52 protein-coding genes (2 of these 52 cut by a window edge) are annotated in these 57,671 nt (G+C 64.1%); 28 read left to right on the top strand and 24 right to left on the bottom strand.

The window, feature by feature from the left end:
• The 6 genes in view from ACQR1L_RS16190 to ACQR1L_RS16215 are tightly spaced (at most 41 nt apart) and all read right to left on the bottom strand, a layout consistent with a single transcriptional unit that may run on beyond the window.
• A protein-coding gene (locus tag ACQR1L_RS16190; protein WP_434858933.1) for a DUF7768 domain-containing protein crosses the window boundary here: on the bottom strand, positions 1-319 show its 5' portion. Its footprint begins 47 nt before the window's first position; the window shows 319 of its 366 coding nt (coding positions 1-319); the start codon lies at positions 317-319; its stop codon lies beyond the left edge, outside the window.
• Positions 316-1,767 (bottom strand): MT-A70 family methyltransferase, encoded by a 1,452-nt coding sequence (locus ACQR1L_RS16195; protein WP_434858934.1) that lies wholly within the window; start codon positions 1,765-1,767, stop codon positions 316-318. Before ACQR1L_RS16195 ends, ACQR1L_RS16190 begins: the two co-directional genes overlap by 4 nt.
• The gene (locus ACQR1L_RS16200; protein ID WP_434858935.1) at positions 1,764-2,075 is read right to left on the bottom strand and encodes an ABC transporter permease; all 312 of its coding nucleotides are present in this window, start codon (positions 2,073-2,075) and stop codon (positions 1,764-1,766) included. Before ACQR1L_RS16200 ends, ACQR1L_RS16195 begins: the two co-directional genes overlap by 4 nt.
• A gap of 41 nt (positions 2,076-2,116) precedes the next feature.
• Positions 2,117-2,590: a DUF2312 domain-containing protein gene (locus tag ACQR1L_RS16205; RefSeq protein WP_434858936.1), complete on the bottom strand. Its 474-nt coding sequence runs from the start codon at positions 2,588-2,590 to the stop codon at positions 2,117-2,119.
• Positions 2,587-2,814, bottom strand: a complete 228-nt coding sequence (locus ACQR1L_RS16210; protein ID WP_434858937.1) for a hypothetical protein — start codon at positions 2,812-2,814, stop codon at positions 2,587-2,589. Before ACQR1L_RS16210 ends, ACQR1L_RS16205 begins: the two co-directional genes overlap by 4 nt.
• Before the next feature lie 3 nt (positions 2,815-2,817).
• Positions 2,818-3,129, bottom strand: a complete 312-nt coding sequence (locus ACQR1L_RS16215) for a hypothetical protein (protein ID WP_316216248.1) — start codon at positions 3,127-3,129, stop codon at positions 2,818-2,820.
• Positions 3,130-3,522: 393 nt separating this feature from the next.
• On the opposite strand from ACQR1L_RS16215, the gene ACQR1L_RS16220 reads away from it, so the two are divergent.
• Positions 3,523-3,828, top strand: a complete 306-nt coding sequence (locus tag ACQR1L_RS16220) for a helix-turn-helix domain-containing protein (protein ID WP_434858938.1) — start codon at positions 3,523-3,525, stop codon at positions 3,826-3,828.
• Here the strand turns inward: ACQR1L_RS16220 and ACQR1L_RS16225 are convergent.
• Positions 3,791-4,399 (bottom strand): hypothetical protein, encoded by a 609-nt coding sequence (locus ACQR1L_RS16225; protein ID WP_434858939.1) that lies wholly within the window; start codon positions 4,397-4,399, stop codon positions 3,791-3,793. The genes ACQR1L_RS16220 and ACQR1L_RS16225 overlap by 38 nt on opposite strands.
• Positions 4,400-4,487: 88 nt before the next feature.
• Between ACQR1L_RS16225 and ACQR1L_RS16230 the strand changes: the two genes are divergently transcribed.
• The 5 genes from ACQR1L_RS16230 (at position 4,488) to ACQR1L_RS16250 (ending at position 9,007) form a co-directional block, all read left to right on the top strand.
• A complete protein-coding gene (locus ACQR1L_RS16230) occupies positions 4,488-4,934 on the top strand; it encodes a hypothetical protein (protein ID WP_434858940.1) in 447 nt (148 codons plus the stop codon).
• A gap of 32 nt (positions 4,935-4,966) precedes the next feature.
• Positions 4,967-5,368, top strand: coding sequence for a helix-turn-helix domain-containing protein (locus tag ACQR1L_RS16235; protein WP_434858941.1), 402 nt, complete (start codon positions 4,967-4,969; stop codon positions 5,366-5,368).
• Positions 5,365-5,712, top strand: a complete 348-nt coding sequence (locus tag ACQR1L_RS16240) for a hypothetical protein (RefSeq protein ID WP_434858942.1) — start codon at positions 5,365-5,367, stop codon at positions 5,710-5,712. Before ACQR1L_RS16235 ends, ACQR1L_RS16240 begins: the two co-directional genes overlap by 4 nt.
• A 25-nt stretch (positions 5,713-5,737) precedes the next feature.
• On the top strand, positions 5,738-6,895 hold the full coding sequence (locus ACQR1L_RS16245; RefSeq protein ID WP_434858943.1) for a tyrosine-type recombinase/integrase: 1,158 nt from the start codon (positions 5,738-5,740) through the stop codon (positions 6,893-6,895).
• A 429-nt stretch (positions 6,896-7,324) separates the two neighbouring features.
• On the top strand, positions 7,325-9,007 hold the full coding sequence (locus ACQR1L_RS16250; RefSeq protein WP_434858944.1) for a PAS domain-containing protein: 1,683 nt from the start codon (positions 7,325-7,327) through the stop codon (positions 9,005-9,007).
• An 800-nt stretch (positions 9,008-9,807) separates the two neighbouring features.
• Here ACQR1L_RS16250 and ACQR1L_RS16255 read toward each other — a convergent pair.
• Positions 9,808-10,032 (bottom strand): hypothetical protein, encoded by a 225-nt coding sequence (locus ACQR1L_RS16255; RefSeq protein WP_434858945.1) that lies wholly within the window; start codon positions 10,030-10,032, stop codon positions 9,808-9,810.
• A gap of 132 nt (positions 10,033-10,164) precedes the next feature.
• Positions 10,165-11,295: a S8 family serine peptidase gene (locus ACQR1L_RS16260; protein ID WP_434858946.1), complete on the bottom strand. Its 1,131-nt coding sequence runs from the start codon at positions 11,293-11,295 to the stop codon at positions 10,165-10,167.
• A 716-nt stretch (positions 11,296-12,011) separates the two neighbouring features.
• On the opposite strand from ACQR1L_RS16260, the gene ACQR1L_RS16265 reads away from it, so the two are divergent.
• The 3 genes from ACQR1L_RS16265 (at position 12,012) to ACQR1L_RS16275 (ending at position 15,041) form a co-directional block, all read left to right on the top strand.
• The gene (locus ACQR1L_RS16265; RefSeq protein ID WP_434858947.1) at positions 12,012-12,875 is read left to right on the top strand and encodes a hypothetical protein; all 864 of its coding nucleotides are present in this window, start codon (positions 12,012-12,014) and stop codon (positions 12,873-12,875) included.
• Between the two features lie 215 nt (positions 12,876-13,090).
• Positions 13,091-13,828 carry an FkbM family methyltransferase gene (locus ACQR1L_RS16270; RefSeq protein ID WP_434858948.1) on the top strand — a complete coding sequence of 246 codons (738 nt, stop codon included), beginning with the start codon at positions 13,091-13,093 and terminating at the stop codon, positions 13,826-13,828.
• A gap of 1,051 nt (positions 13,829-14,879) precedes the next feature.
• Positions 14,880-15,041, top strand: coding sequence for a hypothetical protein (locus tag ACQR1L_RS16275; RefSeq protein WP_434858949.1), 162 nt, complete (start codon positions 14,880-14,882; stop codon positions 15,039-15,041).
• A 306-nt stretch (positions 15,042-15,347) separates the two neighbouring features.
• Here the strand turns inward: ACQR1L_RS16275 and ACQR1L_RS16280 are convergent, their stop codons facing one another.
• Together ACQR1L_RS16280 and ACQR1L_RS16285 are read right to left on the bottom strand one after the other, a co-directional pair.
• On the bottom strand, positions 15,348-15,560 hold the full coding sequence (locus ACQR1L_RS16280; protein WP_434858950.1) for a hypothetical protein: 213 nt from the start codon (positions 15,558-15,560) through the stop codon (positions 15,348-15,350).
• 454 nt (positions 15,561-16,014) lie between these two features.
• On the bottom strand, positions 16,015-16,488 hold the full coding sequence (locus ACQR1L_RS16285; RefSeq protein ID WP_434858951.1) for a hypothetical protein: 474 nt from the start codon (positions 16,486-16,488) through the stop codon (positions 16,015-16,017).
• A 1,420-nt stretch (positions 16,489-17,908) separates the two neighbouring features.
• Here ACQR1L_RS16285 and ACQR1L_RS16290 point away from each other — a divergent pair.
• Positions 17,909-18,064, top strand: coding sequence for a hypothetical protein (locus tag ACQR1L_RS16290; protein ID WP_434858952.1), 156 nt, complete (start codon positions 17,909-17,911; stop codon positions 18,062-18,064).
• 268 nt (positions 18,065-18,332) lie between these two features.
• Entirely contained in the window at positions 18,333-18,608 is a 276-nt protein-coding gene (locus ACQR1L_RS16295) for a hypothetical protein (RefSeq protein ID WP_434858953.1), read from the top strand.
• 50 nt (positions 18,609-18,658) lie between these two features.
• Here the strand turns inward: ACQR1L_RS16295 and ACQR1L_RS16300 are convergent, their stop codons facing one another.
• Together ACQR1L_RS16300 and ACQR1L_RS16305 are read right to left on the bottom strand one after the other, a co-directional pair.
• Positions 18,659-19,027, bottom strand: coding sequence for a PRC-barrel domain-containing protein (locus tag ACQR1L_RS16300; RefSeq protein ID WP_434858954.1), 369 nt, complete (start codon positions 19,025-19,027; stop codon positions 18,659-18,661).
• Positions 19,028-19,065: 38 nt separating this feature from the next.
• Positions 19,066-19,242, bottom strand: a complete 177-nt coding sequence (locus ACQR1L_RS16305; RefSeq protein WP_434858955.1) for a hypothetical protein — start codon at positions 19,240-19,242, stop codon at positions 19,066-19,068.
• Positions 19,243-19,400: 158 nt separating this feature from the next.
• Here ACQR1L_RS16305 and ACQR1L_RS16310 point away from each other — a divergent pair, with 158 nt between their 5' ends.
• Positions 19,401-20,414, top strand: coding sequence for an SDR family oxidoreductase (locus ACQR1L_RS16310; RefSeq protein WP_434858956.1), 1,014 nt, complete (start codon positions 19,401-19,403; stop codon positions 20,412-20,414).
• Between the two features lie 8 nt (positions 20,415-20,422).
• On the opposite strand, the gene ACQR1L_RS16315 is transcribed toward ACQR1L_RS16310, so the two are convergent.
• Positions 20,423-20,554, bottom strand: coding sequence for a hypothetical protein (locus ACQR1L_RS16315; protein WP_277996588.1), 132 nt, complete (start codon positions 20,552-20,554; stop codon positions 20,423-20,425).
• A gap of 44 nt (positions 20,555-20,598) precedes the next feature.
• Positions 20,599-20,793 (bottom strand): hypothetical protein, encoded by a 195-nt coding sequence (locus ACQR1L_RS16320; protein ID WP_434859244.1) that lies wholly within the window; start codon positions 20,791-20,793, stop codon positions 20,599-20,601.
• 365 nt (positions 20,794-21,158) lie between these two features.
• On the opposite strand from ACQR1L_RS16320, the gene ACQR1L_RS16325 reads away from it, so the two are divergent.
• Positions 21,159-27,419: a HAMP domain-containing protein gene (locus ACQR1L_RS16325; RefSeq protein WP_434858957.1), complete on the top strand. Its 6,261-nt coding sequence runs from the start codon at positions 21,159-21,161 to the stop codon at positions 27,417-27,419.
• Positions 27,420-27,433: 14 nt separating this feature from the next.
• Positions 27,434-28,927, top strand: a complete 1,494-nt coding sequence (locus tag ACQR1L_RS16330; protein ID WP_434858958.1) for an HWE histidine kinase domain-containing protein — start codon at positions 27,434-27,436, stop codon at positions 28,925-28,927.
• 15 nt (positions 28,928-28,942) lie between these two features.
• Here ACQR1L_RS16330 and ACQR1L_RS16335 read toward each other — a convergent pair whose 3' ends face one another.
• Entirely contained in the window at positions 28,943-31,228 is a 2,286-nt protein-coding gene (locus tag ACQR1L_RS16335; protein WP_434858959.1) for an FdhF/YdeP family oxidoreductase, read from the bottom strand.
• Positions 31,229-31,521: 293 nt separating this feature from the next.
• Complete coding sequence (locus ACQR1L_RS16340; protein ID WP_434858960.1) at positions 31,522-32,082, bottom strand: type 1 glutamine amidotransferase domain-containing protein; 561 nt, start codon at positions 32,080-32,082, stop codon at positions 31,522-31,524.
• A 129-nt stretch (positions 32,083-32,211) separates the two neighbouring features.
• Here ACQR1L_RS16340 and ACQR1L_RS16345 point away from each other — a divergent pair, with 129 nt between their 5' ends.
• Positions 32,212-32,601, top strand: coding sequence for a hypothetical protein (locus ACQR1L_RS16345; RefSeq protein WP_434858961.1), 390 nt, complete (start codon positions 32,212-32,214; stop codon positions 32,599-32,601).
• Between the two features lie 158 nt (positions 32,602-32,759).
• On the opposite strand, the gene ACQR1L_RS16350 is transcribed toward ACQR1L_RS16345, so the two are convergent.
• A complete protein-coding gene (locus tag ACQR1L_RS16350; RefSeq protein WP_434858962.1) occupies positions 32,760-33,983 on the bottom strand; it encodes an acyltransferase family protein in 1,224 nt (407 codons plus the stop codon).
• Positions 33,984-33,989: 6 nt separating this feature from the next.
• Complete coding sequence (locus tag ACQR1L_RS16355) at positions 33,990-35,219, bottom strand: hypothetical protein (protein WP_434858963.1); 1,230 nt, start codon at positions 35,217-35,219, stop codon at positions 33,990-33,992.
• A 554-nt stretch (positions 35,220-35,773) separates the two neighbouring features.
• Here ACQR1L_RS16355 and ACQR1L_RS16360 point away from each other — a divergent pair.
• The gene (locus tag ACQR1L_RS16360) at positions 35,774-36,061 is read left to right on the top strand and encodes a hypothetical protein (protein WP_434858964.1); all 288 of its coding nucleotides are present in this window, start codon (positions 35,774-35,776) and stop codon (positions 36,059-36,061) included.
• Positions 36,062-36,080: 19 nt separating this feature from the next.
• On the opposite strand, the gene ACQR1L_RS16365 is transcribed toward ACQR1L_RS16360, so the two are convergent.
• On the bottom strand, positions 36,081-37,445 hold the full coding sequence (locus ACQR1L_RS16365) for a glycoside hydrolase family 3 N-terminal domain-containing protein (RefSeq protein ID WP_434859245.1): 1,365 nt from the start codon (positions 37,443-37,445) through the stop codon (positions 36,081-36,083).
• Between the two features lie 212 nt (positions 37,446-37,657).
• On the opposite strand from ACQR1L_RS16365, the gene ACQR1L_RS16370 reads away from it, so the two are divergent.
• From ACQR1L_RS16370 to ACQR1L_RS16400, 7 genes are all read left to right on the top strand, one after another.
• Complete coding sequence (locus ACQR1L_RS16370; RefSeq protein ID WP_434858965.1) at positions 37,658-39,130, top strand: DUF4153 domain-containing protein; 1,473 nt, start codon at positions 37,658-37,660, stop codon at positions 39,128-39,130.
• A 20-nt stretch (positions 39,131-39,150) separates the two neighbouring features.
• On the top strand, positions 39,151-39,852 hold the full coding sequence (locus tag ACQR1L_RS16375; RefSeq protein WP_434858966.1) for a response regulator: 702 nt from the start codon (positions 39,151-39,153) through the stop codon (positions 39,850-39,852).
• Complete coding sequence (locus ACQR1L_RS16380; protein WP_434858967.1) at positions 39,849-41,462, top strand: ATP-binding protein; 1,614 nt, start codon at positions 39,849-39,851, stop codon at positions 41,460-41,462. Before ACQR1L_RS16375 ends, ACQR1L_RS16380 begins: the two co-directional genes overlap by 4 nt.
• 276 nt (positions 41,463-41,738) lie before the next feature.
• On the top strand, positions 41,739-43,355 hold the full coding sequence (locus ACQR1L_RS16385) for an ABC transporter substrate-binding protein (RefSeq protein ID WP_434858968.1): 1,617 nt from the start codon (positions 41,739-41,741) through the stop codon (positions 43,353-43,355).
• A 24-nt stretch (positions 43,356-43,379) separates the two neighbouring features.
• Positions 43,380-44,357, top strand: coding sequence for an ABC transporter permease (locus tag ACQR1L_RS16390; protein ID WP_434858969.1), 978 nt, complete (start codon positions 43,380-43,382; stop codon positions 44,355-44,357).
• 2 nt (positions 44,358-44,359) lie between these two features.
• Positions 44,360-45,190 carry an ABC transporter permease gene (locus tag ACQR1L_RS16395; protein WP_434858970.1) on the top strand — a complete coding sequence of 277 codons (831 nt, stop codon included), beginning with the start codon at positions 44,360-44,362 and terminating at the stop codon, positions 45,188-45,190.
• Positions 45,187-46,803: an ABC transporter ATP-binding protein gene (locus ACQR1L_RS16400; protein WP_434858971.1), complete on the top strand. Its 1,617-nt coding sequence runs from the start codon at positions 45,187-45,189 to the stop codon at positions 46,801-46,803. Before ACQR1L_RS16395 ends, ACQR1L_RS16400 begins: the two co-directional genes overlap by 4 nt.
• Before the next feature lie 3 nt (positions 46,804-46,806).
• Here ACQR1L_RS16400 and ACQR1L_RS16405 read toward each other — a convergent pair whose 3' ends face one another.
• Positions 46,807-48,117, bottom strand: coding sequence for an NAD(P)/FAD-dependent oxidoreductase (locus tag ACQR1L_RS16405; protein WP_434858972.1), 1,311 nt, complete (start codon positions 48,115-48,117; stop codon positions 46,807-46,809).
• A 149-nt stretch (positions 48,118-48,266) separates the two neighbouring features.
• Between ACQR1L_RS16405 and ACQR1L_RS16410 the strand changes: the two genes are divergently transcribed.
• A complete protein-coding gene (locus tag ACQR1L_RS16410; RefSeq protein WP_434858973.1) occupies positions 48,267-49,124 on the top strand; it encodes a VOC family protein in 858 nt (285 codons plus the stop codon).
• A 41-nt stretch (positions 49,125-49,165) separates the two neighbouring features.
• On the opposite strand, the gene ACQR1L_RS16415 is transcribed toward ACQR1L_RS16410, so the two are convergent.
• The 3 genes from ACQR1L_RS16415 to ACQR1L_RS16425 are packed head-to-tail and all read right to left on the bottom strand — an operon-like array spanning position 49,166 to position 52,304.
• On the bottom strand, positions 49,166-50,200 hold the full coding sequence (locus ACQR1L_RS16415) for a 2Fe-2S iron-sulfur cluster-binding protein (RefSeq protein ID WP_434858974.1): 1,035 nt from the start codon (positions 50,198-50,200) through the stop codon (positions 49,166-49,168).
• Positions 50,200-52,125: an ethylbenzene dehydrogenase-related protein gene (locus ACQR1L_RS16420; RefSeq protein ID WP_434858975.1), complete on the bottom strand. Its 1,926-nt coding sequence runs from the start codon at positions 52,123-52,125 to the stop codon at positions 50,200-50,202. Before ACQR1L_RS16420 ends, ACQR1L_RS16415 begins: the two co-directional genes overlap by 1 nt.
• Entirely contained in the window at positions 52,122-52,304 is a 183-nt protein-coding gene (locus ACQR1L_RS16425) for a hypothetical protein (protein ID WP_434858976.1), read from the bottom strand. The genes ACQR1L_RS16420 and ACQR1L_RS16425 overlap by 4 nt, the downstream gene beginning before the upstream one ends.
• Before the next feature lie 283 nt (positions 52,305-52,587).
• Between ACQR1L_RS16425 and ACQR1L_RS16430 the strand changes: the two genes are divergently transcribed.
• From ACQR1L_RS16430 to ACQR1L_RS16445, 4 genes are all read left to right on the top strand, one after another.
• Positions 52,588-52,947 carry a hypothetical protein gene (locus tag ACQR1L_RS16430; protein WP_434858977.1) on the top strand — a complete coding sequence of 120 codons (360 nt, stop codon included), beginning with the start codon at positions 52,588-52,590 and terminating at the stop codon, positions 52,945-52,947.
• A 232-nt stretch (positions 52,948-53,179) separates the two neighbouring features.
• Positions 53,180-54,931, top strand: coding sequence for a type I secretion system permease/ATPase (locus tag ACQR1L_RS16435; RefSeq protein WP_434859246.1), 1,752 nt, complete (start codon positions 53,180-53,182; stop codon positions 54,929-54,931).
• 3 nt (positions 54,932-54,934) lie between these two features.
• The gene (locus ACQR1L_RS16440; RefSeq protein ID WP_434858978.1) at positions 54,935-56,884 is read left to right on the top strand and encodes an HlyD family type I secretion periplasmic adaptor subunit; all 1,950 of its coding nucleotides are present in this window, start codon (positions 54,935-54,937) and stop codon (positions 56,882-56,884) included.
• A gap of 67 nt (positions 56,885-56,951) precedes the next feature.
• Positions 56,952-57,671, top strand: partial view of an autotransporter strand-loop-strand O-heptosyltransferase gene (locus ACQR1L_RS16445; RefSeq protein WP_434858979.1) — the 5' portion only. 1,395 nt of this gene lie beyond the right edge of the window; 720 of the gene's 2,115 nt are visible here — the first part of the coding sequence; it begins with the start codon at positions 56,952-56,954; its stop codon lies off the right edge, out of view.

The raw sequence follows: 57,671 nt of genomic DNA on the forward strand, positions 1-57,671 counted from the left end.
CGGCCATGCGAATGCCGGCCGCCATGCCTTCCGAGACTCCGCGGTCGACATAGACAACCACGGCGTCAGCGAGATGCAGCCAAGCGTGCCCGGCGTTGATGCCGTGCGCGCGTTCGCGCGCATCATTGTCGTCGAGCACGGCAGGTTGCGTGTAAAGCAGATGCGAGGCGAGCGGCGCCTCGCCGCGCAGCAGCGCATCCCGCACGCAGGCCCGCGCATAGGCGACATTGTCCGCGACGTCGCCGGCATAGGGCGACTCGAGAATGACGCGGCGCATCTGGCGTGGCGCAAGCGTCTGATGACGTGGAATGGCGGTCATGCCTTGAGCCCGGATGGTTGGACGGTTCGCCGCAGGAACGCCGGAATATCGAGCCCGTCGGGCAACGCTTCGGCCCGCGGCCGGCTCGCAGGCCGTTGCGGCGGGAGTGGCAAGGCCTTAGCCGCGATCGGCGACACCTGCACCGCGGGCGCCTGGTTGCCCCACAGGGCCCAGCCCGGCCGCGCGCGACGGGCGTTGAACTCGACCTTCGGCGTGTTCGGCCAGTGCAGTTCGATGATCTCGTGCAGATTGTCCGGCTTCTCGCTGTGCGCGCCGACCGGCGCCGAGAAGCTGCTGCGGAAATGCGCCGTGGCCGGCGGCACCACCTTGCCGCGCACCCCCACCAAGACGATCTCGTGCTCCCCGGTGAACCAATAGCCGGGACCGCGCGCGTTGCCGCTGCGCTGCTTGTTCCAGACCAGATTGGTGACGTAGCGGAAGCCTTGGAGCTCCATCACCTTGATCGCGATGGCGAGATGCGGCCCCGTGGTCCATTTGAACAGGATGCAGTCATCGGCCAAGCAGGCGAACCGCGCGGCGCAGCGCGCGACGATCTCCTCCGGCGTGTGCGCGTCCTCCGCGGTCTCATAGTGCATCGAGGGATGCCGCTCGGTCCCGGTCTCGCGCGACCAGGCCTCATGGTCCCATTCAAAGTCTTCGATCGCGATGCCGTAGCGGTCCGGCAGCGCCTGGATCTTGCGTCCCTGCTCTGCCTCTCGCTGCGAGCGGCGCTCGCGCTTCGCCTCGATCTTCTCCTTGCGGATCTCACGGATGACCGGCGCCAGCGCTTTCTTGGTTTCCGGCGTCAGCCTGCCCTCGGCATCGCGCGGCAGGCTGGCGACGATCGCGGCCTGCCGCTCGGCCGGCTGCGCTGCGATCTCGGCCGCGGCCGCGACCGATACCCTGCCCTGCTCGACGGCTTGCGAAATCTCCGGTGCCGCATGCGCAATGACGGCGCGGGCGCGGTCGATGCCCGCGACGTCCGATTGCGTCATCCTTGCCGCCTGGTCGCGGCTAATGTTCGCAATTTGCGAACATTCCGCCGGGCGCCCCTGCTTCAAGGTGACGAGCTTGGCACCGACCATGCGGCGCTGGTCGTCGGTCAGATGCCGGCGCCGGAAGTTCTTGGACAGGACGTAGTCGAGCGGGTCGCCATCGATCCTTGGATCGAACCGCTTGAAGAGATGGCTGGTCGCCGGATCGAGCTGCGCGAGGGGCAACGGCTGTCCGTGCAGGTCGACCGCACCCCAGCCGTCGCCGAGCGCCTCCCCGGTCGACATGATCCAGACCAGGGCGCGATAGCGGTTGCGGCCGTCGAGGATGGCGCCGTCGAGAAGGTCGATCCGATCGGCCAAACCGGTTTGGCGGATGTCCTCCGCGAAATCATAGAACTCCTGGCCCTCGATCAGCGGGAACAGGTCGGCATAGGGATGAACGGACAACGTCACGGCTGCCCCTCCACCTGGTCGATATGCAGCGTGATCGCGTCGGCCGTGACGGCCGTGAGCTTCTCGCCATGCGCCAGGCAAAAGACGGCAAGCGCCGCGGCGACATGCGCCGGCACGAATACCGCGACGCCCTGGTGACCGAAGCCAGACAGCGGGCCGCCGGGCGTCAAAGCGCTCAACTCGCCACGCTCGATCAACGAATGGATCAGCCGGTTGGCATTGTTCGGATTGCAGCCAAGCTTCGCCGCGAGTGAGCGCCGGGACGGCATCACGCCATGCAACGCCACATGCTCGGTGATCGCCTGCAACGCTTCCGCCATCCGCGGCGTCACTCCGAAGCTCTCCCCGGTCATGAAGCCTTCCGCTTGTTCATGAAGTCCTGGAACAGCGGCGGCACGTATTCCTCGGCGAAGGATTGGCCGTCGGCCGTGCGCCACAGCCGCATCGGCACGCCGCCGACGCTGGCGATGATCTCACCGTTGACCGGGATCAGGAGCTGCAATGCCTCGATCACCTGCTCGCGGCCAACGCCATCTTGCGTCAGCCGCCGCACCTGGACATGCAGCGGATGTTCGGCCGTCATGCCGAGCGCGTGCATGTAGATGTCGTCGACCGACTCGGCCTCGGCCAGCTCGCTCGGGTCCTTCTGCCGCCGCTTGATGATGCGGCGCATCGACTTGGTATCGTAGCCCTTTGCCTTCGCCTCGGCGAACAGCACCTTCTGCTCGTCCCTGAGATCGACGATCTCCTGCACCAGGCGCTCGATGCGCTCGATGTAGGATTTGAGCTCCTCGCGGGTTTCGGTGGTGGCGAGGTTACTCATGCCGGCACCTTCCCCAGCATCGGGTCGGCGCGTTCGGCTGCCAGCTTGAACAGGCCGGCGATCCTCAGCGCGCGCTTCGGCGTCGTCGCGATGTCCGCGAGCGTCCGGCCGTCGGCGCCGCGAATGCGGACCCGCACCGAAAGGTCGTCGCAGACCGACAGCTCCAACACATGCTGCAGCGAACAGATCTGCTCGCTGTCGATTTCGGCTTCTGCCGCCCGCATGCCTCACCCTTCCCTGAGATTGTTTTCGAGCGAGGCCAGCCGCCGCGCCGTGTCGTTTTGCTGCTGACGGAGGCGTGCAATCTCGCGCACGCTGCGCACGCTCTTGGCCCAGGGCGCCTGCACGCCCTCGATCAGGGCGTCATGCACGCGGTCGCCGATGTCGGAGCGCAGCAGCCGCGCGAGCGCTTCGCCGCTCGGCGACGTGTGGCCACCGAGCCAGCGCTCGGCCGTCGAGATGTCGCAGCCCGTGCGCGCCACGATCTCGCGCGGACATTTACGGCCGAAAATCCGCTTCAGCTCCAGCGCGACAGGCAAGAACCACCCGCACTCCTGCGGGATTCGGCCCGCATCGGCGCGGTTCCGCCTTTTTGAGGCCGGCTCGAGTGCTAGGCTATCGGCCATCGCGCCTCTCCTGCTCGGAGGGAGCGGGCTTGATGCCCCAGAGAGCCGGAGAAGCCGCGAGGCCGCGTTCTGCTAACGCACGGGAGAAAATCAGGAACGTCGAATAGGGAAGGTTCCCTCGGGCGCGGGCGTTCGTAATCGAATTTTGGCGGCTATAGCCCGCAAGGAGGGCCGCTTTGCGGGTGCCTCCCAGCGCGTCGATAACTTCGGTCGCCGTATGGAGCTGTTTGGGGCGCGAATCACTCATGCCCTCAAAATATTACACGCTGTGTGTATTTTTCAACTCGGACAAACGGTTGTTATGCAATGTCGGGCATTTTGAGCATCTTCCACAGCAAGATGGCGGACGAAATCGTTGAAATCGGCAGGCGGCTACGCCGCACACGCGAGGCCATGAAGCTCAACCAGGTGATGTTCTGTCGCCTGGTTGGCATTCAGCAGCAGGCCTGGAACAATTATGAACGGGGCACGCGACGGATCTCCCTCGACCAAGCCCTTCGTGTCTGCAAAGTAACCGGCGTCTCGCTCGATTGGATCTATCGCGGTCTGGCCGCGGGCCTTCCCGTCAACATCATCAACGGACTGCAGGAACAGCTAGACGAAAAGAACTAATCCAGCGCCGGAGGGCCTCCACGCTGCGCGCGAGCGGCGGGAGGGCCAGGGCGAGGCCGAAAAAGCCCACCATTGCAACAGCCTCGGTTGAGCTTGGGAAGCTGAATCCGACGGATAAGACCGTAAGCACGTAGCCGTGCGCGATGGCGGCTGACACGGCAAAGACGACACCGTAGCCGGACCCCAATACCAGCGACGTCAAAATAATACCTACAGATAACACCCATCCGGAAATGGCTTCCACACCTGTGAGCCAGGCAACACTGATGGCCGTCGGCGCAAAGGCGGCTATCAGCGCCACCGTTACAAATGCGGCCCTTCCTGCACCGAAGGGATGATCTCCGCCACCGCAACCGCCGGCGACAGAGACCCCTTCCGCCAAAGGCATGACCTGATCGCTGCGACCGATCTGCGCGACCTCCGCCGGCGCACGCACCAAGAAGTTCTCCAACAGATCTTGCGCCTGCGCCAAGGTTGCGCGTGCTTCGTCAACATTTTCAGGCAGTTGCACGGCAATCTGCATTGCAGACCGGCGCACGCTGTCCGTTGTAGTACCCAGCTTTTTCAGCATTCCCATATCCTCAAGCACAAATACACCTTGCGTGTAACTTTGTGAGTTTGTTACACGCAAGGTGTAATCGGCACGCAAGCGGCTTGAGGTGAAGATTTTGATTACGTCGGGGCGAAATGTCGTTTTTGATCGTGCTGATCTCGAACAACATCAGCCGCAGCAGGATTGCGGGGATAGTTCGCGGCAATCTAGGACCGCGTTAATCAATTTACGCTCGGCGGATTTTCGTCCGGCCGACCTTAGCGCCCACGCGGCCTTTCGCGGCAAGACCACCTTCCTGATCGACGGCCCCTTGATGGGCACAGAGGAGCGCCGCCGGGCCGTACTCGAGAACATGGCACGTGACCTCTACGCGGCGCGCGAATGCAGCGACGCTGGAGATTCACGACGGCTGCTGCTGGCGAAAGGGCACAACCTCATCGACGTCCACGTGCTGCACGCCGAAGCCATCGCGCTCGCCAGCGCGTGGCTCGCCGGACCGCCCTCCGAGGTCACCGCGACCGCCGCGAAGCAAGCCGCCACGCGCGAACGATAAGCCGATCCCAACCACCACAGCGAGAGACAGCGATGCCGAAAAGCGCCTCTATCAAGAAGCCACGCTCCACGACCGAGACTGATGCGAAGATCGGCAGACGCATTCGCATGCGCCGGCTCGAGCTCGACATGAGTCAGACCGATCTGGCGAACGCCGTCGGCGTTACGTTTCAGCAGATCCAGAAGTATGAGAGAGGCACCAACGGCATCCGCGGATCCCGGCTTGCCGCCATTGCCGCCGCGCTGCAGGTCGACCTTCCCTTCCTGTTCGCGACCAAGGACGCGGCGCCGGATGACACCATCGGCGACAAGTTCATCACCTCGCAAGAAGGCATGCGCATCGCCAAGGCGTTTGCGCAGATCCCCGAGAGCACCTGCGCAACGATCGTGAAGCTCGCTGAGGCGCTGGCAAACGAAAATTGGGGCCTGCAATGACCCCACCCGCGCGACCGTTCGCGAGCCAGGGGTCCTCCGTCGCCGAACTGCGGCTCGGACATGCAGCTGTTGCGACTCCCTCACGGAAGAAGGTGCCCGACCATCGCGAGCGGGCCTACGCACCGCGCGGCCTGCGCCGCGCCGCCGCCGCCGACTGGGTCGGCATGTCGCCGACCAAGTTTGACCAGCTGGTGGCCGAAGGCTTGATGCCCCGCGGCAGGCTGGTGCGCGGCTGCCGGGTCTGGGACCGGTACGAGCTTGACATCGCCTTCGAGAACCTGCCCGATGAAGATGAGGCCGCCGCGGTCGTGCCGGCCACCAGCGGCTGGGACAGCGTCGCCTGATTTCCTGCTCCGAGGTGAGGTCCTCGTGCCCCCGATCGACCAGCGCTATTACTACGAAGATCGCGATCGCCACGGCAACCTGAGGCGCTACTTTCGCAAGCGCATCCCCGGCACAGGCAAGTTTCGCAAGGTGCGCTTGCGCGAAGAGCCTGGCACGGCCGCCTTCCACGAAGAGTTCGCCGCGGCGATGGCCGGACGGCCCTATCAGCGGCCGGACGCTGCGCCACGGCCACCAGCGCCGCCCCGCGTGGTCGAGCGCTCGCTGCGCTGGCTGATCCAGAAATATTACCGGGAATGCCTCGAATTTCGCGGCTACGACGTCGAGACCCAGAAGAACCGACGGCGCATCCTGGAAGCGCTGTGCCGCGAGCCGGTGCAGGAAGGTGCCGAGCTCGAAGTCGGCGATCTCCCCTGCGACATTCCCAAGTCAAAGATCCAGGTGCTGATCAACCGCAAAGCGCTGACCTCGATCAACTCGGCGAACCACAGGCTGAAGGCGCTGCGCAAGCTGTCGGAATGGGCGGTCAAGACCGAGCCAAAGCTGATGGCCGCGAATGTCGCCAAGGAGGTCGAGCTGCTCGACGTGCCGAAGACCGGCGGGCACCATACCTGGAGCATCGACGAGATCCTGCAGTTCAAGCAGCGCCACCCGGTCGGCAGCAAGGCCTATCTGGCCCTGGCGCTGTTCATGATGACGGGCCAGCGGCTGTCGGATGTAGCGCGCATGGGCCGGCCGCACATCCGGAAGGCCGAGCACATGAGCCCGCTCTTGCGCCAGGTGCATCCCGGGCGTTGGCTCGATTTCCGTCAACGAAAGAACCGCACGCGCAGCCCGGTCGACCTGGTGATCCCGATCCTGCCCCAGCTTGAGGCCGTGCTCGCGGTCTCGCCGCTCGGCGAGTTGACCTTCCTGGAGACCGAGCACAAGCGGCCATTCACGACCAAGGGGCTCGGCAATTGGTTCGAGAAGCGCTGTATCGAGGCCGGCGTCCCCGGACGCGCCCACGGGCTCCGCAAGGCCGGCGCGACCATTGCAGCCGAGAACGGAGCGACGCCGCACCAGCTCAAGGCCATCTTCGGCTGGAAGACACTGCAGCAGGCGGAACTCTATACAGAGAAGGTTCGCCAGCAGCTGCTGGCTGGCGGCGCCATGGGACTGCTTACGTTCACTGGCAAGATTTGACGACCTTCGACGTCGCGTTAGCAGGCTGTGTCGCCGTCCCCCTTCGAGGTCAATACGACGAAGCCCAATTCCCAATAGCAACGTCAAGTGGCTCCCGTGTGCCGCGACGGTTTCCTGAGCCATGGCCGAGCAGCACTATGTCTGTTCGGCCGCAGGCGGGTTCGGGAAAGCGAAAACCTCCAAGCGCCGCTGCTGAAGAGTGATGAGAATCGCCGCGCGCGCAACAATGAGGTGCCGGGTTCAGCCCGTCAGCTCTGCGGTGTCATACGACATGCCCGCCGCACACGGCCTCATCAATCCGCCTCCGGACACTGATGCGAGGCAACAGGCGCCACGCCGCAGTAGCATTACGGATGCTAAAAGTTAGGGAACGTAAAATATCATTTGATCAAAAGTCTGGAGGAAGACCGAATTCAAGGAGCGAACTCAATGCTGTTCCGGAAGGCCGGCGGCAAGGCCGACGAACTTGCCCTCCTCGCCAGCAAGGCAATTACTGCCAACGTAATGGTGGCGGACGAAAACCTCGACATCCTCTTCATGAACCGCGGTGTCGAGGCGCTGCTGCGGACGGCCGAAGCCGACCTGAAGAAGTCGCTGCCGAATTTCGACGTGAGCAAGCTGATCGGCACCAATATCGACGTCTTTCACAAGAACCCTAGTCACCAGCGCCAGATGCTCAAGGCGCTGACCTCTGTCCACCACGCGACGATCAAGGTCGGGAACTGGACCTTCGACCTGATTGCCACCCCGCTTTTCAGGGATGACGGCAGTCGCGCCGGCACCGTCGTCGAATGGGCGGATGCCAGCATACGCCTGCAGAACCAGGACTATGCCGGCCAGATCGCAGCCATCGGCCGATCGCAGGCCATGATCGAATTCAAGCTGGACGGAACGATCATCGACGCCAACGAGAACTTCCTGCAGACCATGGGCTACACGTTGGCCGAGATCCAGGGGCAGCATCATTCGATGTTCGTGCCGCCCGAGCAGCGTGACGGTCAGCAATATCGCGAATTTTGGGCTGCCCTGAACCGCGGCGAATACCAGGCCGCGGAATTCAAGCGCGTCGGCAAGGGCGGCAGAGACGTCTGGATCCAGGGATCATATAATCCGATCCTCGACGATAAGGGCAAGCCGTTCAAGATCGTCAAGTTCGCCACCGACGTGACGAAGCAGAAGATGGAATACGCGGATCTCCGCGGTCAGATCGAATCCATCGGTAAGTCCCAGGCCGTGATCGAGTTCGACCTCGACGGCACGGTGATCTCCGCCAACAAGAATTTCCTCGACGCCCTCGGCTACTCGCTGCCAGAGATCAAGGGCAAGCACCACTCGATGTTCGTCGAGCCGGAAGAGCGCGATGGTCACGCCTATCGCGAGTTCTGGGCCGCGCTGAACCGCGGCGAGTACCAGGCCGCGGAGTACAAGCGAATCGGCAAGGGCGGTCGCGAGGTGTGGATCCAGGCCTCCTACAATCCGATCCTGGACCTCAATGGCAAGCCGTTCAAGGTCGTCAAATATGCGACCGACATCACCAGGCAGGTCAAGATCCGCATGGGCAACGAGCGCGTGCGGAAGATGATGGAGTCGGTCGCCGCCGGTGCCGAGGAGCTCAACGCCTCCGTCCGCGAGATCTCAACCGCCATGCTAAAGTCGAAGGACACCGCCATGAGCGCCGTCGATCGAGTGTCTTCGGCCGACGCCCAGGCCAAGCGCCTCAGCGACGCGGCTCAGGCAATGAGCGGAATCGTCGAGATAATCAGCAACATCACCGGCCAGATCAACCTGCTGGCCCTCAACGCCACGATCGAATCCGCTCGTGCGGGCGAGGCGGGGCGCGGGTTCGCCGTCGTCGCTTCCGAGGTCAAGAACCTCGCTAACCAGGCGAAGCAGGCCACCGACAAGATCGGAATCGAGATCAGCGGTCTGAATCAGATCTCGTCCGAAGTGGTCAATGCGCTCAACGAGATCAAGACCGAGATCGGCAGTGTCGGGGAGTACGTGACGAACACCGCGGTCGCGGTGGAGGAGCAGAGCACCGTGACCAGCGAGATGTCCGCAAGCATGCAGCGTGCTGCAGCAGAGGCCCAAGCCATGACGAATGCTGCCTAGCGCACTTTAGGCGACGAGCTGCACGCCGCGTGGAGACCTGGCAGGTGCCAAACATCGTTCCCTTTCCAATCATGAACTCGTCACAGGCGGCGAGTTCGCCTGTGCCTGTGCTCAGTTCGGATCACTGGCGTCAGCTGGCTGAGCTGCAGCTTGCCCTGGTCGCTTGGCGACGATCCTTGGATCGTGTCGAGCAGTTCATCTCAGATCAGCGGCTGCCGGTCTTAGACCCGCGCTGCGAGGCCATTCGCGCAAATATCGCTCTTGCCGAGGATAAGCTACGCGAGCTCCTGAGCGCCGGTATGAGGCGCGAGAGCGGGCCTCACGAGTCGTAGGGGTTGACATCCGACATGCGGACTAGTCCGCCGCCGGTGAATTGCGGTGCACGAATTCTATCTGGCTCCGCCGCAGAGCTAATGCACCGGAATTCGTGAATCGAGATTCGTCGCCCTCTGGAGTGCCGACCTAGGGTATGGCGCCCGTGGGTTAAAGTGGGTCACAAGCCCTAAAAACTCTCGGGAATCGCGTGAACACGGGTTGTGACCCACTCGCCCCTAACGCATTGATCCGGCTTATCCGGAAGGCCCTGCTGGGATCGCCACGCGGACGACGCGGCCCAACGATGCAAGCCTGCCTTCCCCGCATGAATGCCCGAGACGTGAATCACAAGCCGTCGTCACACCGCGGCGTAGTAGGTCGGGCTTCGAGCGCAGGATCAGCCACTAACACCTCGACATTCAAAAGCCCGGCGGGGTGATCCGGCCGGGCTCGTTCGGTGGGCAGTCGGCACGCGGGCCAAGCGTTCACGTGTCGGGCGCAAGCTGAAACGCTCCCGCCTCCTCGACGCGCTTTACGCCGGGAACGGCTCGCAACGTCGACAGGTGCGACGGATCGATCGAGCCGGTCACGATCGCCAGCCGTGGCAGGACGCGATCGACCGTCACCCCGGCGCGGCTGAGCTTACCAAGCAGGACAGCGTCGTCGCCGGACACCGGCTCACCCATCAGGATCGTCACATTGAGTTTCATCGAATTGCGCCTCCTCAAGGGAGAAAACACAGAAAAGACAAGCCCTTGGAGCATGGCCGAAGGATGACGAAGCGCAGCGTGCCACATCTCTGTTTCGTCCTTCTTACGGGGCGCTCCAACGCGCCAACATCGTCAACGTTCCGTGAACGGCGATTGAACCAGTCCCGCGCCGACGTCCCCTGCGGCCGCATGCAGGGTTTTCGCATTCGCTGTCAGAGCCTTCCATAGAGCGCGGCCGCGCAAGCTAGCGTCCGTTTCGGCCCAAAGACAAGCAACGCCCGCAACGTGCGGCGCCGCCATGCTCGTTCCACGGAGCCGTCTGTACCGGCGCGGCATCGGCACTGCCGAAAAAACACCAGCGCCGGGCGCGGCGATGTCGACACCTCCGATCGCCGGCGCGCTCGCCCCAGACGCCACCCCATTCGAAAAATTGGCAACTCGGAGACGGCTATCAACGGCTCCTACGGCCATGATCGATGGAGAGTTGGCAGGATAGTCGACAGCAGCGATGTGACCCACGTCACGACTGCTCGAGTTGCCTGCAGCTGCGATCATGAGGACACCGGCATCGAGCGCCGCGCCAGCCACGTCGTCATAGATCGAATGAGGCGATGTGCCGGTCGCGACACCTCGTCCGAACGACATCGATATCACATCACAACCATCCTCCAAAGCGCGCTCGATCCCGGCGAGAACGTCGCCATCAGTACCGAAGCCCTTGTCGTTGAGCACCTTGTAGATGTGAAGATCAACTCCAGGAGCAACGCCGTAGCGCATGCGCCCCGTCGTCGCATGCGGCCCGGCCGCGGTCCCTGCGCAGTGCGTGCCGTGCCCCTGAAAGTCGTCGCCCGGGCAACCGAACGCGCTCCACACCTTGACCGGCCGCTCCGCGAAATCCGGATGCGTCTTGTCAAATCCCGAATCCAGAATGCCGAGCTTCACACCGGAGCCCGAGAGCGGCCATCGCGACGCACCTATCGCCGCGATCCCCCAAGTCACTTCACCCGTGTCCTCGTGGATCGAATCGCCGGCCTCATCATAAGAGAAGACGAAGAACTCAGGCATCACGCGTCTTATCCCCGGCATGTCCTCCAGTTCTGCCGAACGGCTCGTGACGTCCTCGGTACCTTTCAGAACGGCGACACCGAGCCGATCGAGAACGACCGCATCGGCGACCTGAACGAGACCGGTGAGGTTCAAGGCCGCAGATCGAAAATCGCTTGTTGCAGCGATATGACTGTTGCCGCCGAGCCCATGCTGCAACAAAGTTCTCCTGACAGATGGAGAAACATCCGTCTCGAACTTTACCAGCCAGTTGCCTGTTGCGACGACCGGCGCAGCCGCGCTGTGAAACCTGTACGGGTTGCCCGACGCACTATCAGAGCGAGCTTCCTCTGGTCCCTCTTGCTCCGACAATGACATAAGGAAAGCCTCATTCAAACAATCAGCACAAGCTACGGCTGGACTCCGGAGAATGGGCTCGACTCATACTACCTGTGGTAGTTTTCGAAAAGAGAAAGATAGGGCAGCATCGCAGCCATACACAGCTCTCATCTTGAGGGTAGCCGAGTGCTTTTTATACTTTCCGAACGATAATCACATGAACGACCTCTCGGCGCCTGTGGCGTCGATGACGACGATCCCGATATCATTGCAGCGTCGAGACATCGTTGTTGCAGGTATAAGCCACTAGATAACTACTCTTCTAGCGCCGGCTCCTAACAGCGCAGGTTGAACGGCATGGTTATTTCTGATAATCCGTAGTTCCCTGAACGATCTGACGGAGCCTTGCTCCGAAGCAGTGCCGCGCTCCTGCCGATGTTAGTCCGCTATCAGTCAGTCTCGCAGCAAGCGAGCATCGTGCTTCTTGAGAGCGGCAGAGCATTCCAATACCGCCCCGGCATAGGCGAGTTAGTAGCTGACTTCTACCTAAACTTGCACTAGTTTCTACCTCGACTCGTTCGCGTCGGGATGAAGATATGCTAGCAGCATTCGTGCTTGCAGTGGTGATTGCAGCGGTAGCGGTGCTCAGACGGTGGCCGGATCACCTTTGTGTTAAAGGCGAGTCGCATGTCACGTGCTTTAGGTCCTGGCTTTCTGCGGTCAGCCCAATCATAGCACTCATCGTCGCGATTGGAATCGCCCTGCCGCAGATGGAAGCAGCGCGCCACTCAGCAGAATCCGCAGAGAGGTCAGCGAACGCCGCGGACCAGTCGGCGAGTACCACAGCCAAAAGCCTTGAGCTCTCCGCGACTGGCCAAAGGGCCTGGCTCAACCCGGCCCGAATTGTCCTTGAGGAACCTCCCGCATTAGATCAAATCGTGAAGGCCGGAGTCGTCTTTACTAATAATGGCAGGGAGCCAGCGTTCGATATCGGCCAACGGCACGAATTGCGAGTGATCGAAGGCTATCTCGTGAGCGCCGGTTCGATCAATTTTGACATTCCCCCGCCAAATTGCGACGGAGTCGTACCAGTCACATCCGGCATTGTGGTTTACCCATCAATGAGCGGCCTCATTGATCAGTATCAGCATCCGATCGACCCCACTCTATTGGCTGACCCCAGTCAGAAAGCCAACTATTCGAAACATGTGATGGAATCGACCGCTATCTTGGTTGCAACGGGATGCATGGCCTACCGCACCGGACTTCGAGCCCGCAGAAGTGCTTATTGTTATTGGCTCGATCTAAGTCCGCTCATCGGTGAGCAGAGAGCGCGCAACCATTCAGATGCTGTGGGATCAATTCTTGAACAACAGCGGCCGCCTCGAGCTGACTTGGGTCGGGTGAACCAGCAAAAATGGATCTGGCGAGCCTGCGAGAAAGGGCACCAAGCGACTTGACTGATTGGAAAGAAAATTGACCGACGCAGAGAGTCTTATCCGCACCATCGAGGTCTGACAACTATCCTCCAAGGCGAGCCCGCAAGCCCCTCGACTGCGCTTCGCCATGATGACGCCATGCTGCCGCCCCGCCTCGCAATCATGTCTGAGCTAGTCGCGAAGGACCGTGTTGGAGCTTATCACTCCCGCCGTCGGTGGCCGACATGGAGGCAGGCTTGGCGAAGAACGAAGCAGCTCGGTTTGTGGTACGGCTCCTCCGCTCGCGCATCCGCGACCATCGGACCGAACTGTCTCAGCTCCGCCGCCACATCCGTCCCGGCGATATCGTCTGCGATGTCGGCGCCAACAAGGGCAGCTTTCTGTATTGGCTGGCGCGGTGGTCGGCGCCCGGGCGGGTCATCGCGTTCGAGCCGCAGCCGGATCTCGCCGCAGGCCTCTCGCGGCTGTGCCGAAGGTTCGCGCTGGACAACGTCGTGATCGAGCCGCGGGCGGCCTATTCCTGCACCAGCCGCAAGACGCTGTTCGTGCCCGACGGCCATCAGCCCGGCGCCTCGCTGCTGCGGCCGGCCGAGACATCGACGGCGCTGGCGGTGCAGACGGTCGCGCTGGACGACTATCTCCCGTCCACCGGGCGCGTCGCGGCCATCAAGATCGATGTCGAGGGCGCCGAGCTGGACGTGCTGCGCGGCGCCATCCGCACCTTGCAGCGCTGCCGGCCGGTGATCGTCGTGGAATGCGACCGGCGGCTGGCCACGCTGGACCGCGTCCAGCAGACGTTTTCGATGCTTGCCAGCCTCGGCTATCGCGGCGCCTTCGTGAACAGGGGCCGGCTGCGTCCGCTCTCGACCTTCGATCCCGACATTCACCAGCGCGCCGACGGCGAATGGTTCTGGAAACGCAAGGACTATTGCAACAACTTCGTGTTCCGGAGCCGGGAGGCGCGAACCTCTTGACGTCAGCCTCTCAGCGGTCGTCCTGGTTATCGTGAGGCCTGAACGAACGCGATCTTGCGCCGAATTCATTTGCAACTTTGCTCATCATCGAGGCTTGCCCCCGCGACAGGGCGGAACAACAATTCAATGTAGTCCGGTCGAGGTCCCACCGTTGATGTCTTGTCGATTGCTCCTTGCAGTTTTTTTCATATCGATTGTTGCAGCGCCTGCGCAGGCCAAGATTTGCGCAACCTACCCGGTCGGACCTCAGCGCCTCGATTGTCTACAGGCCGTCAATTCGAGCCCCAAGAGAGCCGCCAAACTCGAAAGATGCAAAGCGGAAGGCAGGCGAATGGGTCTCTCGGTGAATGTCAAGGGAGGCATGGGTCCCTACGTGTCGGCCTGCATGGCCCGCTAGAGACCTCGCCAGCGCCATTCGCGGCAGACGTTCTGAACTCAATCCGATGCAACGAGACGGGGGCGGTCCGGTCGCATGCGATCGCCGCGTCCCCCGCCGTCCTGAACGCCCGCGATCTCAGGCAGCCGCCGTCGGCAACGCGGAGGCTGCTGGCAGCCCGTGCGAAGGCCGGGCTGACAATTGTGGAAAATTGGGTGGATTGCGGAAAAGCGCGCAGTCCGCCCCTCCGGCAGCCGTGACGGCGCAGGATGGCGGCGTGCCGCGAACTGGCGCCTGAGTCCTTGCTCGGGCGCTCGTCGTCCGGGATGGCGGCCGGTGAAACCATTTCCGCGGCCCGACGACAACGTCCTGAAACAGACCTCGGGCACTCTGCATGGCATCAGATTGACCGATGGGGCTGACCGATGTCCACGCTGCTGACCTTCATTTTCGAATCCTATTGCCTGAGCTGCCGGGCGATGTTCCCGGAGCTCGATGCCGATCGTCCGACCCTTGTGGAGTGATCGATCGGCCGTGGCCGGTTGGCGTGAGGGCGAGGCGATGATGGCAACATCCGTCGCCCGCAGCATTAAGCTTTCCCGTTCAGCTTAACGGCGGCTTCCGTTTGACGGCCTGCTCTCCATCCGCCACCTCGTGGGGCGATGGAGCTCCGACATGTTTGAATTAGGTGTTTTGACCGCAATCTGTTTCATCGCCGCCGTCACGCTCGCGACCATTTACCAGCGCCGCCAGGACGTTCTCTACGGGCCTTACATCGAGGATCGATCGTTGCGCCGGACACCGCGAAAGGACGGCACCGAGGCGCCGTCGTCCTGACCGGCAACGGACTCCTCCGCTAGAAAGAAGGTCTACGGTCGCGGTTTTTTGCGCGCGTTTCTCCCTACGTCGTCATCGCCGGGCTTGTTGTTCCGGCCATCCACGTCGCCCGGCATACTGGGAGAGACGTGGATGCCCGGGACAAGCCCGGGCATGACCGAGCAACACATCGGCGGGATCGCTCGCCGATCCGGCAGCGCATCCAGATGCGATCGCCCCCTTCCCGGAAAGGTGAGACCGAAATCTCGGCGTCTGCCGCTGTCATCATCGGATCGTGGATACGCTTCGGCTGAATCGCATCGTGCGTTAGACCAAGCCCCGGCTGCCGCCGTCATTGATCAGCGCATCGAGCCGGTCGGGGCTGACCTTCTGGCCGCCGGGCGTCTGGATGCTGACGCAGGCCGCGCCGAGGCGCAGGTAGACGTTGGCGGTCAGCAGCGCGTCCTGCGCGCTGCGGCAGCGGATCGTGGCGATCGCGCTTTCGCTCTCGGCCCTGACGGTGAAGGACGCGGCAGCCATGAAAGATGAGCCCGTTTGCATGCGACGGCGGAATCCGCTCGGACTCTATGCAGCGGGGTGTCTACTGCTCATTGAGGTGGATCAAACCGCCCCGCCCCCGTCGCTCGCGAGGCCGACGCATCGGCGATCGTATCTTGGGGCTGGTCTGTTCCCCGGCGACGGCCTGGCGTTTCTACCCTGGGCGGCCGAAGCCGCTTCGGCGCGGCGGAGGCCCGGCCATCCACGTCCTGCGGCTCGCGCAGCCGCCGGGGAGCGTTTCCAGTTCGCCCCCGCTGTCATCGTCCGCGAAAGCGGACGATCCAGTACGCCGTGACATCTCGGTTCAATTTCGTCTGCCACGGCGTACTGGATGCCCCGCTTTCGCGGAGCATGACGGCGGTGGAGACGGCGAGAGCTCGACCGCGACCCCGGTCTCACCCTCACCTGGAGGAGCTGCCGAGCCGCCCTGCCCTCTTCAGCCCCTGTTCAGCGACAGGCTGATGCGGGTGACGAGGCCGTCCCAGTCGCGCTCCCAGGCGCGGGGATAGTTGATCAGGACGCAGTGCACGTAGCCGCCGGTGAAATTGCAGCGGTTGTACCAGACATAGTCGCCCTTGTAGCTCGACACCGCGAAGAAGCGCGAGGTCACGCGCTTGTACTGGATGTTCGGCGGCGGGTTCTTCTTGGCCAGGAAGCGCGCCGGCGAGTCGCCCTGGTCATTGGCGGCGGACTGCACGGTGAGATTGGCGCGGCCGTCCGCGGTCTGGAAGCGCTGGCCATAGCCGTCGGGACGCCCGGCGATCTCGCTGAAGACCGAAGCGGGAATGTCGACCGACGTACCCGTCTCCGGAATCCGGTAGGTGGTCCAGCGCACCGGCTCGGCCTGCGCGGCGGCGGTGCAGCAGCCGAGGCTCGCGGCCAGCGCGAAAGCCTTGATCATTGAAGTCATGTGTTTCGTCCCGAACGGCGTGGAAAGCGGCCACGCTAGACCGGCTTCGCGGCCCCGCAAAGGCCGTGCGTCGGAAACGCCGGCAACAGCGGGAAGTTCACAGCTTGACGCGGCGTCCCCACGTCTGCCGCGGCGCCGTCGAGGCTCCGGTCCACGCCGGACGGGATCGTGCGCCCGACGGGCGATTCGAGACGCGACGACACCAGCGGGACTCCTCTCACCGCGCCGCGGACCACCGCCATCCGCCTGCGCGCGAAAACTGATTTCGTAAACGTCCTCAACGTGATTTGGGTTGTCCAGATCGTGCGGCGAAAAGATTCTTGTTTCGTTTTTCTCGAATTCGTGTTCAATACCCCTGTCCCGCCTCGCGAGAGGGGCGCATCGCGATCGTCACGAGCGTGGAGTGCGGGATGCGGTGGGCGTCGTGGGTTGCAGCATGCTGGTCATGCGGACGAACAATCCTGCGGCGCACGGTCAAGTCGCGCGGTCCTGACATCCCGATGCTGATGTCCGCGCAATGCGCTTAACGCGCGTTGTCGCCATGGTGGCCAGAAAGCCCGGCGCACCAGGGAGAACGCGAAGCAGCCGTTCAAACCATCGCGCAGGGAAGGCTGGGATTTGTCCGGCTGCACCTGTGGTTCCTGCCCCGTGCACTCTGTTCCGCACGGGGGCCGCGGGTGTCAGTGGACGCCCGGCCTTCCCTGCGCCCTCTCCTCACCGGGACGGGCCAAACGACCGCCATGACTCGGGCATCCGTGCCGCGAGAACGCCGCCGGTCGTCCGGCAGCCACCTGCCCTGCCCGCGCCTCACCTGGGCGCGCGGCGCGACGCCAGCGGGATACGACATCGATGATTATGCGGCTGTTGTTTGATGAGCACATCTCCGACGAGAAATTCCGGACCGCCCTTCGCGGCCATCGTTCAGATGATACCGATCATGCTAGCCTCAGCGGGCGCCGTGTTGACGGGTTCGCCACAAAGGTTAACGTCCTGCCACAATGTGGCCGGGGGCAAGACCCGGCCGCTCTATACTTGAGCTACTCCTGCAACCGACTGTTGCCTTGCCGTCGAACCATGCCTGCCAGGGTCCGCAAGCTCACGGCGCTTGGCGCGAACATGCGTTTATCCCGGGAATTAAGCTTAAAAACGTGCGGCCGAGCGGTTCGCAACCTGGCAACTTCATTCGGCAGCCCGGGCGTGCAACAATACTAGGCACAACTCATATCAACCTGAGATTTATTTTACTGACCATTTACTTTCCTCAACTTCGCCCCAAATTTTGCACGATGCTGGGTTCCACTTTCATAATTAGAACTCTTCTGGGACCCCACAAAATGACCATCTCCGGAACGGGATCTAATCACTCGCCATACTTTCGTAGCTCACACTCCGTCTTCGTTTCGCGTACAGAGGTCCACCAATGACAACACTCACAAAAACCCTTCCGACCCATCTCGAAGAGACACGTATCGACACCGAGAAGCTGCGCACCATCCTGATGCTCTGCGGCGCCACCGCATTCGGCTTCATTCTTCACGCCACCTACGGTCTCGATCTCAGCTACGCCTTCTTCTGATTTGATCGGCCCTCCGGTCTCGCCCGGCGGGCTCTTCATTGCCGGACGCAAGCGTGCGTCCTCCGGGCTCGCGGGGTTCATTGATACCGCCCTGCGCGTCGCCTTCCGCGCAGCGAGACGCGTCTCGTCGAAAATGTGGCGGGTGCCGCACAGCAAGGGTCTGATCGCGTTTTGCACAGCCCGGCCGCGCTCCTCCCACAATTCCGCCGTGACAGTTCGGCACGCTGCTGGTGTCGTGAGTCAGGGTTGCTTGAGGACGAGTAGCGTCATGCGTTCGCCAGTGTATGATCTCTATCAGATGAAGCAGGATCGCTTGCCGAAGGGTGCGCGGTCGGCGTGGCTGAGGACGCGGCCCAACGAGCCGCCGCCGGCGGCCGAAGACTGGGTGTTCGTCGGCAAGGAGCGGCATCCGAGCCGCTGGACCATCGCCGAGATGAACGAAAAAGGCACCAGCTATCGCGAGATTCCGATCTGGCTGTCGAGCCGGCGCAGCATGATGGCCAGCCAGACCGCCGACGCCGGCGCACAGTCGCCGGCGGCCTGAGGTGTTGTGAGGATGCGGAGCGGCGGTCCACACGTCGGACCGCTGACGCATCAGGCGAGACGGACGCCGTAATAGTCGTCGACCTTGCGGCCGGTGGCGACATCGCCCCAATTCCATTCGCGCTCGTCGGCGTATTTGGGCGCGCCGCGCAGCTGGTCCTCGGTGACGCCGGTGACGTAGCCGCCGAGCCGCGTATCGTATTTCAGTGATTGCCACGGCAGCGGATAGTGATCGTTGCCCAGTCCGAGAAAGCCGCCGAAGCCGAGCACGACGTAGGACACGCGGCCGCTGAGCTTGTCGATCATGACGCGTTCGATCGTGCCGATCTTGCTGTCGTCGGCGCCATAGACGGCGGTGCCTTCGACCTTGTCGCTGCCGATCAGATTGCCATATTCGCTGGCATCGAGCATCGGATCCATGTGAGCCTCCTGTACGAGATTAGTAGAGTTAAAGGGAATCAACGCCGCCCCGCGGCCGGCCGTTCCTGCGGCAGCTCGCCATCCGGATGCCGCGTCGCCTCGTGCGAGGGCGCATCCGGCGATGTTGTCTGATGCGCGGTCTGCGCGCGCTCCTTGTCCGCCGGCTGCTCCTCGCCGCGTCCGGTCCGAACGATTCCCTGATCATGCTGCGCCATTGCGCGTCTCCTTCGATTGCTGTTCCCCGGAACGACGCCGCCCGCGCCGGTTGGTTCCCGCCTGAGCCAAGGCGCCGCAGATCACGCCGCTGTGGGCACGCCCGAACGAAACGTTGGCGATGGTCCGCCGTTGACGACGGCCCAACAGGAGACCCCGCATGGCAGACGATCGCACCACATCGATGTCCCGCCGCCAGATGGTCGGAGGCACCGCAACGCTTGCGGCTGCCTCGCTGACTTCGGCAACCGCGAAAGGACGTGAAACGATGGCCGCGACTTCCACCGAGACCGAACAGCTCGTCGACCCCACCGACAAATATCCGAAACCACCGTTCGAGAAGCAGTCCCAGCCCTGGCCCGGCCTTGCCAGCAAGATGACTCCCAAGCCCGACCACGGCGAGACCAGCTACAAGGGCTCCGGCCGCCTCGCCGGCCGCAAGGCGCTGATCACCGGCGGGGACTCCGGCATGGGGCGCGCAGCGGCGATCGCCTATGCGCGCGAGGGCGCCGATGTCGCCATCAACTATTATCCGACGGAAGAACCTGACGCCCAGGAGGTCATCGCTCTGATCAAGGCCGAGGGCCGCAAGGCGGTGGCCATTGCCGGCGACCTCCGCGACGAACGATTCTGCGAGCAGCTCGTGCAGCGCGCCGTCGAGGGCCTCGGCGGCCTCGACATCATCGTCAACAACGCCGCCCGCCAGCAGGCCCGCCAATCGATCATGGACGTCTCGTCGGAGGATTTCGACGCCACCATGAAGACCAACATCTACGCCCCGTTCTGGATCATCAAGGCCGCCCTGCCCCACCTCAAGCCGGGCTCAGTCATCATCGGCACGTCTTCGGAACAGGCCTACGATCCCTCCCCGGACCTCTACGACTACGCGCAAACCAAGGCCGCGACCATGAATTACGTGAAGTCGCTCGCCAAGCAGCTCGGACCCAAGGGCATCCGCGTCAACGCGGTCGCTCCGGGACCGATCTGGACGCCACTGCAGGTGTCGGGCGGCGCGACCATGGAGAAGCTCGAGAAGTTCGGCGGCCAGACACCGCTCGGCCGTCCCGGCCAGCCGGCGGAACTGGGCTCGATCTACGTGCAACTGGCGGCGGCCGATGCGAGCTACGCCAACGGACAGGTCTACGGCTCGTCCGGGGGGTCCGGTCAGCCGTGAGGCTGCGCTTAGATCCGGGTGACCGGCTGCGGAAGCGAGTAGGCTTCCGTATGCACCTGGCGGATCGTCGTGAATGCGGCGACCGCCGAGGCGACGCTAAAGGCGGTCAGCAGCGCAATGAGAACGGTACGGGGGGTCATCGGACGCTCCTCCATTCGGGTCCATTGCAAAGGGGGTCAGGGATTCATTGATCGCGGCGCCCAACCGCGCCCCGCTCGACCGGGGCGATCTCGCCGTCGAGCCAATCCTGCTGGAGCGCAAGCGCACTCCAGCCCTGGGCCATGCGCCGGAACCGGCGATAGGCGGGCTCTCCCTGCGCGTGCTCCGCAAGCTGGAGACAATTATCGGCGTTCTCTCGGAAAAGATCTGATTGCTTCATATAAATGAGTTGGTCACCACCGCTCTCCGCTGCAACCGCCTTACGTGAGTTTAATGTCCCGCCAGTTCCACCGGAACTAACGACCACAGCACCGACATCACCAGCGACGCTCATCGCTCCAATGCGCATCCGCGCTCCAACGAGTTGAGCAAAAAACATTGGAACGTTTTGCCCGCAATGAAGTTGAGCCGCTTGTCCCGGTGAAGGCAGGTTCCATTTGCCCGCGAAACCGGCGTCGAACTTGATTTGAGGAATGGCCACGGCTTCTATGCCGGGGTGGGCGAGACTCAGACGAGCACGCTGTCCAACAGCATGCTGCGGGGGAACTGATGAGCGATGTTGAAGCTGGTGCTGGTCCGATGCCAATGCGTCAAGGTTTGGGCCATCACGGCAACGGCGCCGGGCCGGCTGATGCCAGCCAGGACCTACTCCGCGCATTACAGGCCATGCGCTCCGGCGATTTTTCGGTCCGCATGAGCGGCGACTATCTCGGCATCGACGGCAAGATCGCCGATACGTTCAACGAGATCATCGCCGCCAACGAGCGCATGGCGCAGCAGCTCGAACGTGTCGGTCAGGTCGTTGGACGCGAAGGAAAGACGCGCCAGCGCGTGCGGTTCGGGATCGCCAGTGGCTCATGGGCCGACATGGAGAGCTCCATCAACACGCTGATCGATGACCTGCTGTGGCCGACGCGCGAGGTAACTCGCGCCGTCGCAGCCGTGGCGCAAGGCGATCTGCTGCAGACCGTGAAGCTCGATGTCGACGGCCGCCCGCTGGGCGGCGAGTTCCTGCAATCGGCGACCATCGTGAACACGATGATCAAGCAGCTCAGCGTCTTCACCTCGGAAGTCACCCGCGTCGCGCGCGAGGTCGGCACCGAGGGCAAGCTGGGCGGTCAGGCCCAGGTTCCCGAAGTGACGGGCGTCTGGAAGGACCTGACCGAGAGCGTCAACTCGATGGCCAACAACCTCACCGGCCAGGTCCGCAACATCGCCGAGGTCACGATCGCGGTGGCGAACGGAGACCTCTCCAAGAAGATCACCGTCGACGTTCGGGGTGAGATCCTGCAGCTGAAGGAAGCCATCAACACGATGGTCGATCAGCTGCGTTCCTTCGCCTCCGAAGTGACGCGCGTCGCGCGCGAGGTCGGAACTGACGGCAAGCTCGGCGGCCAGGCCATCGTTCCGGGCGTCGCCGGCACCTGGAAGGACCTCACTGACTCCGTCAACGCGATGTGCGGCAATCTCACCGCGCAGGTCCGCAACATCGCCAACGTCACGACGGCGGTAGCGCGCGGCGATCTCTCGCGCAAGATCACCGTCGACGTCCGCGGCGAGATCCTGGAGCTGAAGGACACCATCAACACGATGGTCGATCAGCTCAACGCCTTCGCCTCCGAAGTTACACGCGTGGCGCGCGAGGTCGGCACCGAGGGCAAGCTCGGCGGCCAGGCTCAGGTGCCCGGCGTCGCCGGCACCTGGAAGGACCTGACCGACAACGTCAACTTCATGGCGTCGAACCTGACGGCGCAGGTGCGCAACATCGCCGACGTCGCCACCGCCATTGCCAGCGGCGACCTGTCGAAGAAGATCACGGTCAACGTCTCCGGCGAGATCCTTCAGCTGAAGGAGACGCTAAACACCATGGTCGACCAGCTCAACGCCTTTGCCGGAGAGGTGACGCGCGTGGCCCGCGAGGTCGGCACCGAAGGCCGCCTCGGCGGCCAGGCCAACGTGCTCGGCGTCGCCGGCACCTGGAAGGATCTGACCGAGAGCGTCAACTCGATGGCGTCGAACCTGACGGCGCAGGTCCGCAACATCGCCGAGGTGACGACGGCGGTGGCCAACGGCGATCTGTCGAAGAAGATCACCGTCGACGTGCGCGGCGAGATTCTCGAGCTCAAGGACACCATCAACACGATGGTCGATCAGCTCAACGCCTTCGCCGGCGAAGTGACCCGCGTCGCGCGCGAGGTCGGCACCGAAGGCAAGCTCGGCGGCCAGGCGATGGTGCGCGGCGTCGCCGGCACCTGGAAGGATCTGACCGACAGCGTCAACTCGATGGCGTCGAACCTGACCGGCCAGGTCCGCAACATCGCCGAGGTGGCGACCGCCGTCGCCAAGGGCGACCTGTCGAAGAAGATCACGGTGAACGTGTCAGGCGAAATCCTTCAGTTGAAGGAAACGCTGAACACGATGGTCGATCAGCTCAACGCCTTCGCCGGCGAGGTGACGCGCGTCGCGCGTGAGGTCGGCACCGACGGCAAGCTCGGCGGCCAGGCCGAGGTGCCCGGCGTCGCCGGCACCTGGAAGGACCTGACCGACAGCGTCAACTCGATGGCCGGCAATCTGACCGCCCAGGTCCGCAACATCGCCGAGGTCGCGACCGCGATCGCCGGCGGCGACCTGTCGCGCAAGATCACGGTCGACGTGCGCGGCGAGATCCTGAGCCTGAAGGAAACGTTGAACACGATGGTCGATCAGCTCAACCGCTTCGCGGGCGAGGTGACGCGCGTCGCGCGTGAGGTCGGCACCGAGGGGCGGCTCGGCGGTCAGGCGAACGTGCCGGGCGTCGCCGGCACCTGGAAGGACCTGACCGACAGCGTCAACTCGATGGCCGGCAATCTGACCGCTCAGGTCCGCAACATCGCCGAAGTGACCACCGCCGTGGCGCGCGGCGATCTCTCGCGCAAGATCACCGTCGACGTGAAGGGCGAAATCCTCGAGCTGAAGAACACCATCAACACGATGGTCGATCAGTTGAACGCCTTCGCCTCCGAGGTGACGCGCGTCGCGCGCGAGGTCGGCACCGAAGGCAAGCTCGGCGGCCAGGCAGAAGTGCCCGAAGTCGCCGGCACCTGGAAGGATCTCACCGACAGCGTCAACTTCATGGCCTCGAACCTGACGGCGCAGGTTCGCAACATCGCCGAAGTCGCGACCGCGATTGCCGGCGGTGACCTGTCGAAGAAGATCACGGTCGACGTGCGCGGCGAGATCCTGCTGCTCAAGGACACGTTGAACACGATGGTCGAGCAGCTTCGCTCGTTCGCGGCCGAAGTCACGCGCGTCGCGCGCGAGGTCGGCACCGAGGGACGGCTCGGCGGCCAGGCCGTCGTGCCCGGCGTCGGCGGCACCTGGAAGGACCTCACCGACAACGTCAACCTGCTCGCGGCGAACCTCACGACGCAAGTCCGCAACATCGCCGAGGTCACGACCGCCGTGGCGCGCGGCGACCTCTCGCGCAAGATCACCGTCGACGTAAAGGGCGAGATTCTCGAGCTGAAGAACACCATCAACACCATGGTCGATCAGCTCAACGCCTTCGCCGGCGAAGTGACGCGCGTGGCGCGCGAGGTCGGCACCGAAGGCAAGCTCGGTGGCCAGGCGCAGGTGCCGGGCGTCGCCGGCACCTGGAAGGACCTCACCGACACCGTGAATTTCATGGCAGCCAATCTGACCGAACAGGTGCGCGGCATCGTCAAGGTCGTCACCGCCGTCGCGAATGGCGACCTCAAACAGAATCTGACCGTGAAGTCGAAGGGCGAGGTCGCCGCGCTTGCCGAAACCATCAACAACATGACGGAGACGCTCGCAACCTTCGCCGATCAGGTCACCAGCGTGGCCCGCGAGGTCGGCGTCGAGGGCCGCCTCGGCGGCCAGGCCAACGTGCCCGGGGCCGCCGGCACCTGGAAGGACCTGACCGGCAACGTCAACCTGCTAGCGGCCAACCTGACGTCGCAGGTCCGCGCCATTGCCGAGGTCGCGACCGCGGTGACCAAGGGCGACCTCACCCGCTCCATTCAGGTCGATGCGCGCGGCGAGGTCGCCGAGCTCAAAGACAACATCAACACGATGATCACCAATCTGAGGCTCACCACCGACCTCAATACCGAGCAGGACTGGCTGAAGACCAACCTCGCCAAGTTCACCAACATGCTGCAAGGCCAGCGCGACCTGACCACGGTCGGACGGCTGCTGCTGACGGAGCTGACGCCGTTGGTGAATGCGCATCGCGGCGTGATCTACCAGGTCGAGACCGAGCCCGGGCCGCAACTGCGACTGCTCGCCTCCTATGCCGACGACGGCGTCTTTCCGCATCGCCAGCACGTCCAGTTCGGCGAAGGATTGATCGGGCAATGCGGCATCGACAAGCGCCAGCGTCTGGTCTCCGAAATTCCATCCGACGTGATTCCGGTCGGTTCCGCCCTGCTCCGGGCCATTCCAAAGAACCTCGTCGTCCTGCCGGTGTTGTTCGAAAACCAGGTCAAGGCGGTGATCGAACTGGCGTCGCTCAGCCCGTTCACGACCTCGCAAATGACATTCCTCGAACAGCTCACCGACTCGATCGGCATCGTCCTCAACTCGATCGAGGCCACGATGCAGACCGAGGGCCTCTTGAAGCAGTCCCAGCAGCTCGCCGCCGAGCTTCAGGCCCAGCAGCGCGAGCTGCAGCAGACCAACGAGCAGCTCGAGCAGAAGGCTCAGCAGCTTGCCGAGCGCAACGTCGAGGTCGAACGCAAGAACCAGGAGATCGAGCAGGCGCGGCGTGCTCTTGAAGAGAAGGCGACCGAGCTGGCGCTGACATCGAAGTACAAGTCCGAGTTCCTCGCCAACATGTCGCACGAGCTGCGGACGCCGCTGAACAGCATCCTGATCCTCGGCCAGCAGCTCACCGAGAATCCAGACGGCAATCTGACCGTGAAGCAGGTCGAATTCGCCCGCACCATTCACGGCGCCGGGACCGACCTGCTCAACCTGATCAGCGACATCCTCGATCTCTCCAAGATCGAGTCCGGCACCGTGACGGTCGATGCCGAGGAGATCCTCACCGCCAATCTGCTGGAGACCGTCGGCAGACCGTTCCGGCACGAGGCGGACAACCGCCTGCTGGCGTTCAACATCGATGTCGATCCGAACCTCGCGCGCAGCATCGTCACCGACTCGAAGCGCCTGCAGCAGGTGTTGAAGAACCTGCTCTCGAACGCATTCAAGTTCACCGCCGAAGGTGGCGTGCGCCTGAAGGTCTCCGCGGCCCTGGGCGGATGGAGCAGCGAACACCCCGTGCTCAACCACGCGCCGGCGGTGATCGCCTTCGAAGTCTCAGATACCGGTATCGGGATTCCGCAGGACAAGCAGAAGCTGATCTTCGAGGCGTTCCAGCAGGCCGACGCCGGTACGAGCCGAAAGTACGGCGGAACAGGTCTCGGCCTCGCGATCAGCCGCGAGCTCGCCAACCTGCTGGGCGGCGAGATCCATCTCAAGAGCGCGCCCGGCAAGGGCAGCACCTTCACGCTGTATCTGCCGCTCAAATATTCCGGCCCGGCGACGGCGCCGCGCACCAGTGCGCCCTCGCCCATTCCCTACGTTTCGACGCCGTCCTTGCAGCAGGCGGCCGTTCCGGAGCGGGTCATCGAGGCGCCACCGGATGATCGTCTCCATCTCGAACCCGGCGACACGATCCTGCTGGTGGTCGAGGACGATCCGCACTACGCGCGGGTGCTGATCGATCTCGCGCGTGACAAGGGCTTCAAGGTGCTGGTCGCCAGCCGCGGCGCCGAAGCGCTCGATCTCGCCAAGCAATATCAGCCTGCCGCGATCTCGCTCGACGTCTTCCTGCCGGACATGCTGGGCTGGACCGTCCTGAGCCAGCTCAAGCACAATCCGCTGACGCGGCACATTCCCGTCCAGATCATCACGCTCGATGAGGATCGCCAGCACGCGCTCGCCCGCGGGGCGTTCTCCTTCGTCAGCAAGCCGACGACCACGGAGGGCGTCAGCGCCGCCCTGTCCCAGATCAAGGAATATGCGAAGCCGCGACGCAAGCGTCTGCTGATCGTCGAGGACAATGCGGCCGAGCAGCTGAGCATCCGTGAATTGCTCGGCCATGATGACATCGAGATCGTGGCCGCCGCGACCGGCGCCGCGGCGCTCGAGACCCTGCGCAGCGCGCCCTGCGACTGTGTCGTCCTCGACCTGCGCCTGCCGGACATGAGCGGCTTCGACGTGCTCGATCAGTTGCGCTCCGACGAGCAATTGTCGAGCGTTCCCGTGGTCGTCTTTACAGGCCGTGAATTGTCGGCCGAGGAGGATGCGGAACTTCACACGATGGCACGGAGCATCGTCGTCAAGGGCGTGGAGTCGCCGGAACGGCTGCTCGACGAAACTTCATTGTTCCTGCATCGGGTGATCACGGAACTGCCGCTCGAGAAGCAGCGCATGCTGGAGAAGTTGAACAGTTCCGATGAGGATCTCATCAACAAGACCGTGCTGCTCGTCGATGACGATGCCCGCAACATCTTCGCGCTCTCCAGCGTGCTGGAACGGCGCGGCATGAAGGTGCTCACGGCGACGACCGGCAGCGAAGCGATCGAACTCGTGCAGAGTAATCCGGAGATCGCGATCGTCCTCATGGACATCATGATGCCGCAGATGGATGGTTACCAGACGATCGGCGTGATCAGGCAGAACCCTGCCTTCGTCCGGCTCCCCATCATCGCGTTGACCGCGAAAGCCATGAAGGGAGACCGCGAAAAGTGCCTCGAGGCTGGCGCCTCCGACTATCTGGCAAAACCCGTCAACACCGAGCAGCTGCTTCTTGCGATCCGCATGTGGCTGCACCGCTGAACGGCTGATTCACGATGGAACATGAGAAGGTCAACATCCTCCTGGTCGACGATCAGCCGGCGAAGCTGCTGGCTTATGAAGTCATCCTGAAGGAACTCGGCGAGCACCTCGTCGTCGCCACATCGGGCCGCGAGGCACTCGAGATCTTGTTGAAGAACGAGATCGCGGTGATCCTCGTCGACGTCTGCATGCCAGAGCTCGACGGCTTCGAGCTGGCGCAGATGATCCGCGAGCATCCACGGTTCCAGAAGATCGCCATCATCTTCATCTCGGCCATCCAGGTCAGCGACTTCGACCGTCTGCGCGGCTACGAGATGGGCGCCGTCGACTACGTGCCTGTTCCGGTCGTGCCGGAAGTCTTGCGCGCGAAGATCAAGGTCTTCACCGAGCTCTATCGGAAGACGCGCGAGCTGGAGCATCTCAACAGAGAGCTCGAAAACCGCGTGCGCGCACGCACTGCCGAGCTCGAGAGATCGACCGCGAAGCTCGTCGAGAGCGAGCAGCGGCGCAGCATGGCCATTGCCGCCGGCCGCATGGGCTCCTGGGATTGGGATGGAGCGAACGGCGACTGGATGTGGGACGAAGGCCAATACCGCATCTTCGGTGTCTCGCCGCAGAGCTTCGAGCTGAACACGGTGAACATCATGTCGCTCGTGAACCGGGAGGATGCCGAACGGGCCCGCCAAGTGATGGCGGAGTTCAGCCGCGGCACGAGCTCCTACGAAGCGGAATTCCGGATCAACAGGCCGGATGGCGAGGAGCGATGGTGCGTGGGAACGGCAGCGGCGACCACCGACAAAGCGGGGCGCGTCGTCCGTGTCAGCGGCGTGACAATCGACATCACCGAGCGCAAGCGCGCTGAAGAACGCCAGAACCTCTTGACGCGCGAGGTCGACCACCGCGCCAAGAACGCCCTGACCCTTGCTCAATCCATCGTCCGGCTGACCAAGGCGGACAACGTGAAGACCTATGTCAGCGCCGTCGAGGGGCGGATCAGCGCCCTCGCCCGTGTCCATACGATCCTGTCGCTGTCGAGCTGGCAGGGCGCCAAGATGAGCAGGCTGGTGGCCGAGGAGCTCGCGCCCTACGCGACAGGCGGCCAGGTGGCCTTCGGCGGTGCCGACCTGCAGCTCGAACCGGCGATGGCGCAGACCCTCGCGCTGGCGCTGCATGAGCTCGTGACGAACTCGGCCAAGTACGGGGCGCTCTCGGTCCGCTCCGGTCATCTCTCGGTCGAGTGGACGATCGAGGATGACCGCCTTGATCTGACGTGGATCGAAACCGGCGGCCCGCTGGTGCGCGTGCCGACGGTCCGCGGGTTCGGGACGCGCAGCCTGATGGCGAGCGTCGAGAGCCAACTGGGCGGACGGGCCAATTTCGATTGGCGTCCCGAGGGACTGGTGTGCCGGCTCGTGGTCCCGCTGCGGCCCGGCGCCACCCCGCCGGAGATCACGAGCTCCTATGCGGCCATCAGCCCAGACGGCGCGAAGCAGCGTGCGGCGGGCTGAGCCGTCGCATCACCATCAACTTTGGGTGTCGCGCGCGATCCGAACCGGCACCGATTTCGCCGCCGGCACCTTGCTGCCTTCGGCGTAGTGCCACAACGGAATCAGACCGTTGCACTCCGGATAATACGCACCGACGCTATGACGCGGGATGTCGAACGCGACCGCCTGCAGGCCTCCGAGCGAGCGCGGCACGCCGTCATCGGCCTCCGTCGACAGCCGCACGAACTCGCCCTGCTTGATGCCGAGATCGGCCATGTCGGTCGCGTTCATGAAAATCACCATGCGGCCGCCGGTCACGCCGCGGAAGCGGTCGTCCTCGTTGTAGATCGTGGTGTTGAACTGGCCATCGGCGCGCAAGGTCATCAGCTGAAAGACGCCGTTGCCCTGCTGCGGCGGAGTGAGCGCCGCCTTGGGCACGGTGAAATTGGCCTTGCCCGTCGACGTCTTCCATTTGCGCTCGCGCGCGCCGAGCGGCCGCGGAAAGCCGCCGGGCTGAAACAGGCGCTCGTTGAAATCCTTGAACTGATCGGGATAGGTACGCTCGATGGCATCCCTGACCAGCGCGTAGTTGCCAACCCAGGCATCCCAGTCGACGCGCGGATTGGTCTTCAGCGTCGCCTTGGCCAAGCCTGCGACGATCGCCGGCTCGGACAGCAAGCCGTCCGCAACCGGCTGGCGCTGGCCGCGGGAGCCGTGGATGCAGGTCGTGGAATCCTCCATCGACACCGCCTGCTCGCCGCTGGCCTGCCGGTCGATCTCGATCCGACCGAGGCATGGCAGCAAATAGGTGACCTCGCCCGGCACGACGTGCGTCCGATTCAGTTTAGTGGCGACCTGCACTGACAGACGCAGTTTCGACCAGGCCGGCTCCATCAGCGTTCGCTCAGGCACGGCACGCAGGAAATTGCCGCCGAGGCCGACAAAGCCCTTCACCTCACCCTTGATGACGCCCTCGCAGGCGTCGACGGTCGCGAGACCATCCCAGCGCGGCGGCTCGAAATCATAGAGCTGCGCCAGCTTGTCGAGCGGCACCAGCTTGGTCTTTTCCGAGATGCCGACCGTGCGCTGTCCCTGCACATTGGAGTGGCCGCGAACCGGCGAGATGCCGGCACCGGGCTTGCCGATGTTTCCGCGCAGCAGCAGCAGGTTCACAATCATCTTGGCCGTCTCGACGCCGTGGCGATGCTGCGTGATTCCCATGCCGTAATTGGCGATCACGGCATGGGAGGCCGCATAGACCTTGGCCGCCTCCAGGATCGCCGCACGATGGAGGCCGGAGGCACGCTCGATGTCGCTCCAGGACGCCTGCCGGCAGGCGGTCGCGAAGGCATCGAAGCCGGACGTATGCTGCTCGATGAAGGCGACATCGAGAACGCGCGGGCTCTTCGAGGCGATCGCGGCATCATCCGCCTCGATCACCGCCTTGCACATGCCGAGCAGCGCAGCTGCATCGCCGCCGACGCGCAGCTGATGATACTGGGTGCTGATCCGCGTGCCGCCGGTCAGCACCATCTCGATCGGATTTTGCGGATCGGTGAAGCGCTCCAGCCCGCGCTCGCGCAGCGGGTTGAAGGTGATGATCGGGACACCTCTCTTCGCGGCCCGCTGCAACGGATGCAGCATGCGCGGCGAGTTGGTCGTCGTGTTCTGGCCGAAGAAGAAGATGCAGTCGGCCTTGTCGTAATCCTCCAAGAGGACCGTTCCCACGGGAACGCCGATCACCTCGGGCAGCGCCACCGAGGTGGACTCATGGCACATGTTCGAACTGTCGGGGAAATTGTTCGTGCCGTACATACGCCCGAACAGCTGATACATGTAGCTGGTCTCGAGCGACGCGCGGCCGGATGTGTACATGACCACGGAGCGCGGATCGAGCTTGTTCAGCTCAGCACCGATGGCCCGGAACGCCTCGTCCCAGCTGACGGGGACGTAGCGATCGGACCCGGCATCATAACGCATCGGATGCGACAGACGCCCCTGCTCTTCCAGCTGATGGTCGGACCAGGTCCGCAGCTCCGCAAGCGGGTGCTGGGCGAAGAACTCCGGGCCGACCGTCTTGCCGGTGATTTCCCAGGCGGTGGCCTTGGCGCCGTTCTCGCAGAACTCGAAGGGATGCGGTTTCGCCGGCTTGGCCCAGGAGCAGCTGACGCACATGAAGCCGCCGGGCTTGTTCTGCTTGAGCAGGATCTCGCTGCCGAGCAGCGTCACCTCTTCCTGCGTCAGGATGCTGGCGACGGCATGCACCGAGCCCCAACCGCCGGCGGGAGAGTCGTAGTCCTGGATTTTTGCTTTTTCACTCACGGCACATCTCCGCGGCCCATTCACGCCCGGCCAACACGGGATGAGCAGCGAAGTTCCGGAGCCTCCACGAAGGTTGCCAAGATGTAACGGTGGCTTCCGTCTGGAGAGACGCCGCGCCTGATCAAATAGGAACGACGCCGCGCGCCGAGAGTCTGTTCCAGGCTTCCGGCGGCGTTCCCCCATCTCGCTGGAGGCACTCCGTGTGGACTGCGGCCCAGCGTCCGACCTTCGGGCGCTGGGTCCGTCGCGCGAGGAAGCCGGGCTTTGAGCTCGGCCTCCATCGGTCTGGCCGATCAGGCCGCGCTGCGCTTGAGATGGCGGCCTTCGTTGACCTCTTCGATGATCTTGGCGCTGAACGCCTCCAGATCACCAGGATTGCGCGACGTGATCACGCCCTGATCGACCACGACTTCGGCGTCCTGCCACTGGGCGCCGGCATTGGCGACGTCGGTCTTGATCGATTTGTAGGACGTCATCTTGCGCCCCTTGGCGATGCCGGTCTCGATCAGCAGCCAGGGCGCGTGACACACCGCGGCGACGATTTTCTTGGCGTCGAAGATGTCCTTGATGAACTTCAAAGCCTTCGGCTCCAGGCGCAGCAGATCCGGATTGATCTGGCCGCCCGGCAGCACGATCGCGTCGTAGTCGGACGCCGACGCCTGATCCAGGGTCTTGTCGACCTTGACGGCACGGCCCCAATCCTTCTGGTCCCAGCCCTTGATCTCGCCGGCCTCGATCGAAACGATTTCGACGGTCGCCCCGGCCTGCTTCAACCGATCGCGCGGCACTTCGAGCTCGGACTGCTCGAACCCGTTGGTCGCGAGGATCGCGATTTTCTTTCCCTTGATGTCCATTGCTTTCTCCTGGTCATTCGACACCCGGCCAACCGCGCGCTTGCGCCCATGTTCCGTCGGCGGCGACGGACGGATCGTCACAACTGTTCGATCAGATTGCGGGCGGAGCGGCGTGGAACCAGCTCCCGCATGCGGCGGTTTGTGAGGTGTGGCCGCCCGATCGGGCGGGCGCCGGCCGGCCGTGAGCCCAATGCCAAGGCCGACCGCAACCTGGAGGCGCTCGTGCCCTACGCATTGTTTGAGAATGACGAACAGCTGACCCGTCCGTTTCGGACGGAACGTGAGGTCTGGGAAGCCGCGGAGCAAGCCGATCTCATCACCTTCGGCACTCACGGCGAGAAGCTTCTCGACAACAATTTCGAGATCAAATCCTGCGAGGCCAGCCCGGAAGAACTCGCAACGGTGCCTCCGGACATCGTGCTTCCTGAGCCCCCAAAAGCGGATTTCGAGGAGCAGCACGACACAGGCCAACAGGCAACGCTGTCGGCGCTGCAAAAGAAACGGCCAGCCGAGCAGTGAATGACTGCGCTGCTCTAGCCTTCATCCCACCGGGTCAAGCTAGTCGCGTGCGGCGGGATCTTATCCTTGCACCCCATTCGGTTCGACGTGCCATGAAAGAGTGCCATGAAACCTGCAGTGACAGGCTTACGCTGATTGCAAGCGTGGACGCCCATCACTCATTCGCTGCGGGTCCATTTGCTCGCCAGAGCCCGACCGCGGACCCTCAACGGAACCTCCACGAGGCGCCAATTTGCCTCGGCCGCAAGCGCCAGGATTACGATCCACGACAGGTAGAACTTCGCCGTGGCCGAACCGGTTGGGGTCGCGCCTCCCGTCAACCGCCACCACAACTCGACAACGAACGCAATCGCGATGCAGTGGATGACGTAGATCGAGTACGAGCGCGCAGCGATCCAGAGCACGACCTTTCGGACACGTTCGTTTTGTGAAGGACCGAACCAGCCGGCCTCAAAATGAGCAATCGTGACGATTGCAACCGAAGCAATCGCTGAGATTCCGGCATTGAAGCTGACGGCTCGTCCGGTGATCATCGTCAGAATGGCAAAGAGCACCCCGATCGTGACGGCCTTCGTCGTCCACTTCGCTGCCGCCAAGGGCTCGCGGAACATGCGCAGGCCCTCCCAGGAAGACAACAGATACACCATGACTCCGCCGCACAGCGCATCGGTTCTGACATAGAGCAGAAGCGATCCGTCCGGGCGGGTCAGGAAGAGCTGGATGAAGGCAATGAGCGCCAGAAGAGGAAGGAGCCTGTCCAGCTTCTTGTACGACCACAAGGTCAGGACCAGCAACGGAAAGCAGGCATAGAACTGTTCTTCGAGCGACAAACTCCAGAGCGGACCGAGCGGATAGACAGGATTGCTGAAGCAGAACCCTTGCGCACAGTAGCCGTGATGGAAGTTCATGATCTGGGCGAGAGCCGAAACGCCCCCGACGATCGTTTCCTTGATCGGCCCGAAGGCACCCGATCGGTTGAAAGCCGTGGCGAGCACGATGTCGGCGATGACCCAGAGCAGGACGGTGGGCCAAAGCCGATAGATGCGCTTGATCCAGAAGGCGACAACCTCCCTCCACGCCGCTTCGAACGACGAGGCGGCGAGGAGTCCCGGCAAGAAGCTCCGGGCGATCACGTAGCCGGAAATGGCGAAGAAAAGGTCGACGCCGGCCTGACCGAGATTGAAGTAGCTGCCTATCGTCGCGGCCCAGGCCGGCTGCCAGACCGTCAGGTAGTTGAACGAGTGCTGAAACGCCACGATCGTGATGGCGACCGCGCGAAGCGTTTCGATTTCCTCGTTCTTCTTTTCAGTCCGAACGTGGGAGCTATGAACTGGCCCTGCCTGCTCGCTTTCGCTGCCCCCAGCCAGGGTCACGCCATGCATGCGCGCTCAGTCCCAGGGTGTCGAGCGATCGTCGAGGAAATCGGCAAATTCCTTTCCGAGCACGCTTGCGGCGCGCTTCTCGACCAGATCATTTCCGGTGCCGGTAAACACCATATCGAGGTTCTTATCCATGCAAACAGTGCAGAAGCTGTGCTTCTGCTTCCGGTCGAACAGCTCGTCCCGGCTGACCTCGAGATAGTTCTTCGCAATCAGCTGCTCGTTATTGAACGTGGCACAGCACAGGGCGACCGAACCATCATAGTTGAGCGCCGTGCGGCGGACACGGAACTCGCAATCGAAATTCTTGGGACGAATCTCGCCCAGCATCCGGCTCCGCTCCTCCATCGGCACCACAAGCTTGGCAAAAAGCGCCTTGTCGGCGTCGTTCAATGTGCCATCGCCTGCGTGAATGGCCTTCTCAAGGGGCATGAACGTCGCGATGCTCGGCATGAAGTAGAAATCAAGCTCGTCGCACAGGCGTCTGACCGCTGCAAAATCATCCGGAAAGTTGGTGCGGTAGACGTGAAATCCGACCTGGATCGGAACGCTGATCCCGGTTTCGTCCATATGATGCCGAAGCAGATACATGTTCGACTTCACGAGGTTGATGTCGCCGCCAGCATGCGTCTGCTGATAGACTGCGTTGGTGTAGCCGGACAATGAGATGCGGATGTAGCCCGGCTTCGCGCGAATGATCTCGCGCATGTTGGGAAAGGAGTTCAGGTTGGTCGACAAGCCGATGCCGATTCCATTCTCTCTGGCGAGCCGGATCATGTCCGGCAAACTCTTGTGAAGCGCTGACTCGCCCCAATTGAAGAGATCGATGTAGACCCGCTCACCGGGATGCTCGCGTTTGATCTTGTCCAGGATGTCGCGATACATCTGCATGGACATGATGCCTTTCGGCAATTGGCTCGGTGAGTTTCCTACCGGACAGGACGGACATCGCAGCGTACAGCTGCCGACGACGTCCATCGCAAAATAGTAGTCCGCTTGGGTCTCCTGCTCGATGACACGCCACAAAGCGGCTTGGCGGCGGCCGCGTTTCGCGCGCTCCTGCTCGGCGTCAATTATCGAGCTGTTGGATCCGTTAGCTGGGGACGAGTTCGCTTGAGTATTGCCGCGCGAGGCGTCCTGTGACCGACGCTGCAATCCGGCAAGCGTCTCCGACCGCACGACAGAATAACCCAATGCATTGAATGTGCGCCCCACGAGGGCTTTCAGTTGCTGCTTCAATGATCACCCACCCAACTTGCCCCGGGATCGCCTGCACAATTGACGCTTCAAGGGAGCATATAACGCCCTCGGAAGCCCATGAACGACCGCTAAATGCCGGAAGACTTACTCTTATTCTGCACACAGAAACTGTGTCCGCAAACGATACGTTGACGGCAGTCCGACCGACCGGACCGCTGACCGTGCCCGCGTTCGAGCGATCCGTGTAAGCTACGGACGCGATTGGAGAAACGGAACTGGGGAAAACCCGATGCGCATTCGCGGACCGCATCCGGGTATCCGGCCGCTCGCTTCCTCCGCGCTTTCGGCGCCCAGCGCCCCTGATGGCTTGCGAGCGGGGAAATCCCGCGCGCATCCGTCGTCGTCAGCCCCCCTCCCGGAGGCGCCTTGGGCAGCTCCGCGACCCGGTCGCCTCGCCTCATCTCGTGACAGCGCGGCGGTCATCGGCATTCTGACACCACAACGGCCCAGATCGACAAACGACGGTGCAGCCAGACGCGATCGCGAATCAGCTCATTGTTGTCTAGACTCCGTCCCCTCGCGAGGAGTCCCCTATGGTTGCGGACAGTGACAGCAAGGTTGCCTGGCATCGCGCCCAGCTCAAGAAGAACCGCGCGGCCTTGAAGCAGATCGAGACGGCGCGGTTCACGGTCGGCGAAAGCGCCGATGGGAAGGCGATCGAGCGAACCAAGCGGCAGGTTGCGGAACTTCAGGTCAAGATCCGCGAGTCCGAGCAGCTCATCGCCCAGCACGACAAGCAGACTCGACGTCCCCTGGGCACGGATCTCAGGAGCCTCTCCAACGTCGCCTGGCGCAATTGGACCGGCAACGGCCCGCGTTGAACCTGGACACGCGACTCCGTCAGTCCACGATCTTTCGATGCGCGCCGCCAGCCGTCTCGGATACTGTCGAGACATTCGACGGCCGGGACGTCTCGTCAGGCCTCCAGCGCGCCAGCCGCTCGTCGCTGCGACGCAGGGCATCGAGATCGATGCGTCCGTCTGACAGCGCTTGCCTGGCGCACGCAAAGACCCGGTGAAACTGAGTGCCGTCATAGGCCACGAGCAGCAGATCGGCGCCACCATTGAGAGCCTCCACGACCGCCTTGCAGAGGTCGCGGCCGTAGATTGCCCCCATCACGAGATCATCGGTGATGATGACGCCCTGATAGTGCCACTGTCCCCTGATCAGGCCGTCGAGAACCTTCCGGGAGTGCGACGCGGGCCGCTCGGGATCGACGGCGTCGACCGTCACATGCCCGACCATCATCGCCGCCTGCGAGCGTTCCAGCACGTGACGGAACGGTCGCCAGTCCGATCGTTCCAGGGCATCGACGGGCGCATCCAGCTGAGCCGAGAAATGGTGCGTATCGGCCTCGACCCGACCGAGGCCCGGAAAATGCTTGACCGCCGCGCGAACGCCGCTGGCCTCCAGACCCTGGACATAGCCGAGCGCGATGTCACCGACCACATCCGGATCCCGCGAAATCGCACGCCGACCGATCAGGGTGTGAAAATCCAGCGGATTGCGGGTCCAATGCGGGCGAAGGTCGACGACCGGCGCCAAGTTGAAGTTGACCCCCGCGGCCGCAAGCCCCTCACCCTGGGAGCGTCCCAATTCGAACGCGGCCCGCGCGCGCCGGTTGGCGGGCAGATCGGCGAGTGTGGAGAGGCCGGGGATGTTCGGCAGCACCGGCGACAAATGCGCGACGCTGCCCCCCTCCTGATCTGCGGCGACGAGGAGCGGCGGGAGACCTGCACCGCGACGTTCGGCCTGCAAGCGGGCGAGCTCGGTGCGCAGGTGAGCTTCCGTCCGTCCGCGGATATTGTGATGGGTGACATAGACGCCCGCAATCAAGCCGTGCCGCGCCAGCGCAGCGGCTTCGTCCGCGGACCTGTAGCCGGCGATGAAGTGCCGTCCGAGCAGCCGCGCCACCTCGGGCTCGGTCCGGAACGTCTCGTATTTCCGCCAGGCGAACATGAACTGGGTCGCCGTCAACGCGATGAGCGGAACGCACCAGACCAGCAGCAGGGCTCGCGCGGCGATGCCGCGTCGCCAGCCTCCGCTCAGCGCCAGAAGGAGCGGAACGGCCACCCCGATCACCAGCAAGGCGACGTGACCGGGGCCGCGCAGCCGGACCAAATAGGGTTCGTTGCTGTTCAGCGTGATGAAAACAAGGAGCACCGCAAGGATCCAGAGGATCACGGTCCTGATACGTCCGAACATGTTCGACAAGCCGATCCACACGAATGAAGACGGTGATTGCGTAACAACGACAATTGGGGTGCGCCAGCCGGAGAAGCGCGTCTGCACGAATTCTGCAAACAAATCCTGAGATGCTGCAGACAGTCTCGCGACCGACTGCACGCGCGAGCCTCATGTTGAAATCCCGTGATCGCGGCAGCCCAGCCGTAACGACTGAAACGAGGATCTTCGCAATGAGCAGCTCCGCTGAGCTGACCGGCACGCCCACCGCCGGCCAGGCCAAGTGGCTCAAATTCGTCTGCGCTCTCGGCCTGCTGTGGCTAGCCGACATCATGTTCTACAACCAGCCCATCGGCCTCTGCGTCGTGCTGTTTGCAATCGCCTTGTTCGCAGGCTGCGTCCTCGTCAATTGCGACAAGATCGACAGCCGCCGCTGGATCGTGGCGGCCGGCATCTTCGTCGCCGGTCTCGCTCCGGGCCTCGAAGCCCTGGATATGCTGTCGTTCGCGATCCTCGTGCTCACAACGATATCGGCCGTCGCGGTGTTGACCGATCCGACCGCGGCCGGACCGCGGGTGCCGCTGACGGCCGCACGGCAGCTGCTCCTCGCCGGACCGTTCAGGCTGATTGCGGACACCATCGCCATCCTCCAAACCAACGTCCTGACCCGTTTCCTGCTGGCGTGGAGCATTCCGCTGGCGCTGTACGCCATCTTCATCTTCCTGTTCGCGGCGGCCAATCCGGTGATCGAGCAATGGCTCAATCGCTTCCGCCCCGACCACGTCGTGTCTGATGTCAGCGTGGCCAGGGTCGTCTTCTGGCTCATCGCACTGTCTCTGATCTGGCCGTTCATGCATTTGCGCTGGCGCCAGCACAAACCGGGTCCGGCCGCACCGGATGCCGTTGCGCAGGACGTGCGATCGCCGCTGGACTCCGTGCTTGGTCCGCAGGTCATCCTCCGCTCGCTGCTCATGTTCAACGTGCTGTTTGCGCTGCAGACCGTGCTTGATGGGCTCTACCTCTGGGGACATCTGGCGCTTCCGGACGGCATGAGCTACGCGGCGTATGCTCATCGCGGCGCCTATCCGCTGATTGCGACCGCGCTTCTGGCAGCCGCCTTTGTCGTCGTCGCCATCCGTCCACAAGCAGCCGATCAGTCGAGGCTCGTCCGACCGCTGGTATATCTCTGGGTTGGACAGAACGTGATGCTCGTCATGTCCTCGATCCAGCGGGTGCATCTCTACATCGAAACCTATCTGCTCACCGGCTGGCGGATCGCGGCGTTGATCTGGATGGCGCTGGTCGCCGTGGGGTTGATCCTGATCGTGATCCGTATCGCTCAGGACCGTCCGACGCGCTGGTTGATCCACGTGAATCTTGTCGTGCTGGCAGCCATCCTCTACGGGTGCTCCCTGGTCAATTTCGACAAATTCATCGCCGACTACAACGTGGCCCACAGCCGCGAGGCCGGGCGGGGCGGCGTCGCCCTCGATCATTCCTATCTAGCGCGACTGGGGCCGCAAGCCCTGCCGGCGATCCGGCGGGCCATGTTGTTGTCGCCTCAGGCCCCAGAGCTGGCGCGTATCCATGGCGTGCTGCTGGCGGACCAGGCCAGGGATATGGCGTCATGGAGAACCTGGAGCTTTCGCGGCTGGCGCTTGCAGCGTGATCTCGATACACATGCCGCAACGCAGACGCCAAGCTGACACTTGCCATGGAGCGCCGCTTGTCTCCCCGAATTCTCATCGTCGACGATGATCCGCACATCCGCGAGGTCGTGCGCGTCGCCCTGAGCAAGGCCGGCATGGCCGTGACGGAAGCCGCCGACGGCCGGGCCGCCCTCGCGAAGTTCGCAGATGATAGACCGGACCTGATCGTGCTCGACGTCGGCATGCCGGAGTTCGACGGCCTGGAAGTCTGCCGGCGCATCCGCCGGACCTCGCAGGTCCCGATCCTGTTTCTTTCCGCCCGGGACGAGGAGATTGATCGCATTCTCGGCCTCGAGATCGGAGGAGACGACTACGTCACCAAGCCGTTCAGCCCGCGCGAACTCGTCGCTCGTGTCAATGTGATCCTGCGTCGCGTCACCTCGGGCGGTGCCGATCGCGCGACCGAGGCGGAGGAGCTGGCACACGGCCGGCTTCGTCTCGACCCGCAGCAGCATGCGGCGCGCTTCGGCGACACCCCACTCACATTGACGGCGCTCGAATTCAGCATCCTGCGGACGCTGATGACGCGTCCGGCGGTCGTCTTCAGCCGCGAGCAGATCATGAGCGCGGCCTATCAGCTCAACATCCAGGTCTCCGACCGCACCATCGACAGCCACATCCGCAACATCAGGGCCAAGCTCGCGGCGGCTCGTTGCGAGGACGCTATCGAGACCGTCCACGGCGTCGGCTTCCGGCTGGGCCGCTGCGGCGCGCCATGATCGCGCCGAAGCCGAAGCGGAAATGGCGGCCGTCGCTGGGACAGATCGTGTTCGGCGTCCTGGCGCTGGTCGGCACCCTGCCCCTCGTCGGGCTGTTCTTTTTCCGCATCTACGATAATCAGCTGATCCGTCAGACCCAGGCCGAGCTGATCGCGCAGAGCCGGGTACTGGCGGCCGTCTTCGCCGAGGAGGTCGCCGCGCGCCTGGCCTCAGGCATTCCTCTGGGCTTCGAAATCCCGCTTGAGGCGCGCCCCGATGCGGCCGACGAGGTCACGCCGATCCGCCCTCTGCTCGATCTGCTGGCCAACGATCTGTTCGTGCGCCGCCCCGATGCGCGCGAGGCGATCCATTCGGCCGATCCGGCCTATGTGGCCATCGGTGCGCGGCTGCTGCCGATCATCAAGGAGACGCAGAAGGTCACGCTGGCGGGCTTTCGCGTGCTTGACCCGCAAGGCGTCGTGATCGCGGGCCGCGACGAGATGGGCAAGTCGCTGGCCCACATCGACGAGGTCGCGAGCGCCCTGCAGGGCCGCTACAGTGCCGCGCTCCGCATCCGCATTCCCGACAAGGCGCCGCCGCCGATCTATTCGATCAGCCGCGGCGTCGGTGTGCACGTGTTCTCGGCGATGCCCGTGATCGTCAACGATCACGTTGCGGGGGTCATCTACACCTCGCGCACGCCACGGAACATTTTCGAGCATCTCTATCAGGAGCGCGGCAAGTTCATCGCCGCCGGGTCGACCATCGTCCTGACGACGCTGCTGGTCGGCCTCATCGTGTCGCGGACGATCACGCGGCCGATGCGCGAGCTCGTTGATCGCGCCGGCCGGATCGGCCGCAACGACCCCGCGGGCTTTCGTCCCCTCGCCCATTACGGCACGCGCGACTTCGCCGAGCTGGCGGAACACTTCTTCGCCATGGCCGAGCAGCTGGCGCAGCGCTCCAACTACATCCGAAGCTTTTCGGCGCACCTGACCCACGAGCTCAAATCGCCGCTGACCTCGATCAAGGGCGCCGCAGAGCTGCTGCTCGATTCCCTTGCCAGCGGCTCGGCGACCCTGACACGCGCGGAGCAGGAAACGTTCCTCACCAACATTCTTGCCGACGCGGATCGCCTGACGGCGCTGGCCCAGCGCCTGCGCGAGCTGGCGCGGGCGGAGACCATGTCGACGATCGACCCCGGCGGCGTGGCGGAGGCGGTCGCCATGCTGCGGCAGCGCTTCCCGGCGACCACGATCGAGGCGTCCGGTCCGGTCGACCGCAAGACCTCACTCTCGAGCGAAACGGTCCTGATCGTGCTCACGCATCTGGTCGACAACGCGGTCCGCCACGGGGCGCGGCGGGTCCGGTTCGATGCTGTGGATCGTGACGGTCAACTGGTCGTCATTGCCGGCAACGACGGCGATCCCATCTCGCCCGACAATCGCGACCGCATCTTCGATGCGTTCTTTACGACCCGGCGGGACAGCGGCGGCACCGGCATGGGGCTGGCCATCGTACGGGCCATCCTCGCAAGCCACGGCGGAGAGATCCTGCTGCTGTCTCCCGAGACGGGGGTCGCGTTCGAATTGCGGCTGCCGCTGGCCGGTGATCGCGGAACATCTATCTGAGATGGCGCCGCTGGCTGCCTGCGATCCTGAAGTTGCTCCGGCGCCTCGGATGGCGACCGCCAATCCCCAGCCCAATCCCGGGGCTGGCAGCGGCGACGTTCTCCCGATCGTTTGTATACGAGCAATTTGTGCCAAGAGGCCGCCCGTCGCGCGCGCCGGACCAGGATGCCGCAGATCGGCTGCGCAATTCGCAAATGACTCGCGCGCGCGATCCGCGTAATCTCCGGCGCGATTGCACCATCGGCCAGCGTTCCATTGGCCTTTCGGGAGACCTTGATGACTTCGAGCCGTTTCGAGATCAGCCGCCGGACTGCCCTGTTGACCTCCGCCGCCATCGCCGCGAACGTGGTTAATCCTCTGCGGGCTTTCGCCCAGGAAACCCCGCGCAAGGGCGGCGTGTTCAACGTCCACTACGGCGCCGAGCAGCGCCAGCTCAATCCGAGCCTGCAGGCCTCGACCGGCGTCTACATCATCGGCGGCAAGATCCAGGAGAACCTCGTCGATCTCGATGCCAACGGGCAGCCGGTCGGCGTCCTCGCGGAGAGCTGGGAAGCGACACCCGACGGCAAGACGGTCACCTTCAAGCTGCGCAAGGGCGTGATCTGGCACGACGGCAAGCCGTTCACGTCGGAGGATGTCGCCTTCACCGCGATGAACATGTGGAAGAAGATCCTCAACTACGGATCGACCCTGCAGCTCTTCCTCACCGCGGTGGACACGCCCGATCCGCAGACCGCGATCTTCCGCTACGAGCGGCCGATGCCGCTCAATCTGCTGCTGCGCGCGCTGCCCGATCTCGGCTACGTCTCGGCCAAGCACATCTATGAGAACGGCGACATCCGGCAGAACCCGACGAACCTCGCGCCCCTCGGCACCGGTCCGTTCAAGTTCGTGAAGTACGAGCGCGGCCAGTACATCATCGCCGACCGCAACGCCGATTACTGGCGCCCGAACGCACCCTATCTCGACCGCATCGTCTGGAAGGTGATCACCGATCGCGCCGCCGCGGCCGCGCAGATGGAAGCCGGCGAACTGCACTACAGCCCGTTCTCGGGGCTGACGATTTCCGACATGGCCCGCCTCGGCAAGGACAAGCGCTTCATCGTCTCGACCAAGGGCAATGAGGGCAACGCCCGTACCAACACGCTGGAGTTCAACGTTCGCCGCAAGGAGCTTGCTGACATCAAGGTCCGCCGCGCCATCGCGCACGCGATCAACGTGCCGTTCTTCATCGAGAACTTCCTCGGCGATTTCGCCAAGCTCGGCACGGGCCCGATTCCCTCGACCTCGACCGACTTCTATCCAGGCGCCGATACCCCGCAATATCCCTACGACAAGGCCAAGGCGAAGGCTCTGCTGGACGAAGCCGGCTTCAAGCCGGCCGCCGGTGGCAGCCGCTTCTCGCTACGGCTGCTGCCCGCCCCCTGGGGCGAGGACATCTCGCTGTGGTCGACCTTCATCCAGCAATCCCTGGGCGAAGTCGGCATTCAGGTCGAGATCGTGCGCAACGATGGCGGCGGCTTCCTCAAGCAGGTCTATGACGAGCACGCCTTCGACCTCGCCACCGGCTGGCACCAGTATCGCAACGATCCCGCGGTCTCGACAACCGTCTGGTATCGCTCCGGCCAGCCCAAGGGCGCGCCGTGGACCAACCAGTGGGGCTGGGACGACGCCAAGATCGACAAGATCATCGATGACGCGGCGACCGAGGTCGATCCGGCCAAGCGCAAGGCGCTCTATGCCGACTTCGTGCGCGAGGCCAATACCGAGCTGCCGGTGTGGATGCCGATCGAGCAGATCTTCGTCACGGTGATCACGGCGAAGGCGCGCAACCACTCCAACACGCCGCGCTGGGGATCGTCGAGCTGGCACGATCTGTGGCTTTCGGCCTGAGCCGAACTCGGTCAGAATAAGACCATGCGCATCCTGAGCCTTGCGGGGCGGCGGCTCGCCGCCTCGATCCCAACCCTGTTCCTGATCCTGATCGGCGTCTTCCTGCTGCTGCAGCTCGCGCCGGGCGATACGGTCGACGCCATGATGGCCCAGATGGGCGGCGGCGATGCGGCCACCGCCCGCGAGTTGCGCCGCTTCTACGGCCTCGATCTTTCGGTGCCGATGCAGCTCGCGAACTATCTGTGGCGGCTGGTGCGGCTCGATCTCGGCTTCTCGGCGATCTACGGCAAGCCGGTCGCGGCCGTGATCCTGGAGCGGCTGCCGCCAACCTTGCTGCTGATGATCTCGTCCCTGTCGTTCGCGTTCTTTTTCGGCCTGATCTTCGGCGTCATCGCCGCGCGAAACGTCAACCGCTGGCCTGACACGCTGATCTCGACCCTCGGGCTCGTCTTCTACGCCACGCCGTCGTTCTGGTTCGGCCTGATGGCCATCGTCGTGTTCTCGATCTATCTGCAATGGCTGCCGGCCGGCGGCTTCGAGGATATTGGCGCGGTCGGCACCGGGATCTGGCGCGTGCTCGACATCGCCAGCCACCTCGTGCTGCCATCGCTGACGCTCGGCCTGATCTTCCTCGCGATCTATTTGCGCATCATGCGCGCCTCGATGCTCGAAGTTCTCAATCTCGACTTCGTCCGCACCGCCCGCGCCAAGGGTCTCGACGAGACGCGTATCATCACTCGCCACGTGCTGCGTAACGCCTTGCTGCCGATGGTCACGCTGATCGGATTGCAGGCGGGCACGATGCTCGGCGGCTCGGTCGTGGTCGAAACGGTGTTCTCGCTGCCCGGCCTCGGACGCCTCGCCTATGAGTCCGTCGTGCAGCGCGATCTGAACACGCTGCTCGGGATCGTCTTCGTCTCGGCGCTGCTCGTGATCCTCGTCAATTTCATCACCGACCTGCTCTATGCCCGGCTCGATCCGCGCATCGCGGCGGAGAGCTGAGCATGGATGCCGTCAAACGCTACTTCCGCAGCCCTCCGGCTGTGCTCGGCCTGATCCTGCTGCTGATCGTCATCGGCATGGCCATCAGCGCCGGCTATTTCTATCCGCGCGATCCGCTCGCGCTCGCCGGCCGCCCTCTGGTGTGGCCGTTCGCCAATCCACGCTTCCTGCTCGGCACCGACAATTCCGGCCGCGACATCGCCGCGCAGATCTTCCATGGCGCTCGCATCTCGCTCCTGATCGGCGGCGTCGCCACCCTGATCGCCGTGGTGATCGGCGTCATGGTCGGAGCGCTCGCGGGCTACTATGGCGGATGGGTCGACAACATCCTGATGCGCATCACCGAGGCGTTCCAGACCCTTCCGAACTTCGTGCTGCTGCTGGTGCTGGTCGCCGTGTTCGGCTCGACCCTGACGACGGTGACAGTCGCGGTTGGCATCGTCTCCTGGCCGGCCCCGGCGCGACTGACGCGGGCCGAGTTCCTGTCGTTGCGCGGCCGCGAATTTGTCCAGGCCGGCCGTACGCTCGGCATGCGGGACACGCAGCTGATCCTGCGCGAGATCCTGCCGAACGCGCTGCCGCCCGTGATCGTCTATGCCGGCGTCGTGATGGCGGTCGCGATCCTGCTGGAGAGCGCGCTGGCCTTCCTGCGCCTGTCCGATGCGAATGTCGCGTCATGGGGCAATCTGATCGGGCTCGGGCGCGACGTGCTGCGCGTGCAATGGTACGTCTCGGCAATTCCCGGCGTCGCCATTCTGGTCACGGTGCTCGCGGTGTCGCTCGTCGGCCAGGGCCTCAACGATGCCCTGAACCCGCGGCTGAAGCAGCGATGAGCGAACCCATCCTCACCGTCGACCGCCTCAGCGTTCGTCTGCCCAAGGGCGCCGATCGCACGCATGCGATCTCCGAGCTGTCGCTCTCGGTCGCCGAGAACGAGATCGTCTGCATCGTCGGCGAGTCCGGCTCCGGCAAGTCGATGATGGCCAATGCCGTCATGCGGCTGCTACCGGACAACGTCAGCATCGACGGCGGCCGCATCCTGTTCGCCGGACGCGATCTCTGCACGACCCCAGCCGCCGACATGCGCCGGATCCGCGGCGCCGAGATCGCCATGGTTTTCCAGGAGCCGATGACGGCGCTCAATCCGCTGCGCACCATCGGTGATCAGATCGGCGAGGTCCTTGAGATTCACACCGATCTGTCCAAGGCCGAGATCAAGTCGCGCGTGCTGGCGCTCCTGACAGACGTTCACATCCCCGATCCGCCGCGCGCCGCCAAGGCTTATCCGCACGAGCTGTCGGGTGGCCAGCGCCAGCGCGCCATGATCGCGATGGCGCTCGCGCTCGACCCGAAGCTCCTGATTGCCGACGAGCCGACCACCGCGCTCGACGTGACGACGCAGGCGCAGATCCTGAAGCTGATCCGCGAGTTGCAGCAGCGGCGCAAGACCGCGGTGCTGTTCATCACCCACGATTTCGGCGTCGTCGCCGAGATCGCCGACCGCGTGGTGGTGATGCAGCATGGCGTCGTGGTCGAACAGGGTCCCGCGCGAGACGTGCTGCGCAAGCCGCAACACGCCTACACGCAGCAGCTGATCGCCGCCGTGCCGCCGGTGGCCGCGCCACCGGCGCGCCAGCTCTCGGACGAGACCATTCTCGCACTCTCCGGCGTCGCCAAGACCTATCGTACGGGCGGCTTCCTCGGCCGCGGCGTGCGTGTGACTCACGCGGTCAAGGATGTCTCGCTCATGCTGCCCAAGGGAGCCACGCTCGGCATCGTCGGCGAGTCCGGCTCGGGCAAATCCACCCTCGCCCGCTGCATCATCCGGCTGATCGATCCCGATGCGGGATCGATCCTGCTGCAAGGCGAGGATTGGGCCAAGCTGTCGCGTAGCGACATCAGGCAGCGGACCCAGCAGATGCAGATGGTGTTCCAGGACCCGTTCGCTTCGCTGAACCCGCGGCGCAAGGCGGTCGATCTCGTGGCGCAGGGGCCGATCATCCACGGCACGCCGCGCGATCAGGCGCTGCGCGAGGCACGCGAGCTGTTCAGTCTGGTTGGCCTCGATCCGTCAGCGGCCGATCGCTTTCCGCACGAATTCTCCGGCGGTCAGCGCCAGCGCATCGGCCTGGCGCGCGCGCTCGCGCTGAAGCCGGCGGTGCTGGTGGCCGACGAGCCGGTCTCCGCGCTCGACGTCTCCGTGCAGGCGCAGGTGCTGAAGCTGCTCACAGGACTGCGCGAACGGCTCGGTCTGTCGATCGTCTTCATCACCCATGACCTGCGCGTCGCCGCGCAGATCTGCGATCTCGTCGCGGTCATGAAGGACGGCGTCGTCGTCGAGCACGGATTGACGCGCGACGTGTTCGGTCACCCCCAGCACCCGTATACTCAGGCGCTGCTCGAGGCTATTCCGGGCGGCGACTTTGCCCGGACAGCCGCGAGCTAGGCACTAGGCGATCTCGCGGGCGTCGCGGTAGCGGTAGAGCAACAGCATCAGTGGCGCGAACGGCCGTAACAGCGCATGCGCGGGGATCGTCACCGGCTCGGTGAACGGGAGTGCCAACTCGCCTGCCGGCACGCCGCGCACGGCCTTTGCGAGCTCGGCCCCGAGCGGGATCGTGAGCGCCACCGCGCGGCCGTTGCAGCCGGTCCAGCCATAGGCGTCTGGGCCCAGCCGATGAATGCGCGGCATGTAGTCGGTGGTCATGCCGACATAGCCGTTCCAGACATAGTCGAACCGGACCTCGCCGATCTGCGGCCACAGCCGCTGCAGGCGCTCGGCGACGCGCGCCTTTAGCCGCTCCGCCTTGTTGCCCGGACCGATCACGGCGCCACCGGTGACCAGGCGATTGCGCGCGTCATAGCGGGCGAAATACAGCTCGCCATGCGTGTCCGACATCGCCTGCCGATCGGGAATGATCGTCTTGCGCACATTGTCCGACAGCGGCTGCGTCGCCATCTGCCACGACAGCACCGGCATCACCTCATGCGCGATGTCAGGCGCCAGCGCCTTGGAGAACTCGCCGCTATAGGCATTGCTCGCGAGCACCAGCGCGCGCGCCGACAGCTCGCCTTGCGCCGTGCGGACCACCCAGCGGTCACCCTGGCGTTTGAAATCAATCACGGGCGAGCGCGCGTAGATGCGACCATCAAGGCTGAGTACCGTCCGCGCAAGGCCACGCGCCAAGGCCAATGGATTGATGTGCCCGCCGGTCTTGTTCCAGAAACCGCCATGCCAGGCGTCCGAGCCGAGCATCTCGCGCGCCTGATCGCGCGACAGCAGCTCGACTTGGGCGCCGAACTTCGACCACTGCTTGAAGCGTCGCTCGGCGATCTTGATGCGCCCCGGCGTATGCACCGGCTGCACCCAGCCGGCCTGCTCGTGCTCGGCGTCGATGTTGTAGCGCCTGACGGTGTCGAACAGCGTGGACGCGCTGTCGCGCAGCATGGCGACGAAGCGCTCGCCGGCCGCGCCGTGGCGCGCGATCAGATCCTCGGGATCGGGCCGCGACAGCGTCGGGATCACCTGGCCGTTGTTGCGACCCGAAGCCCCCCAACCCGGCTCCATCGCCTCGACGATGGCAACGTCGGTGCCGGACTCGCGCAGGTGCAGCGCCGTCGACAGGCCGGTGAAGCCGCCGCCGATGATGACGACGTCGGCCTGAAGGCTGCCCCGCAGCTCCGGCAGATCCGGCCCGGGCGGAGTCTGGGCCGCCCACAGCGACGGAGGCCATTGAACGTGATCGGTGGTCGTGCTCATCGCAACAGCTCATTTCTGCTGATCGATATCCCGCGCGGAGATCGATCTTGCCTTGCATTACCCGCCCGGCTGCGCCGGTTGCGGCGCATGGGTCGATTGGGCATAGTTCGGCCGCCAATATGCCAAGTTCGCTGCAAGGAGACAAACGCGTGGCCCTCAAGAATGTCATCGGTATCGATCACGCTGTCGTCGTGGTGAAGGAGCTCGACGCGGCCGCCGAGACCTGGAAGCGGCTCGGCTTCACGCTGTCGCCCCGCGGCACCCACAGCGCCAAGATGGGCTCGGGCAATTATACCATCATGCTCGATCCCGATTACATCGAGCTGCTCGGCATCCTCGCCGAGACCGACCACAACGTGCCGACGCGCAACTTCATCGCCCAGCGCGGCGAAGGCATCGAGCGCATCGCTTTTACGGCCATCGATTCGGCTGCCGGCGCCGAGGAGATCCGTGCCAAGGGTTTCGAGCCGATCGGCCCGATCGACTTCGAGCGCCCGGTGCCGCTGCCTGACGGCACGATCTCTGCCGCCAAATTCCGCGTGTTTCAGTGGCCCGTCGCCGAGGCCCCTGGCGGCCTGCGTATCTTCGCCTGCCAGCACAAGACGCGCGAGACCGTGTGGATTCCGGAACTGATGAGCCATGCAAACGCAGCCAAGCAGCTCAAGCAGGCGCTGATCGTCACGCCCGACCCGGCCAAGGACGCCGCGCATCTGTCGCGCCTGATCGACCGTGACGGCCGCAGCGAGAGCGACGGCGCCGTGACCGTCGCCTCCGGTGGTGACCGCGCCGATTTCGTGTTCCTGACCCGGGAGCAGCTGGCGGCGCGCTATCCCAGCGTGTCGCTCGCCGGCCTGCCTGAGCGCGGCGGCGCCGGCCTCGTGCTGGCCTCGCATGATCTGGCGAAGACTGAGACAGCGCTCGGCACGGCGGGCGTGCGCAGCGGCGCGAGCATCGTCGTGCCGCCGGCATTCGCGACGGGAACGCTGCTCGCCTTCGTGGCCGGCTAAAACGTTGAAAACTCGCGGCCGCGCCAAACGCGGCCGCGACGTCACTCGGCCGGCTGGAACATCGCCGGCCGGCCGCGCTGGCTATCGAGCCAGCCCACCAGTTTATCCATCAACCCGCCGCTCGACTCCGACGGCTGCGCCGACGACACGAACGGATCGCAATGGCACTTCGCGCCCGCTGCGCGCGACATTTTCGCCACCGCTTCCGTCATCGCCGGCGCGCCGCAGGTGTAGACGACGTCATTCGGCGTCAGCTCCGGCATGTGCTCAGTGGGACGGCCGCTGCGAATCGCCGGCGACACGTTCTGCGGCTCCGAGACGATCGGGATGATCTTCACGTTCGGAAAGCGCGCCAGCCGGCACAGCGCCTGGTGCATGTAGAACGACTGCAAGGTCCGCGACACGACGATGAAGACGATCTCGCGCTTCGGATTCTCCGTGATCGCGGCAACCGCGATCGCCCACATCGGCGCAAAGCCGGTGCCGCTCGCAACCAGGATGATGCGGCCGCGATGCTTCTGCCGGAAGAACGCGGTGCCGAGTGGCGCCGTCAGCTTGACGCGATGACCGACCTGGATGTCGCGGCCGAGCGCCGATGACACCAGGCCATCCTTCAGGATGCGGATGTGCAGATACAGCAGGTGGCTGTCGGGCGCGCCGACCATCGGATAGGTCGGGCTGTAGCAGCGTGTCGGGAAGCCGCGATACTGCACCTTGGCATATTGACCCGGGAAGAAGCGCAGCGGCTTTGGCATCTCGATGGTGACGCCGACGACGTCGGGCGCCAGCCGCACGAGATCGCCGACCTCGCAGTTCATCGTCACGGTGTCCGGCACCGGCTCGGTGATGATCTTGAGATCGGACACCACGCGCGCCTGGCACGCATGCGCCATGTCGCCTTCCATTCCGCCGAACAGCTTGCCGTCGACGACCGTCACCTTGCACGAGCCACAGATTCCGCTGCGGCAGTCATGAGGCAGATCCACGCCGCTATTGATGGCGCCGTCGAGCAGGATATCGCCCACATTCGCGTAGAACGTTTCCCTGTTGTACTGGATCTTGCAAATCTTACCCATCACTGCACCTCAAGTCGCATCGGCCGGATCTGCCTCGTATGTCGGATCTGGGTGTGGTCGAACGCAGCGACTCGCATGAAGACACCGTTCTTGATCGGGACGTCGTACTTGCTTTTCGTGTCCAATTTGCGGGCAATCTCGAGAGTCCAATGGCCCGCCGCCCAACGCGCCGCACAGCGGATGTCGGCACGATCTCCTGTGAACTCGCCACTGACGAGCACACCCGGCACGACCGTCCCGATCGGCGTCTGCGCGTCGGCTTCCGCGGAATAAGGCACCGATTCCGCTTCCGTCATGAACCAGCGCGATCCCTCGCTCTCGCCGATGTTGGGGTCGAGATTGATCTCGCCCATCGCCGCGGTCATCGCCGCGACGTCCTTCGGCAGACGCTTCGGCCTGACGCCGCGATTTCCGAGCCGGGCCGCCTCCCTGTCGAGCACGAAATTGTCCGTGTAGTTCGCGGTGCCGGGATCGGCGGCGAATCCCCCCTTGTAAGGCGCGAGACCCTTGATCTGATCCGGCGTCGGCTCGGCCGGCGGGCCGAAATGATTGTCGTCCATCCATCCCGTCGGACCGCCGCTGGTCGCCTTCCACAGCCACGCATCGGCGTAGAGATTCGGCGCAGGCGTGTAGTGAATGCCGCGTCCCGACAGCGTCGCAGGCTTGTCCGGCATCGGCTGCGAGCTCATATGGAATGTTCGGTCAGCGGCCAGAGTGATCGGCAGGGTCGTGAACAGCAATGAGAACTTGTCTTCGTTGTAGTCGTTCTCGTCGCCCTTCTCGAAGCCGTTGTGCAGCAGGTGCCAGCCGTCGGCCTTCTTGATCAGCGGCAGCTGCTTCAACGAGCGCGTCGGGTCTTCCCAGATCACGAGGAAGTAGACCCAGGTGCCGTCATGCGCCGCCTTGATCCAGACGCGCGATTCGCCGGTTCCGTCGAAATTATCACCCTGATTGGTGGTCACCATGTGCGGCTGGATGTTGCGCCAGACGCGATCGGATGAATCGCCGTCCAGCGTCGGCGCGTCCGAACTCGCGATCCGATAGACCGTCACGGAGTCCTCGGCATAGTAATCCGCGGCGAACATCGCAGAGCCGATCACGATGGCGGCAGCCGTCGCGACCATGAACGGGTTGGCCTGAAAGCTCGGATTTCGACGCCGCGTATTGCCCTTTGCCGGCGGACGCATGCGGCCGGGCGGCGGCATGCGCGGCTCGGGTCGCGCCCGCATCGGCTCTTCCATGCGGCGCGGTGCCGGCATCGGTTCACGCCCAGGCGGTCGCGCAGCGGGTGCAGGTTTCTTCGGTGGCGCCTCCGCTTCCTCCAGCTTCTCGGACTGCTCGACCAGCAAGGTGAGCAGTTCGACGGGATCGAGCTTCGGCGGCGGCGGCGGCAACGGCGCCGGCCGGAAGACGCGATAGAGCTGCATCTTTCCGCCGATGCTGAAATGAACCAGGACGTGCAGCACGACGAAGGCCGGGATCACCCATGTCGCGTACCAGTGGATCATCATGGTGACGTAGCCGGAGGCGACGCCGAAGAACAGCATGCCGCCGGTGACGATGAGCGTTGCCATGGAGATGAAGAGAATCCAGTGCAGCATCACGCTGATCGACCCGAGCCGCGCCGGACGCTTACCCAGCAGGCCCTTGAATCGCATCTTGTCGATGGTGACACGACGGCCGAGGCCGGATTTGGCGATGTAGATCATGTAGGCGACCGCAACGCTTGCGAGCACCACGCCGGCCGGCATGTGCCAGGTCCAGGTCCGGTGCCGCGGCAACAGCCAGTCGAGATTGTTGGCGATCCAGGCGTGGCCGGGTGCTTCGGTCGCCATGCGCAGGCCGGTCAGGAACGCGATCACCGTGGCGGCGACCAGGGTCCAGTGCAGGATGATCGTTCCATAGTCGGTCTTTCGAATCTTCATGCGTGCGCCTCCAGAGCTGCGCGCACGCTATCGGCGCGATACACCGCCGATCCGGCGACCAGATTTCGCTTCAGCGGGGCCGTTCGGCGCAGGATCGTCGCAGACGCCCCCCTGCAGACCGTTCCTCGACCCGATTTCATTCCCGCATCACGCGTCGTGGTGGTGATGTAGTCCAGCAACGTGTCGTCCCCCGGATACTCTTACTGTGAGCAACTTCATCTGATTTATGCCGACTGCGCCCCTCGGCTTGGTGGTCGTTGCCCCGCTACGTTTGGGAGTGATCGGTTGGATCACGCCTCGCTCTGATCAGTTGTTGCGGGCCGAGCCGGTGACGAGTTGCTCGGATCGCACGCGAACTGGCCCTCTTGTTCCTCCCTGCTCTTGTTCGAACGTGGTCTTCAGACCGTCTGCCGGATCCAGGGCGGCCGCACGTTCGTTGACAGAACGCGCCGCTGGCCCCGAATGCACATCGAACTAATTGCAACCGACTTGATGGTGCGCGGAACCCGCCTTTCCAGTGTTGCCGCGTCCATCATGATCGTCCTCCGCACCGCTATCGAGTCCTGCATCGATCGAGATGACAATGCCTGTGCGTTGCACCGCAGGAAGATTTATTCGGCTTCGTGGCGTCATTCGGCCCGGACGACGACCAATGAGTGCGGAACGAAGGTGATAGACAGACGAATGTGTGACGCGCGCGCTGCATGCGTGTTCGTCCTGCCGCTGCAACTATCGATGATCGCGATCGGATTTGCCGCGGAGCTGATCGCGCCGAGCAATGCCGCAATCTCTTCCCGCGAGTTAGTTGCATCTGGCAGATGATGGCGTAGCCACCCGCGCTGCTGCGACAGATTTGCCCATGCGTCGCATTGTTGCCGGAAAATCGTCGGCATCGGCTGTCAAGAGCGCTTGGTGAAGCACTGCCTTTGGGAGACGCGCCTGGATGAGTCTGGCTCAAGACCGCCCGAGAATGAAAGCCGCGGCTGCCATCACTGACCTTCTCTCGGGAAGCGATGACCCGGTGACGCGCGGATTGCGCCAGGCCGTGAAGCGCATGGCGGGCATCGGCGTGTTCAGCGGCGTCATCAACGTCCTGATGCTCTCGGGTTCCGTCTACATGATGCAGGTCAACGACCGCGTCGTCCCGAGCAAAAACCTGGCGACGCTCATCGGCCTCTCCGTGATGATTCTCGTCGTCTACCTGATCCAGGGCTATTTCGACGCGCTGCGCACCCGCATGCTGTGCCGGGTTGCAACCGTGTTCGATGCGAGCCTGCAAGACGCCATTCATCACGCCTTGGCCACGCTGCCCCTGCGCGGAACCAAGCCGATGATGATGCAGCAGCCGCTGCGCGATCTCGATCAGTTGCGCGCCTTCATGTCCAGCATGGGACCGACGGCTTTCCTCGACATGCCCTGGATCCCGATCTTCCTGATCGGCATGTTCCTGTTCCATCCATTGATCGGCATCACCGCGATCATCGGCACGGTGGCGATCATCGGCATGACCCTGGTGACCGATCGCCTGGCGCGTCAGGCCAGCAGATCGGCGAGCGACACCAGCGCCGCGCGCCAGGTTCTCGCCGATGCCACGCAGCGCAATGCCGAGGTGATTCGCGCGCTCGGCATGCTCGACCGCTTTTCGGCGCGCTGGAATGCCGTCAACGAGAAGTATCTGAAGGACAACATCCGCGCGAGCGACGTCTATGCCAATCTCGGCGCCGCTGCGAAGGTCCTGCGCTTCATCCTTCAGTCAGGCATGCTCGGAATCGGCGCGGCCCTGGTCGTCTCCGAGCAGGCCTCCGGCGGCGTCATGATGGCTTCGTCGATCCTCATGGGCCGCGCCCTCGCGCCGATCGAGATCGCGCTCGGCAGCTGGAAGCAACTGGTCGCCGCGCGCCAGGGCATCACGCGCCTGCGCGACATCTGCCGGGCGACCGCAAAGCCCGAAGCGCCGCCGGTCGCCTTGCCACGTCCGTACCGCGAACTGACGGTGCAGGAGCTCACGGTCGCGGCCCCCGGCACGGATCGGCCGATCGTTCAGAACGTGTCGTTCTCGATCAAGGCAGGCACGGGCCTCGCGTTGCTCGGCGCGAGCGCCTCGGGCAAGACGTCGTTGTCGAAGGCGCTGGTCGGAATCTGGCCCGCGCTGCAGGGCACCGTTCGCCTCGATGGTGCGGCGCTCGATCAATGGAGCAACGAGGATCTCGGCCGCCACATCGGCTATCTGCCGCAGGATGTCGCGCTGTTCGACGGCAGCATTGCCGACAACATCTGCCGCTTCGACGAGAATGCCAATTCCGATGCCATTCTGAAGGCTGCGCAGATCGCCGGCGTGCACGACATCATCCTGCGGCTGCCGGAGGGCTACGCGACGCGAATCGGTCAGGGCGGCATGTCGTTGTCGGCCGGTCAGCGTCAGCGGGTCGGTCTGGCGCGTGCCGTATACGGCGACCCCTTCCTCATCGTGCTCGACGAACCCAACGCGAATCTGGACACCGACGGCGAAAACGCGCTGAGCCGCGCCATTCAGATCATGCGGCAGCAGAACCAGAGCATCGTCATCGTGATCTCGCATCGCCCGAGCGCGCTGAACGCGCTCAACATGGCGCTCGTCCTCTATGAGGGCAAGGCGATCGCATTCGGCCCCTGCCAGGAGATCTTCGCCCGTGTCGCCGGCGTCAAGCCTCCGGCCGGCCCCGCCGTTGCGCACGCCGCCGCGGCGCCCAGGGTTGCCGCTCCAGCAGCGGCACAAAATCCGAACGCCCGAATGCTTCGTCGCGCGGCCCCAGCAGAAAGCGCTTGATCAATGAAACACATCAACGACTTCAGGCCCTTCGATGACCAGAACTATGTGCGGCCGAAGACCCGCGCCGTCGGCCCGCAGGGTGATGCGCTGATTCTCGAGCTGCAGCGGCTGCAGGGCGCATTCGATGACGGCTCGGAGGCGGATCCGCGTGATCGCCGCAATGCGCGTGACGGCGCAAAGAAGCGTCGGCGTACGCCGCCGCAGCAGACGCGCGCCAAGCCGCGCAAGAAAAAGGGCAGCACGATGGGGCGCGCGCTCGACGCGTCGCTCTCGCTGTTCGGCCTCGGCGCGACCCCTCCCCGAGCGCGGCGCGGCGAGGGCATTCGCGAGATGGAGTGGCAGTCGCCCGCACCGACGCGCTCCTACGAGCCGGAGTTGTCGCCACCTTCACGGCAGCCTGCCGGACGGCTGCCAGCCCACAATGCACCGGTTCTGGATCTCAGAGACGCACGCCGGGATCCCGACTTCGGCGGCGCGACAGCACGGACGATGGGACAACAGAACCTCCCCGCCCGCATGATGAATGCGCCTGCCGTGTCGCAGACCCGGACCGGGCGGCTGGTGAACACGGCCGGCACCGCGCTCACCACCGGAATGACGTTCATCGCCGCCCAGGGAACGGCGGCCGATCTCGACGACGATTCGGACGAGTCGCTCGTTCCACGCGTCGGCCGCATGTTCGAGAACGAACTGCGCCTCGGCCTGCGCGTGCTGCTCGTGTTCGGCGTGCTCGTCGGCGGCTGGCTGACGCTGGTGCCGCTCGCGGGCGCGATCGTCGTGCCCGGCAATCTCGTGGTGCAGTCCAACGTGAAGGCGATCCAGCATCCGACCGGCGGCATCGTCGCGGAGATCAAGGTCGACAACGGCAAGCGCGTCGCCGCCGGTGATCTTCTCGTGCGGCTCGACGCGACCCAAAGTCAGGCCCAGTTGCAGTCGATCACCAAGCAGCTGAACGAGCAGCGCGCCAAGATCGCGCGGCTGTCGGCCGAGCGGGATGGTCTGGAGCAGCCGGAGTATCCGGCCACGCTGACGTCACGTCCCGACGATCCCCATGTCCGCGCGGTGATTGCCTCGGAAAACGCGCTGTTCAAGGCCCGTGCGATCACGCGCAAGAGCCAGAAGGACCTGCTGCAGGGACGCATCGTCCAGCTCAACAACGAGATCAGCGGCATGGAGTCCCAGCTGGAGTCGAAGAACAAGCAGATCGACCTGATCAAGGGCGAACTCGCCGGCGTGCAGGATCTCTACGACAAGCGCCTCGTGCCGTTGACGCGACTGACGACGCTGCAGCGCGAGGCCGCGCGCATCGATGGCGAACGCGGCCAGCTGGTGTCCAGCGTCGCCGAGACCAGGTCCAAGATCAGCGAAGCCGAGTTGCAGACCGTCAAGATCGATCAGGACTTCCGCAGCGAGGTCGTCAAGGATCTCGGCGAAGCTCAAGCCAAGGAAGGCGATCTGGTCGAGAAGGGCGTCGCCGCACGCGATCAGCTCGACCGCATCGAGATGCGTGCGCCCAATTCCGGCACCATCCACCAGCTCGCCGTTCACACCATCGGTGGCGTCATCAAGCCCGGCGAGACGGTGATGGAGTTGGTGCCCGACTCCGACGAGTTGCAGGTCGAAGCGCATGTCCAGCCCAAGGACATCGACCATGTCCACACCGGCCAGGATGCGATGGTCCGCTTCAATGCGTTCAACCAGCGCACCACGCCGCAGCTCAATGGCCAGGTGTCGTTCGTGTCACCCGACATCACCAACGACCAGCGGTCGGGCTCGACCTACTACACGGTCCGGATCACGTTGTCAGACGAGGAGCGGAAGCGGCTCGGCAACCTCAATCTGATGCCGGGCATGCAGGCCGAGGTCTTCGTCCAGACCGGCAGCCGTACGATGCTCAGCTATCTGATGAAGCCGGTACTCGATCAATGGCGCCGCGCCTTCGTGGAGTAGGAGGTTCGACACATCGCGGTCTGCGAGATCTTCAACGCAAAGCGCAGACCGCAGCCGCGATATCAGCATGAACGTCGCAAGCTTTCCCCGCACCTCCGATCCCGCGATGGTGCCCCTGGCTGCGCGAGCGCCGGACGCCGGGCCAAGCGTCACGCCCGAGGCTGCCGATCGCCTGGAAACGCCCCGGCTATCGCCGCCTTCGGCGCTGCCGACCCAGGAGGGGCCACGGGGGCTTCGCTTCGACTTCAATGATGGCTGCCGCGTCATGCTGCCGGACAACGGACAGCCCTGGCGCGTGCGGATGAGCGATCTCGAGACGGCCAACCTGCTGTTCGACATCGACCTGCGGTCCGGACACGTCAATAGTGCCAAGCGCTATTTCATTCCGTTCAGGCTGGAAGTCTGGTCCGGATCCGAACGCCTGCTGTGCCACGATTACGACGCCACCGACCGTGACGTGCTGATCCAGTTTCCGGTCGGCACCATCGGCGACGTGATCGGCTGGATGAGCTACGCGGTGAAGTTCAAGGAGCAGCACTCCTGCCGCCTCAGCTGCGCGCTGGGCGAAGCGTTGATCCCGCTGTTCGCTGCCGCCTATCCGGACATCACCTTCATTGCGCCCGATGCAATCCAGGCCGAGCGATACTACGCCACCTACTCCGTCGCCCTGTTCTTCGACGACGCCCAGTCGGTCTACCAGCCCTGCGATTTCCGGCAGGTCGGCCTGCATCGCACGGCCGCCTATATCCTCGGCGTCGATCCTGCCGAACGGCCGCCGCGCGTGGCG

This window comes from Bradyrhizobium sp. HKCCYLR20261, from assembly GCF_051168435.1.
GTDB lineage: Bacteria > Pseudomonadota > Alphaproteobacteria > Rhizobiales > Xanthobacteraceae > Bradyrhizobium.

Bases quoted from the DNA above. Each gene is read 5' to 3' on its own strand.
- ACQR1L_RS16205 (WP_434858936.1), bottom strand. From the start codon at position 2,590: ATGAGTAACCTCGCCACCACCGAAACCCGCGAGGAGCTCAAATCCTAC.
- ACQR1L_RS16210 (WP_434858937.1), bottom strand. From the start codon at position 2,814: ATGCGGGCGGCAGAAGCCGAAATCGACAGCGAGCAGATCTGTTCGCTG.
- ACQR1L_RS16220 (WP_434858938.1), top strand. From the start codon at position 3,523: ATGTCGGGCATTTTGAGCATCTTCCACAGCAAGATGGCGGACGAAATC.
- ACQR1L_RS16225 (WP_434858939.1), bottom strand. From the start codon at position 4,399: ATGCTGAAAAAGCTGGGTACTACAACGGACAGCGTGCGCCGGTCTGCA.
- ACQR1L_RS16235 (WP_434858941.1), top strand. From the start codon at position 4,967: ATGCCGAAAAGCGCCTCTATCAAGAAGCCACGCTCCACGACCGAGACT.
- ACQR1L_RS16240 (WP_434858942.1), top strand. From the start codon at position 5,365: ATGACCCCACCCGCGCGACCGTTCGCGAGCCAGGGGTCCTCCGTCGCC.
- ACQR1L_RS16250 (WP_434858944.1), top strand. From the start codon at position 7,325: ATGCTGTTCCGGAAGGCCGGCGGCAAGGCCGACGAACTTGCCCTCCTC.
- ACQR1L_RS16255 (WP_434858945.1), bottom strand. From the start codon at position 10,032: ATGAAACTCAATGTGACGATCCTGATGGGTGAGCCGGTGTCCGGCGAC.
- ACQR1L_RS16265 (WP_434858947.1), top strand. From the start codon at position 12,012: ATGCTAGCAGCATTCGTGCTTGCAGTGGTGATTGCAGCGGTAGCGGTG.
- ACQR1L_RS16275 (WP_434858949.1), top strand. From the start codon at position 14,880: ATGTTTGAATTAGGTGTTTTGACCGCAATCTGTTTCATCGCCGCCGTC.
- ACQR1L_RS16280 (WP_434858950.1), bottom strand. From the start codon at position 15,560: ATGGCTGCCGCGTCCTTCACCGTCAGGGCCGAGAGCGAAAGCGCGATC.
- ACQR1L_RS16285 (WP_434858951.1), bottom strand. From the start codon at position 16,488: ATGACTTCAATGATCAAGGCTTTCGCGCTGGCCGCGAGCCTCGGCTGC.
- ACQR1L_RS16290 (WP_434858952.1), top strand. From the start codon at position 17,909: ATGACAACACTCACAAAAACCCTTCCGACCCATCTCGAAGAGACACGT.
- ACQR1L_RS16295 (WP_434858953.1), top strand. From the start codon at position 18,333: ATGCGTTCGCCAGTGTATGATCTCTATCAGATGAAGCAGGATCGCTTG.
- ACQR1L_RS16300 (WP_434858954.1), bottom strand. From the start codon at position 19,027: ATGGATCCGATGCTCGATGCCAGCGAATATGGCAATCTGATCGGCAGC.
- ACQR1L_RS16305 (WP_434858955.1), bottom strand. From the start codon at position 19,242: ATGGCGCAGCATGATCAGGGAATCGTTCGGACCGGACGCGGCGAGGAG.
- ACQR1L_RS16310 (WP_434858956.1), top strand. From the start codon at position 19,401: ATGGCAGACGATCGCACCACATCGATGTCCCGCCGCCAGATGGTCGGA.
- ACQR1L_RS16315 (WP_277996588.1), bottom strand. From the start codon at position 20,554: ATGACCCCCCGTACCGTTCTCATTGCGCTGCTGACCGCCTTTAGCGTC.
- ACQR1L_RS16320 (WP_434859244.1), bottom strand. From the start codon at position 20,793: ATGAAGCAATCAGATCTTTTCCGAGAGAACGCCGATAATTGTCTCCAG.
- ACQR1L_RS16325 (WP_434858957.1), top strand. From the start codon at position 21,159: ATGCGTCAAGGTTTGGGCCATCACGGCAACGGCGCCGGGCCGGCTGAT.
- ACQR1L_RS16330 (WP_434858958.1), top strand. From the start codon at position 27,434: ATGGAACATGAGAAGGTCAACATCCTCCTGGTCGACGATCAGCCGGCG.
- ACQR1L_RS16340 (WP_434858960.1), bottom strand. From the start codon at position 32,082: ATGGACATCAAGGGAAAGAAAATCGCGATCCTCGCGACCAACGGGTTC.
- ACQR1L_RS16345 (WP_434858961.1), top strand. From the start codon at position 32,212: ATGCGGCGGTTTGTGAGGTGTGGCCGCCCGATCGGGCGGGCGCCGGCC.
- ACQR1L_RS16350 (WP_434858962.1), bottom strand. From the start codon at position 33,983: ATGCATGGCGTGACCCTGGCTGGGGGCAGCGAAAGCGAGCAGGCAGGG.
- ACQR1L_RS16360 (WP_434858964.1), top strand. From the start codon at position 35,774: ATGGTTGCGGACAGTGACAGCAAGGTTGCCTGGCATCGCGCCCAGCTC.
- ACQR1L_RS16365 (WP_434859245.1), bottom strand. From the start codon at position 37,445: ATGTTCGGACGTATCAGGACCGTGATCCTCTGGATCCTTGCGGTGCTC.
- ACQR1L_RS16370 (WP_434858965.1), top strand. From the start codon at position 37,658: ATGAGCAGCTCCGCTGAGCTGACCGGCACGCCCACCGCCGGCCAGGCC.
- ACQR1L_RS16380 (WP_434858967.1), top strand. From the start codon at position 39,849: ATGATCGCGCCGAAGCCGAAGCGGAAATGGCGGCCGTCGCTGGGACAG.
- ACQR1L_RS16385 (WP_434858968.1), top strand. From the start codon at position 41,739: ATGACTTCGAGCCGTTTCGAGATCAGCCGCCGGACTGCCCTGTTGACC.
- ACQR1L_RS16390 (WP_434858969.1), top strand. From the start codon at position 43,380: ATGCGCATCCTGAGCCTTGCGGGGCGGCGGCTCGCCGCCTCGATCCCA.
- ACQR1L_RS16395 (WP_434858970.1), top strand. From the start codon at position 44,360: ATGGATGCCGTCAAACGCTACTTCCGCAGCCCTCCGGCTGTGCTCGGC.
- ACQR1L_RS16400 (WP_434858971.1), top strand. From the start codon at position 45,187: ATGAGCGAACCCATCCTCACCGTCGACCGCCTCAGCGTTCGTCTGCCC.
- ACQR1L_RS16405 (WP_434858972.1), bottom strand. From the start codon at position 48,117: ATGAGCACGACCACCGATCACGTTCAATGGCCTCCGTCGCTGTGGGCG.
- ACQR1L_RS16415 (WP_434858974.1), bottom strand. From the start codon at position 50,200: ATGGGTAAGATTTGCAAGATCCAGTACAACAGGGAAACGTTCTACGCG.
- ACQR1L_RS16420 (WP_434858975.1), bottom strand. From the start codon at position 52,125: ATGAAGATTCGAAAGACCGACTATGGAACGATCATCCTGCACTGGACC.
- ACQR1L_RS16430 (WP_434858977.1), top strand. From the start codon at position 52,588: ATGCACATCGAACTAATTGCAACCGACTTGATGGTGCGCGGAACCCGC.
- ACQR1L_RS16435 (WP_434859246.1), top strand. From the start codon at position 53,180: ATGGCGGGCATCGGCGTGTTCAGCGGCGTCATCAACGTCCTGATGCTC.
- ACQR1L_RS16440 (WP_434858978.1), top strand. From the start codon at position 54,935: ATGAAACACATCAACGACTTCAGGCCCTTCGATGACCAGAACTATGTG.